The organism is Paenibacillus sp. sgz302164 (genome assembly GCF_056120505.1).
This window is the reverse complement of record NZ_JBVYOL010000044.1, coordinates 1-43,511: the sequence shown is the minus strand read 5'-3', so window position 1 is coordinate 43,511 and position 43,511 is coordinate 1. Positions and strand designations below refer to the sequence as shown.

Below are 43,511 nucleotides of genomic sequence, written 5' to 3'. Positions count from 1 at the left end.
ATCCTGAAACGTTCGCCGCCGCTTGGCGACATCCAGCCTATGCGAACCGGACAGCCCTTCCAGTTCGATGCCGTATATGCCGTTGGCATGCGTCATGTTCACTGCGCTCACAAAGCCCTTGAACAGCGTTGTTTCCCGCTGGCCGTCATATTCGTAGACATGGATCTCATCGCTTGCCGATGCTTGCTGCGCTGCGCTTACGTTGACAGCCTCATCTACGACTCCACGCACGGTCAGCCGTCCATGCTCCCCCGGCTTCCACTCGATTTGCACATCCTCCAGCCGAAGGATCGGATACGCGGTCTTGACCCGGATCTGTTCAAAGCCTGCCATGGCCCTCTCCTCCGTTCCCTTTACTCATCCTGTATTGGCTGTTGTTGATAAACGTAATATAGCCTTTGTGGCATCATTATTCATTACCCATATGCTATATTTTGTAATATTTTGTCCCTATCGTTCCATATATTACCTTAATATGCAAAGCAATTCTGTGAATAATCTAACATTTTTGTCGGACGCTTGTTGACAAAATGGCCCAACCCCTTTCGCGGAAAGGGGTTGGGCCATTTTGAATTTTTTCACAAAGAGGTGAACGAATGCTCGCTGGAAATAAATCGCCAAGGTATGCCGGAAGGCATGCTTCCTAAGAGTCTATCCGATGAACTGTGTAGAAGGTATATGCAAAATGATAGTGTTGATGCAGCATGAGCGGCAGTATATACTGTCATTATTCATTGGGTATGTACAAAAGCAACTTCCGCTCGCCAGACCCCCAGTTATCCCTGCCTAAGAAAGGACGAACTCTTCCAAATGACTATGACTATCAAGCACTGCTCTCTCACCATGAAAATAGGGCTGCTCGGCTGTCTGCTCCTGTCCGCAGCCTGCTATCCGGCAGGGGCCGCTTCCGCGGATGACTCCGTTCAATCCGGGAGCAAGACGCTCGCGTACAACGGCAAAACTTTTACAGCCAAGTGGGTTTCGATCGATCTTACGGACCCCACTCTGCGGGTCAAGCCCGTTACGGCCGCCGACGGTATCGGGCATGTCGAATCTTTCAGCTCCATGATGGAGCGCAATCATGCGGCGGCAGGCATCAATGGCACGTTTTTCGACGCTTATGAAGAGGACGACACGATTCGCTATCCGAACGGGCTGCTCATCGATTCAGGCGATGTCGTGCACTCCGGCACCACCCCGTCCTTGCTCGTCCTCGCCGACAAGACGGTAAGCGTGGGGTACTTCGGAACCGGACACCAAATAAGCGTTGCCCATGGCGGCAGCGCCTACAAGTTCACCGCCTGGGGAGTGAACAAATATTACGGAGATTCCGTAGACGATCAAATCATCTGGTACACGAGAGCTTTCGGGGAACGGATCGATTTTCCGAATTCGACCAAAATCGTCGTTCAAGCAGGTGTTATCACTGCGATCACCGAAGACGGGGCCGCCATCCCTGAAGACGGACAAGTGTGCCTTGTCGGCCGCAGCGCCAACAATCTGGCCCATGTCCTGCCGAACATCCATGTGGGAGACGCCATACGCCTAACGTCAACGCTGGACGGCGGCTCGGGAACCACTCCCGCGCTGCCCCGGGTGGACGCAGCCGTAGGCGCCGGTCCGCGCCTGCTCGCCGGCGGCGCCGTCGATATCGATTACGAGAGAGACGGCTTCACCGATCCGCGAATTACGACACAGTCGAATGTGCGCAGCTTTATCGGCGTTGACGAATCGCGCCGTCTGGTGATGGGCACGATGTCTTCGGCGACGATCGACGACATGGCGCATGTGCTTCAGGACATGGGCTTGACGGATGCCATGAACCTCGATGGAGGCGCGAGCTCCGCCCTGTATGCGGATGGCGTCATGCTCACCGCGCCCGGACGACTGCTCAGCAATGCGCTTGTGGTGGAACGGCTCCGGTATCCGCAAATTCAAGTTGAAGTGAACGGGCAATTCGTGAACGAGTTCAGGGGATATTTGCTCCAGGAGACGAGCATGGTGCCGTTTCGCGGCATTTTGGAGAGGATCGGGGCGAAGTTTGACTGGAACGGGAACACGCGCACGCTAACGGTTCAGTACGGAGCCAACCGCCTGCTCCTGCATCCGGACGATCCCGTCATGCTGTGGAACGACAAGCGGGTAGTTCTGCCCGCCGCTCCCGCCATCGTGGACGGCCACATCTATATGCCGCTTCGCACCGTCATGGAGTCGCTCGGCGGGCAGGTCGCCTGGGACGCTGCGCTGTACCGCGCTTCCCTTACTTTTCCGTAACAGCCGCTCTGATCAGTGAATCCTGTTCATGCGGACAATTCTGTAAAAAAACTGGCCGCCGACTTGCTGCTCGACCTCCAGATACCCTTCCACATGGACGTAATCGCCTGTCATGTAGCCGATTGCGTCGGAAGTGCCGTTGTGAGCCAGAAAAAGCATGGCGGTCTTTTCATTGCTAACGACGAAACCCGTCTGCTCCTTGACCTGGAACTTGTCGGTAATCGTGCCGTGATGAGATCTTGCAATATGATGAAAGCGCCAGGCGCCGTCTTCCTTATTCAAAAAATAGAGCACCCGGTTCCGGACGCTGCCGCTGAATTCCCGGGTAACGCCGACTAGGCAGACGCCGCTGTTCAACATGAGAAATTCATCGATCTCGTAGTGCTTCAAACGCAGGCGCTGCAAGTTTTTATAGTGCAGATAGACTTCCATTTCGTCCACCGTGCTTTGATCGGCCGGGTCCTGCTTCGTGGCATAATACACTTCTCTAATAAAAGTATCCGTTTGGAGGTTCCGCGCGCCTTGAAAATTGTCGTATGTCTGAAAAAAACGACGGATCACGTCCATAATTTCCGGAGGGATCGCAGCGCTTATTTCCGCAGCATGATTATTGTTCATGATAACCGCTGTATTTTTTCTTAAAAACCACCGCTTCAAGACTGCTGTCAGCATGGAGATCGCCGTTCACCCGCTTCCTCTTTCTCCGAACATTTCTTCATTATAGGCGAAAAACGATAAAAATTCGATATAAATCGCAATTTTTCAACACAAAAAAGAAACATCCGTTTTCCGTGGCTTGCACAAAACAGATGTTTCTTTCATTTTTCAGACAGGCTAGCTTCTATATGATTCTCTTGGCGCCAACGTATCTCGCGCCCCAATACTTGCTCGACAAACTCTCGACGGCTACTCCTCTTGAAGAGGTGGATGAAATAAATTGATCATTCCCTAAATAAATACCGACATGATCGACAACACCGCGGCCAAAAAAGACCAAATCTCCCACCTTCAGATCGGATACCGGCGTTCCGGCATCGCTGTACATTTCGGCGGAAGTTCTCGGAAGATCGATTCCTTCCGCTTCAAACACATAACCGACAAGACCCGAGCAGTCAAATCCGCGCGGCGTCGTTCCGCCCCATTTGTACGGGACTCCCATGTAATTGCTCGCCGTCTGCACGATCAGATCGGTCATGGACGGCTGAGGCGGCGCAGGCGCAGGTGCGGGTGCGGGCGGTTCCGGCGGCGCCGTCCAGGCCGGCTTGTGGGGCTTGCCGTCCGCATTCACGATCGCGATCTGATTCGCATCGCTCCACTCGATCTTGGAACCGAACGTTTCCGTAATAAAACGAAGCGGTACGTATGTACTTCCCTGGATAAAAGCCGGGCTGCTCTCCAGGCTGATTTTCTTGCTGCCCACAAGCGCTTGCTGTTCGTCCGTCCTCAGTGAAACGACCTGATCCTTGGTCAACACCGAGACGGCGACCTCGCCTCCTTGCTTCGCCCATTTCACTTCATAGCCCAGTTTGTCGGTTACGGCCCTTAACGGCACTTGCAAATTCCCATTTTTGTCGATAAAAGGCTGCGCGTCCGTAAACTGCACGATGTCGTCGTTGACCTGGACTTTGACTGAAAGCGCTTGAGAAGCTTCCGCTTGGGCAGGCAGCAAAGCAGCGCCGGATACTGCTGCGCCGATAAAAGCGCATGAATAAACAAGACGTTTCAAAAAGATTGCCTCCCTGAGCCTCCGAGGTTAGTTGACGGGTTCGGGAAGAGGAATTCCCTTGACCGGTTCGGACATCCGAACCGATCTTTCACCCCAAATGAAGAAGTCCCCCGTACCGGAGCTTGTGCTGCTCCAAGATTCGGCATTTTTTTTTACTTTGATAGACTAGCATAGAATTCGGACAAATTTCAAATTTTGCGTCGCGGTAAAAATTCCCAAGGCCAAATCAGGCGTTTTGCCTGCTCCCAGCCTTAAGCCGGATCGCGCTCGACGCGGAGCGCAAACCTCATATGAGCGCCGGAAACTTGCGGCCGGTAGCGGTATACCACTTCAACGCGATTGTCAAAAACGTTGATTTCGGGCGCGGGCGCATCGGCCTCTACGCGGCAAGTCAGCCCAGGCATTGTCCACACATCGGGAGCTATGTCGGCGTCGTGAATATGCTTGCCCGCAATTTCGAAAAACAGCTCGATCTCCGCATTCGTCTGAAAATGAACGTCAACCGCGAGCCGGTCCTGCTCCGCTTCGGCATCGAACGCAATGCCTCTCAGATGCGTGTTCCAATGCTTGCCCGCTTCCCGGCGAATCAGCCTCATATAATACTTGTCTCCAGCGCCGGTTCGCCAGTGCATCGTCGCAGGATGCATTTGCCCGTTCGTGTTGCGGCTCCCGGTCATCCCGCCGATCATCAGATTGTCTTCGATCCAGGCCGTCGCCGTGCACAGATTCGAGTTAGCGCCGGGGCGATCCCGTTCGCACAGCTCTCTGAACTGCTTCCGGGCCAGCCGCCGGCCCTGGAACGCAGCCAGCGCCGGTTTAACGGCCGGCGGCACGTCGACCCCGACCAGAGCGATCATCGGGTCATGCTCGGATTCGCAATTGATCCCGGCGAGATACTCGTAGCCTTGGCCCAAAGCCAGATAAAGAAAGACGCCGATCGAGCTGTGGTCTCTCATTTCCATCTCATAGGCGCGCGAGAACGGCCCCGACAAATTTTCCAGATTCGGATTGTAAAATAAAGCGATGTTCGCCCACAGTCCTTGCTCGATCTCGCGGCCGATCCGCCGGAACGCATCCGTCTTGCTGTAGTTCCGCCAAAGCCCCAGCACGGTCAGATCGACGCCGTAATACGTCGTTGTATTGAACTCTGCGAACGACCCGAACTCCGCGAAAGCTTCAATGAACTTGCCCGCCTCCCGGTCGGCATGCCCGATCCAGTCCGCGATGCCGTACCGGTGTCCGAAATAGTGGCAGATGAACATATGCATAAGCTCGATGTTGGTGTTCATCGGGATGGCATCCGACAAACGCCGGTCGATGGACGCTTCCACCGCTTTGCGCATGCAGGAATCCATCCGGGTGACAAGCTCGGCGGGCAGGCTGTCCGCCCAATTTTCCAGGATGACGGCGAACGCACAGGCAATGAATTCCCGCCAGTTCGGATCATAGGTCGTCCAAACCGTCGGCAGCACGTCGTCTACAGCGGTTTGAAACGATTCTCTCGCCGCCGGATCGCCGAGCCGGTCGGATATTTTCCCGAACGTATCGGCCAAAAAGAAGGCGAAGCCCGGCGCAAAAGATTTCCAGGGAAAGCTGCCGGCCGGAGGGTGCGGCACCTGAGGGGCCGTGCGAAACGTGCCGTGATAGATTTCATCCGGACAATCGTACTGCATGTCCATCACCGTAGCGAGAACTTCGCAAGCTCTTGCCAAATCTCCCGGCGCGTTCCGGAGCAGCAGTCCTATCGCATAGTGCGCGCTCCCCCGCGTATAATGAAGCTGCTCATTGTCTTTATCCCGCAGCAGTTTCATTTCCTCATCATAGTACAGATCCATATCCGCCATGGCGTGATCGACCAGATAACGCTGTTCGTCCGTCATGCTTTCCATCATGTTTAAGCTCATACCGTCACATCTTCCCTTCATTCAGTCAGTTCCGGGTTGCAAATAAGGATACGGCCCCCAGCATGCCGGCCTCATTGCCGCAAAGCGCTGGCACGATGCGCGTCAGCCCCTGAAAATCGGCCGTTAAATAAGAGTCTACCTTGGCTGCGATCCGGTCGGTCAAAAACGTTTTTTGCGCGGAGACGCCCCCGCCCACAATAATCAGCCCGGGGTCCAGCACGTAGATAAGATCGGCAATGCCTTTGGCTACCTCGTCCATCCACCTGTCGACAGGCTCGGCCCATGCGGAATCTCCGCTTTTGACCCGTTCGAATATGGACTGGCCATTGACGCCGGCCGCCGCCGTTTCCTCCAGCTGCCTGTCAAGCACGCTCCTGACTAAGGCCGAAGTGGAAGCCCGCGTCTCATAGCTGCCGGTCTGCATACGGCTCATATGCATATAGCCGATTTCCGCAGCGCGGAAGTGCGAGCCTTTGTACAGCCTGGAGTCCAAGACGATAGCTCCGCCGATGCCCGTTCCGAGCGCGATGCAGAAAAACGTCCGCTCGCCTTTGCCGGCGCCCATCCAGGCCTCGCCCAGCGCAGCCGCGTTGACATCGTTGATGACCTGCGTCTCCAGTCTCGTGCGCAACTCCAGCTCGCGCTTCAAGTTCACGCCCTTCAGGCACGGGATGTTCTCGATGCCCCCTACGATCGTGCCCGAGTCGTCGACAATGCCTGCCGTGCTAATGGCGATGCCGCTGATCGGGCCCTCTTTTTCGCGAAACCGGCGGACTTCGCTCGTCAGCTTTTCAATAAATGCCTCGCTGTCTTCCGACGCTTGTGTTGCCAAAGATCCGCCCGCCAGCACCTCGCCGGCTTCGTCGACGATCCCGTATTTCACGCTCGTTCCGCCGATATCGAAAGCGATGTAACGTTTCTTCCGCTTTTCCGCTGGCAGCGAACCGGTCTGCTGCCGTTTGAAGCCGTAGGCGACAAATACCAGCATAACAGCTCCGAGCAGCGAGCTCAACGCGCAGACCAGATTCATGGCGGAAGGGCCGCCCTTTTCCAGCAAAAAGCCGTTCAGCATATTGCCCGCGATGCCCGCAAGCCCTACGAACACCATATTGAATACGCTTTGTCCGGTGGCCTGCATCTCTTTATGCACAATCCGCGAGACGTACTCGACGGCGGCAACGTAAAAAAGGCCGAACGACAGCCCCTGCAGCACTTGCACGGCGACCATCACGCTTGGAATCGGGAACATATACTGGATGATCCAGCGCACCATATAGGCCAGCGTCGCCAGCAGCATCGTTTTTTCATTGCCCAGCCGCTTGATAACGAAAGAGGCGGCGAACATCGACGGCACATTGGAAAATGCGGCGATCATCAGCGCGACTCCCGAGAGAGCGTACGAACCGCCTACCATCTGGAACACGACGACAAAATACGTATTGAACGCCGTCAACGTCTGATTGACCAGAAAACAGGCGCCCAAAAACAAAACGAACCGCTTGTTGCCGAACAGCTCCCCGATCCCGTCGATGAAAGGCCGGCTTTTGACATGGTATTCCTTCTGGGCAGGCAGCGCAAGTACGATCATCACGCCCAGGCAGCTGAACAGCATAAACGGGATCCACAATTGATTAGGCATGTAATACGATAAAAAAAAGCCGGCTCCATAGCCGCCCAGCGCATTGCCGACGCTCTGGAAGCTGCGGATCGAGCCGTAGGAGGAGCCTGCGGATCGGGCGGCCGACACGGCGAAAGCGTCGCCGATCGGGGCCTGCGGGGCCGTGAAGACGGTAGCCGCCATATAAGCCGCTATCATCAGAAATACGGAAGGCGCCTGATACAGAATCGATAACAGGGCCGGCACGGCCAGGCTCAGGAGCAGGATCGATTTGGTCATCTGGTAGCGGTCCGCTAACCGGCCCCAGAGCAGCTGCGCGCCCAGAATGGCCAGCGAAGCTATCGACATCATGATGCCGATATGGCTTTTGGCCAAACCGCCTTGCACGAAGATGGTCGTCATATAAGGGTTGAGCAAACCGCCCGCAAGCCCTGTGCATAAGTAAAGCGCCCGAAGTTTGAACAAGGTGGACAACCGCGCTCCCGCTTTCATCGGTTCACCTCATCCTTTGGCGGCCGGCAGCTGCGCGATGCGGTTCACAATGAGATTGTGGCTATCTTCAATCGCTTCCGGCTCGCAAAGCGCCTTGAGCTCGTAAACCTTCACAGGCGCCGCCTGAATGACCGGCAGGAACCGGTCAAAAAAGCTCATGTCGCCGCTGTGCACATAGGGGCACCAATGATCGGACAAGCCGATCGTTTCGTGAATGTGAACGCCGACGACACGCTCTTTCATCGCGTTCGCTTCGGCCGCATTGTCGTAGAGGCCCATCCGGTCCATCATCATGCCGTGGCCGATGTCATACCATAAGCCGAGCGCGGCACCCTGCAGCCGGTCGATGATCGCCCCCGCCTCCTGCAGCGTCGGCATCTGGTAGCAGCGGGAACGGGTTTCGATCCCGATGGCGATTTTCCAGCCCTTCTGCGCAATCCGGTCGCAAGCGGTATAGAGGCTGTCGACGATCCTGTTCGTATAGTGGCCGCTCAGCGCTTCCCTGCGCTCCAGCATGTCCCGCCACAGCTTCCGGTACGCCTCCGACTCAGGGCCCTCGTCCTTGTAAATCGCCTTGAGCGCCTCATCGATATTGTAGTCGAACGGCACTTCGCCGGGATGGACGACGACCGCCTCCGCCCCGTAACGGTGCGCGTATTCCGCCGACTGCACGAGCAGTTCGACAGCCTTGCGGCGCTTTTCTTCATCGTCAAAACCGAGCAGCACCGAATCGGTGCCGTAATCCGGATCAGGCATGTGCGGGAACGTGTTGTGCACGCTGGATACGCCGATTTCCCCGTGTTCGATCATCGGCTCGATCGTCGCTAAAAACTCCCGGTTTACGTTATAGTTCAGTTCAACCCGGCTGAAGCCGAGCGAGCGGATTTCCTCGATCATGTCCCTTCCGTTCGTATGCTTCTTGATGTTCCAGCAGGTCGAAAACGAATATTCGCCTTTCGGTTGATGCATGTTGATTTCCTCCTCCTATGCAAGCATGGAGTCCGGCGGGCGGAGTTACTTTTGTATACCTTCTACGGAGTTCCCCCGCCAGACTGCCAGGTCAGCCTTTCACGGCTCCGACCATAATTCCCGAAACGAAATACTTTTGCAGCCAAGGATATATGATCAAAATCGGCACCGTTGCGAACATAATGCTGGCCGCCTTCAAGCTTTCCGGCAGCACCTGAACGATCTGCGCGCCTTCCATCTGCAATTGGTCGGATATTTGGCTGTTCATAATGAGCTGATACAGCTTGAGCTGCAGCGGGTACAGCTTCGGGTCCGTAATGTAAAACAACGTATCGATAAAACCGTTCCAGCGGTTAACCGCATAGAACAGGCCCAGCGTGGCGATAATCGGCATCGACAAAGGGAGCATGATGCGGACCAGCGTACCGAAATGGCTGCTTCCGTCCAGCTCGGCGGATTCTTCCAGACTCTTGGGGATCGAATTAAAAAACGTGATCAAAATAATCAAATAAAACGGATTGATCATCTGCGGAAGAATCAACGACCAGGTCGTATTGATCAAATGCAATTGCTTGACCAGAATGTATTCCGGAATAATACCGCCGCTGAAAAACATCGTGACCACGATCAAATACATGAAAAACTTTCTGCCTTTAAGCTCCGTTTTCGTAAGCGGGTAAGCTGCGGCAATCGTCATGACAATACATACAATTGTAAAAAGAACCGTCAAAAAAATCGAGTACCCCAAAGAATGGAGCATCATCGGATCCATCAACACATGGGAATAAGCTTCAAAATTGAGATCGACGGGAAAAATAGTGACCTTCCCGGTCAAAATCGGCGCATTGGAACTGAGCGAAACCGAAATAATGTGCAGCAGCGGCACCAGGCTCAAAAATAAAAACAGAATCAAAAATGTGATATTGACGATATCAAAAGTGCGGTCTGCCGCTTTGGCGTTCATGCGCTCGCTCCTCCTTTCGAGATTAAAACGTTTAAATAATGCCCTGATCGGTCGTTTTCTTGGAAATATAGTTGGACGCGAGAATAAAGACAAGTCCGACTACCGCCTGGAAAAAGCCCACCGCTGTCGCTACGGAGTACTGGCCGGACTGCAGCCCCATTTTATAAACAAACGTACTGAGCACTTCCGAAAATTCGCGGACCTGCACATTGCCGATCACGAAAGGACGGTCAAAGCCAATCTGCACCATCTCGCCCAATTTTAAAATCAAAAGAACGATAATCGTCGGTTTGATGCCCGGTATCGTAATATGCCAAATTCGGTTCAGGCGTCCCGCTCCATCGACTTCAGCCGCCTCATATAGCTCTTTGCTGATGCCGGTCAGCGCCGCCAAATAAATGATCGTGCCCCAGCCTGCGCTCTGCCATACGCCCGTACCCAAATAAGTAAGCAGCCAATAATATTTATCCGATAAAAACGGAATCGGTCCGATGCCCAAATAACCGAGCATGTGATTGAGAATTCCCGTATTCGTGCTGAAAACCTGGTAGACGATTCCGCCGATAATGATCCAAGATATGAAATGCGGCAAATACAGTATCGTTTGCGAAACTTTTTTAAACCAGACGATTCTAAGCTCATTGAGCATAATGGCAAGTAGGATAGGTGCCGGAAATGAAACGATCAAATCCAGAAAATTAAGCATGAACGTGTTTTTTAACGCTGTGTAAAAATCCTGCATTTTAAATACGGCTCGAAACGTATCCAGCCCTACCCAAGGGCTCCCCGATATGCCTTGAAAAAGGTTGTAGTCTTCGAAAGCGATCAAGACGCCGTACATGGGACCATATTTGAATATAATGAAAAACACGATCGGGAGCGCAAGCAAGGCATACAGCTGCCAATATCTGTTCAAATACACGGAGAAACCTTTCAACTGCTCCACCTTCCTCCACCGTTACTCTCGGATTATCAAGCGCCGCTTCATGCATGAAAGCTCGAACTTGCCCGGACTTCCATGCATGAAGCCAGCTGCCGGAGATTACTTCTTCATATTTTTGTAGGCTTCCGTCCGTTCCTTCAGGATGGCATCGCCGCCGTTCGTCATGTAGTCCTTCAACATGTCGTCATACGTTTTGTCGAAATCGGCGGGCTTGGCCAGCATCGACTTCACGATAAGCTGCTCGTATTTTTCTTGCAGCGCTTTGCCGTATTTTCCTTCGGCTTCGATCGGGCGTTGGAACCTTACAGGCGAGAGGCCGTCCGTCGAGCCGTTTTTGTAGGCCTGCGTCGCATCCTTGCGGTTGGCTTCAATGAAAGCCAGCGACAGTGCTTCCGTATTTTTATCCGCGCTGCCGAAATCCGTTCCGTTCGTAATGATCGTGTAGTCGCCCTTGTTGTAAAAACTTTGCTTCGTATCTTCGTTATCGAGCGGAACGGGCAAGCTGTTAGTCAACGTGTAGTTTTTGCCTTCCTCGCCGTACGTCATCGCGTACAGCACATCTTTTTGGGACATCCAATCCAAATATTGGATCGCTTCGGCGGCATTTTTGCTCGTTTTCGGAATGATAATGTTCAGTGCCGCAGGAATGTAAGCCGGCTTCGTATGCTTGCCTTCCTCGTTCGTATACGGGTCAAGCGGAGCAAGCTTGGCTCCCGGCACCGTTTTTTGCAGAACGGTATACGTATCGGGAGGGCTGGTCAAATAAGATTCGCCCGCATCCTCTGCGTACATGCCGACTTTTCCCGTCGCGATGTCCTGATACATTTTCTTCTTATCTTTATCGAGCGCAAAATCAGGACTGACCAATCCTTCGTTATAGAGCTTGTTCAGGAAACGGACCCCGTCCTTATGCCCGGGCAGCAGCAGCGTATATTCACTGGAACCGAGCTGCTGAGTCAGCGTATAGCGCTCTTCTTCGCTAGTTTTTTTGATGAAAGACCAGATGATCGGCTCATAAGAAGCGTTCGTCAAGGAGAAGCCGAGCGGAATCGTTTGGTCGCCTCCCGGTTTCTTTTCCTTAAAGGTTTTGAGCGTCTGGTACACCTCATCCGTCGTTTTCGGGGCCGGGAGACCGAGCTTATCGAGCCAATCCTGGCGAATTTCCGAGGAATATTTGCCCAAATAAACCCGTTTACCCGGAATCGCATATTGTTTGCCGTCATAAGTGCCGTAAGCAAGCGTATCTTTGCCCAGGTATGTCTTCAGGTTAGTACCGTACTGATCGAGCAGCGCTCCGATCTCTGCGACTCCTCCCTGCTGTACGTACCTGTAGATGACGTTGGAATCGTAAGTGAACACAATATCCGGCGCATCGCCGCTGGCCATCAGCACGTTCAGCTTCTCAACCTCCTGCGATCTGGGCACAGGCACGAACTCGACTTTGATGTTTGTCTTTTTAGTAAAGTTGTCTTCCACATACTTCGTTAAGTAGTTGTTTGTCACCGACTTGCCTGCCGGCGAGTTGCCCCGGTCGAATACCTCGACCTTGATCGTTACAGGCTTTTTCTCCGCTGTGCCCGCTTCCTTGCCGGTCTGAACCCCCGAATTGCCGTTTGAGCTTGAACAAGCAGACAACACGCTAACGAGCGTCAGCATCATCACTGCCTGTTTGCCGAACCTGCTGTGCACCAACCTCTTCTTCATTGCCCTCAACTCCCTGTCTCCCTGATTTATCGTCGTCCCGCTTCGTCCGGAAACACCTACAGTATGTCACCGCGTCAGCAAATCGAACAATAAACTTGTTTCCGTCATATAAACTGACACAAAACTCACTCAAAACCCTTCGCATGCATCGAAAATATGCAATAAACTTTTTTCTGCGATGATTAATGGCATATTACATAACATAATAAAACAAAATCGCCTCGCAGGCGGCAAACAAATATATCCAATCGGGCTGAAAAATCGTGACTAGAAAGAACATCAAAAAACCGGATAGCCAAGACATAACCAGCCACACGCCAAAAAACCTGTAAACGCGAGACTGTCTCAGAGAACTTACCCACAAGAGCCGGCGCATCCACTCGACTAATGAGCAGAAAACTTGCAAATGTGAGACTGTTGGAGAAACCCGTACGTTAGGAGGACAGCACATCTACCTAGCGACGCGGAGAATACCTGCGAAAGCCCAGACTGATGAAACCCGTGCGTTTGGGGATGGCACATCCGTTGGCGACACGGAGAAAACCTGCAATAGCCCAGACTGCTGCCCCCCCGTACGTTAGGGGTAGCACATCTGGCTGGCGTCACGGAGAATACCTGCGAAAGCCCAGACTGATGAAACCCGTACGTTAGGGGTAGCACATCTGGCTGGCGTCACGGAGAAAACCTGCAAATGTGCAGTTTTTTGCTCGTGCATACGCCGGCAACGAAAAATTCCTGCAAATGTGCAGGAATTTCATCAAACACACGGGCTTAGGCCCGTTTTAATAATAAATTCCTGCACTTTCGCAGGCTTTTCGCCAAAACGGGCCACTTTCACGGAAAAAGCCTGCACTTTTGCAGGTTTTCGGTACCCTGCCGTCCCAGGGCTGCAGCCCCAAGCCGACTTCGCAAACAGCGGGGTATTCCGCGCATCTAGCAACACCCCCGCGCACCGCGCGCAGCTCCCAACGCGCCGCGTTCCGCTGCATGACGGCGGTCGGTCGACCACATGCGGGGGAGCTTTTGCGCCTCTTTCATTGCGCCGTCTGGCCGCCGAATTTTTCGACATCTTCCGAAAATGCGAGGTCCGCATGCCACACTGCGCGTTTTAGCGCCGGCAAACAAAAACAGCCTGCTAAACTTCCATTTAGCAAACTGTTTCCCCGGTGAGCTATCGATACAGCGCGTGCTTTTTTCTATAATCTCCAGGCGTGACCCCCACCATGCGCTTAAACATCCGCCCAAACGTAATGGAGTTGGAATAGCCGAGCCGTTGAGCAATGTCCTGCTGCGCCAATTCGGTTTCAGTCAGCAAATGCTTGGCTTTCTCAATTCGCAAATCCATCAGAAAATCGACAAACTTCATCCCAAACGCTTCTTTAAACATGTGGCTTACATTCTTCCCGTTAACGCCGAACCTGTCGCTCAAATGTTTCAACGAGAGATCAGGGTCCTCGAAATGCTCCTCGATATAGCTTCTCATTTCGACAATAACGGCTTGATAGCTGTTTGCCTCACAGACGGATACATAAGTCCGGTACAATTCGCCCATAGAACTCGTCATATTTGCTTCAAGCTCCTGCAGTGTGGCACTCTTCCGAACCATCCCCTGCAAACTCGACCGTTCCCAAGCCAGCCGCATGCTTTCTGACGCACCAATTCCGTTTCCGATCTCCCTCTCCAGCAGCTTGATCATCGTTTCAAGCACCATCGCAATATCTTCGTCGCGCAGCTTATATTGCCTGAAGTCGGCAAACAGCTCGGCTAGCTGCGTTTTCCAGCCGTCATGGGTCAGCCGGAACGCTTTGGCAATATCGGCGGCCTTGGGCCAATAGCCGTAAGTTTCCCCCGCAGGACGGCCTGCCAGGTGATCGACCATAATCAACGCTTTGCGATCGCGCGTCAGCTTGTGGCCGAGCGCTTGCAACGCGGAACTATAGGAATGATGCAGCGCCTCCCAGCTCCTGACGGCAGAACCTCCGGCAAAAACAAAATCAATGCCCATACGCTCTTCAATCCATTGTTGGCTCGTTTCTATCATGTCGACCAGACGGTCCGGACTATGTTCGCAGTCATGCGGCACCGCGTAAATGATGCCCAACCGGCTGCCGCCGAGCCATTCGTTCCAGACAGATAGATGAGCGCCAAAAAATTCCTGCACGATATTTTGCAGCGCAAGCTTGAGCACCGTCTGATCCTCCGGCACATGCTCAGCCGTAAAGACGTCGTACCGCTCCATTTCGGCGACAATAACGCCCATTTCGCGAATCGGCGCCTGTTCTTGAAACGCCGGCACGCCGTCGTTCCATTCTTCTTCCGTAATTTTGCCCGTACCGTTCATGAGCTCGCTAAACAGTTGCCTGCGCCGAATGAGCAGATTGGCATGATGCCGTTGTTCGTAATGCTGCGCCTGCTCGATCAAGCCTTCCATAGCTTGCCCTATGAAGGATAAATCATCCACATCCCGGCCTGCGGGAAGGAAGCGGAGCTGAATGGAGTCGAGCTTGTTAATCATCAATTGAATCGGCCTGTAGTTGCGTTTGGATATATAAATCAAGTAGCCGAGAGAAGCAACGATCGTCGCAATGCCGGCGGCAAGCCAAAAGTAAGAAATCAGCGAAACCCAAGCAAACAGTTGGCCGGCTTTTATTCCGCTATGAATACTCCACCCCGTTCCCGGTATGGGAATATCCGAAATAACCTCCCCTCGGTTCGATTCGGCGTTTCCGACATTCATCGGCTCCGAAGACATAACGACAGTCCCTTGTTCGTTGACCGCTTGCATCAAAGTTACCTTGTGGTCGCTGAGACTGTTCAGGTTTTCCTGGAGCGCGCGAACATCGACGTTGATGACCGCAATGCCTTGGCTGCCAAAAGGGAGCGGAAGCTTTTTCACCAAAGAAATAACGGGAATTTCCCGTTCCGAATACGACTCGCGAATGCTCCGCACATCCGACCAACGGTCCGTTTGCGGGTGAGCCGACATCGTTGTAACGAAATCCTTATCAAAGAACGCATTCAGCGTATCTTTTCGATTTTGCATAATAATTAGCCCATCGTCCGCACGGTACAAATAAATTGAATGAATCAGGTGGTTGTTCAACACAAGAGCGTTCAAAGCAGAAGATATGTTAAAAAAAAGCAAACCCTCGTCATCGGCCTGCGGCTTGTCATGCTCGGCGAACAGTTTGATTTTATCGTTAGTGGCCAACTCCTCCAGCAGCGCATACTGAATTTCATTCAGCGACCGCGACATCGTGTCCGATACATACGCCGCAGACAGACCGTTCGCCTTTTTTGTCTCTTTTTGCGAAATGTCCGAAACGACAAAAAGGCCGAGCAGCACCATGATAGAAATGGTTAGCAAAAAAAGCGGAAAATACGAAAGCAGTTGTTTTTTATACCACTTTTTCAATGAAACCGACCCCTTCCCCCATCGACGTCTATGTCAGCTTACATACAATTACTACGATCATACTTGAAATTTGTCGAAATTTCAAAAATAATATAACTTAATATGTAATATTATATAACGCAAATGGGCTACCCCCAAAGAAAAACTATACACAGATTTGACGCCCCAAACCGGAAACTCTGCGGCTGCGTGCGGATCTCAGCGCGCGGTGCTGTGCTGCATGACGGAGGCATCGGTCGACCATAACAACGCGTTTAACAAAAAAAAGCGAGTCCCCCTCGCTTTCGGGAACCCGCTTTGTACTATCAACCTGCCATATCCAAAATCAATGCCGACACCAGCAGCAGCGCCATCACGCCTCCGGCAATTCCGGCGCGAAGCAGGCTGCTCTTTGCCGCTTGGCGCGCCCCTGCAAGCCTCGCCCTCCGCATCGCCGAGCGGCCGTACATGACCGCGCCCGCCACGATCAGCGCAGCTTCCATCACCGCGCTGACAGCCGGCCATTGCCACAGGCCGAACCCGAGCAGCGGAAACCCGCCCGCATTACCGGGCAGGAGCGGCAAATCAGCCCGATGGACGAGCAGATCCAGAATCCAGTGGCTGAACACCATCCCCGCAATCGTCCATCCGCCCTTCCGCCCCCAGCGGCTCCAGGCCAGCAAGCCAGCGATCAGCGCAATAAGCACCGCACCGGCGAGCGAATGCGTATAGTCCGCGTGAATCACGCCCTCGCCATACCCCGTACCGTGACTGCTATCGATTGTTTCGACACCCGTCACAAAAAGAGGAACAAAAATAACATCAAGAAGCTGCGTGCTCAGCATCAAAGCCCATAACGGCACCTCAGGGCGCTTCGCTTTCACCGCGGCGGCAAGACCAAAATGTCCGGCAAACATTTACATCCCCTCCCCTTTCGCTTTTCTTTCAATCGAAACATCCAACCAGCCGCACAACCCGCAAAACAAAATCATAAACACAATAAAACTCATTCATGATCCCCTGCCTTCGCCAAAAAAACTAATTATATTAGTATTATAACTAACAATATTAGTTTAAGCAAGCACAAAAAGAAAACCGCCCGCTTTCTTTCGAAAACGAGCGGAGGAGAAGAAGAAAAACGCAAACCAAGCCAGATCGCCTATCTGCCTGCCGGCGTGACTGCCTGCTGGCATGGCCGCTCTCGCATGGCTGCGTGAATGCAAGCGTGAATGCCCCCCCTCACGTTAGAGGGGATAGCCACAATTTGCCCGGCTGCACGAAGAAAACCTGCAAATGTACATGAATTTGCGCCCCTGATACGCCGGTCGCAAAGAATTCCTGCAATTGTGCAGGCTTTTTGCCGCACACAAGGCCTTAGGTTCATTTTCAGCGAAAATTCCTGCACAATCGCAGGCTTTTCGCCAAAATGAACCTTCTTCCAAGAAAATACCTGCACTTTCGCAGGTTTTGCGGAACTGTGCCCCCGGCTGCACAAAGAAAACCTGCAAATGTACATGAATTTGCACCCCTGATACGCCGGCCGCAAAGAATTCCTGCAATTGTGCAGGCTTTTTGCCGCACACAAGGCCTTAGGTTCATTTCCAGCAAAAATTCCTGCACTTTCGCAGGTTTTGCCAGACAGGAAGCATCGGCCGCACCACTCACCGCTCGCAGCACTCAGGCTCCCAGCGCGCGGTGCTGCGCTGCATGACGGCGGTCGGTCGCCCCCACAGAGCAGGCCGACCACCCACCATGCGGCGACGCCCCCGAGCGGCTGCGCCTCGAATTAGTAACGGTCCATGATCAGTTGGGTTTTCAGCGAGTCCTGAGGCAGGAACCAGCCTTTGCCCTGCAAGTACGCGATCAAGTCGTCATGCTTTTGCTGAGCGGTAGTGCGGCTCGTCGTTTTGAAGGATGCTTCCACGACATATTCCGTGCCGGTGCCGGACGCATTTTTAATCGGCCAAATTTCTATGTACGTTTTCAGACCGCTCCATGTGCCGATGTAACGCTTGGCGAGCACCGGACCGTAGATGCGGGAAGCGTTCAGCATGTCGGTTCCCCAACCGGTATATACCCATTTGTCCATTTTGCCGGGAACATTATTGACCAGCAGCTTGCGGGAATCGCTGGCGGAAGGCAGATCCATGCCGCTGTAGCCGGATTTGCTGTCGGTTTTCACTCTGGACAAGCTGAGCGTCTGATTTTGATAGCCCCATTCGATCTGAGCCTCGTAGTTCGTATCGCTGGAATCGAAGCCTTCCTGATTGGCTGTAGTTAATGCCGCATCGATGCTGCCGTTTGTAATCGGGTAACGCTTTTTGTAAGTCAGTTCAAAATCTTTCTCGCCCTCTGTTTTGCGGACACGGGCAACCCATCCGTTGTCGTAGATGTCTTTAGCGTTCGTGTCCATGAACTGCACGTTCATTTTGGTGACGGTTTCCGGCATGCCGAAGGCGGTGCGGACCGTGCTGTTCAGCTTGTGGTCGGAGTCAAGCACGACGCTTGGGTCGAGCAGCAGCTTAACCTCATAATCGGGCACCATGTTGCTTGCCGCCTTAGCCGGCACAGGCGCACCCAGGGATACTGCCAGCAGCGCCGTACATGCCGTAGCCGCCAGAACGCCGATCCATTTGCTTCTTTGTCTCATCATTGACATCTCCTTCAAAATTGGAATGTGCTTACAACGTAGACTATAGAGAGCAATTGTAATCTTAATGTTCGTGTGATGTGTTGTTTTTGTAAATAAATGGACACACTCAGCCCCTCCGTTTGTGTTAACCGGACAACGCACTGCGCAGATGACCGATAAACCCGTCCATCAGAGCCGACTGCCGGCGATCCAGATTGTATGCGCAGTACACGTAGCGATTATACACATTTTGCGGAATTTGCCGGGTCAGCAGTTCCCCTCGCTCCACTTCCTTGCGGACGGCCAAACTGGATACGAAAGAAACCCCTTCGCCTAACATGACCGTCTGCTTGATCGCCTCCAGCGAGTCCAGCTCCATATGCGCATTCAGCTCGATGCGGTTGCTCTGCGCCCATTTTGCCGTCATTTGGCGCGTGCTCGACTCCGGACTGTGCAGCAGGAACGGAACCTGCTCCAGTTGATCGGGATACAGTTGGGCATACCGGGCCAACCGGTGGCGCGGGGACAAAATGAGCACCAGCTCGTCCTCGCACAGCGTCTCAGCCATCAACGGCGGTATCTGGAACGGCTCGCTGGAAATGACCCCGAGATCGATCTCGTGATTGAGCAGCATGTCCTTGATGACAGGGGCGGTTTTGACCATCAGCGACAGGCTTATTCGCGGGTAAGCTTTGGCGAACTCGCTTAAAATACGCGGAAGAATGTAGGTGCCAGGCACATAGCTTGCCCCGATTTTCAAAGAGCCTCTGCCGAGCTGATCGAATTCTTTGACGACCCTGACGGCTTCCTGCGCCAAGGAGTTGATTTTGACCGAATAATGGTGCAGCGATTTGCCCGCCTCCGTCAAATGCACCTTGCCCGCGCGGGATTCGAACAATTGAACGCCCAGCTCCTGCTCCAGGCTTTTCATATGAAAAGTGACCGTCGGCTGCTTCAAACCGAGCACATCGGCCACCGCCGTAATTTTTTCATGCTTCTCCAACAGCTCGACAATTTGCAGCTTTAGTAAATTCATGTTCATGGCCCTCACCCTTGCCTCCAGAGATCGTTACGGAACCAGTATAGAAAAAATCTATGGAGTTGAATAGATAGCATTGATATTTTTAACAAATATTTTACTTGGCGATAATATTTCCCTGCATTTCCGCCTGTACACTGAGGCTAGATTGGCAGATGGGAAGGGAAGTTCATGGACGTCGTAATTCAAGGCTTGCAAAAATCGTTCGGACAGGTACAAGCTCTGCAGCCCACGGATCTGCGGATTCGCAAAGGCCGCTTCACCACACTTCTGGGGCCTTCGGGCTGCGGCAAAACAACGCTGCTGCGCATGATCGCCGGCCTGGAGACGCCGGATCGCGGCGAGCTGTTCGCGGGCGACGAGTGCATCTTTTCGAGCGAACGCCGCATCGACAAGCCGGCGAACCGCCGCAGCTTCGGGATGGTGTTCCAGGATTTCGCGCTGTGGCCGCATATGACGGTGTTCGAAAATGTAGCTTTCGGGCTGCGCGCAGCGCGGAAGACGAAAGATCTGAAGCGCCAGGTGCAGGAGGCGATCGACACGGTAAGGCTCGGCGGGATGGAGGACCGCTATCCGCACCAGCTTTCGGGCGGACAGCAGCAGCGGGTCGCCTTTGCCCGGGCGGTCGTGACGCGGCCGCAGCTCGTCCTGTTCGATGAGCCGCTTAGCGCTCTCGATGCTTTGCTTCGGGACGAGATGAGGCTGGAGCTCATCGCGCTGGTGCGGGACATCGGCTTGACCGCGCTGTACGTCACGCACGATCAGACCGAGGCGATGTCGATGTCCGACGAGATCGTCGTCATGAAGGAAGGGCGCATCCTCCAGATCGGACAGCCGGAGCAAATATACGGCGCGCCGGCGCACCCTTTCGTAGCGCAGTTTATCGGCAAGTCGAACTGGCTGGAGAAAGACCGTCGCATGTTTCGTCCGGAACATATCCGGTGGAAGCAAGGCAGCGACATCGGCAGCAGCAGCCCCACCGGGTCAGAGTCCGGGTACGAGACGTACACGGGCACAATCCGCAGCGTCAGCTATCTGGGCGACCGCTACGAAGTGCAGTTGGATATGGGAGCAAGGGGCATATGGACGGCGTACCACCATATCCGCATGCCGGTCGGACAGCAGACGGAGATTTACATATCGCTGCAGCATATTCATCAAATTTCACAACAAATTTAGGGAGGCTTTTTATCAATGAAAAAGGGAACAGGGTTAAAAAACGGAGCGTTACTGGTACTTACGGCCATGGTCGGTTTCGGAATCGCAGGCTGCGGAGCCTCGCAGCAGACAGCGGCACCGGCAAACAGCGCTGCTCCAAAGACGGAGCAAACCGCACAGCCCGCTAAAGAGACAAAAACAGAAGAAAAGAAACTTAGCGGCAAACTTGTCGTATACAGCGCAGGCCCCAAAGAGCTGGCCGAGAGCATCCAAAAAGGCTATGAAGCCAAAACCGGCGTAAAAATCGAGATGTTCCAGGGCACAACGGGAAAAATTTTGTCCCGGATGGAAGCCGAAAAAGCCAATCCGGTAGTCGACGTAGTGGTGCTGGCTTCGCTGCCTTCCGCACAGGGCCTGAAGAAAAGCGGGCTTACCCTGGAATACAAAGAAGCGAAAAATGCCGACAAATTAATTCCGGAATGGTCGGATAAAGACGGCAGCTTCTTCGGTTACAGCGCATCGGCGCTCGGTATCGGCTACAACACGAAACTGGTGAAAAACCCGCCGAAGGAATGGGCCGACCTGACGAAGGAAGAATGGAAAGGCAAAGTGAACATTCCTGACCCGGCATTGTCCGGCTCTGCGCTGGATTTTGTGACAGGCTATTTGAGCACCAAAGGCGACACCGGCTGGGATCTGATCGATCAATTCAAGAAAAACGGCGTTGCGATGGCCGGCGCCAACCAGGAAGCTCTCGATCCGGTCATTACAGGCTCCAAAAGCGTTGTGGCGGCAGGCGTCGACTACATGACTTACCAGGCCAAAGCCAAAGGCGAGCCGATCGATATGATTTATCCTGCAAGCGGCACCGTCATCAGCCCTCGTCCCGCAGCCATTATGAAATCGAGCAAAAACGTGGACAACGCCAAAGCGTTCATCGACTACCTGTTGTCTGACGAAGCGCAAAAAATGGTTGCCGAAACGTACCTGCTGCCAGGCCGCAAAGACGTAGCTCCTATCAACCGTCCGGGCATCGATCAAATTCCGCAAATGAAAGTGGACTGGAACTGGATGGATAGCAACGGCGATGCCGTCACGAAGAAATTTACGCAGTTGTTCAAATAGAGGCTTGCATGTACAATACACAGACAGTTTCTTATAAAAAATTAGGGATGACGCTTGCCTTGCTGATCTTGGCGATGCTGGTGGTCGTCCCGCTTTTTTTCATTTTTTTAACGAGCGTGCACTCCGGCGAGCAGTTGGATTTGCTGGCTCCGCTGCGTACGATTATGGAAAATGAGCTCGGAGAAGTGTTCTGGAACTCCATCCAGCTCGGTCTGTACGTCGTCGCAGGGACGACAGTGCTGGCGCTGCCGCTGGCCTGGATATTATCCAGAACGGAATTGAAAAAGCATACCTGGCTCGATATCGTTCTGTTGATTCCGTTCATGACTCCGCCTTACATCGGCTCTATGGGCTGGATTTTGTTCATGCAGAAGAGCGGCTTTATGGAGCAGCTGCTGCCTCCCGCGGCCGTACTGACGCCGGTCTTTTTCAGCGAATTCGGCATGATTGCCATTATGAGCCTTCATTTATTTCCGTTTTTGTACCTGATTCTCCGCAACGCACTCGTGCAGATCGGCGGCAGCAAGGAAGAGGCGGCAAGCGTTCACGGCGGCGGCTTCCTGTACAGCTTCAGGCGCGTCGTGATGCCGCTGCTGCTATCCAGCTACGCGATGGGAGCGCTGCTCATCTTCGTCAAAACGATTGCCGAATTCGGCACGCCGGCCACGTTCGGCCGCAAAATCGGTTTCTATGTGCTTACTTCGGAAATCCATAAGTACATTTCGAGCTGGCCGATCGACTTCGGCAAAGCGACGGCGCTCGCTTCGATTTTGCTGAGCACCTGCCTGCTCATCTGGTATATCCAGACGCTCGTCAGCCAGCGGTTTACGTACTCGCTCGTCGGAGGCAAAGGCTCCCGCGGCAAGGTGTACCGCCTGAACGGCTGGACGCGCACGCTTGTATGGCTGTACGTGCTCGGTTTGATCCTGCTGTCCATCGGCGTGCCGTACTTCTCGATCATTTCGGCGTCGATGATGAAGCTGCGCGGCGTCGGCCTCGCGTGGGGCAACCTGACGCTGCACAACTACGCAGAGCTGCTCACTTGGGGCTCGAAAAGCATGCTGGCCATCTTGAACAGCTTGGGCTTGTCGCTGGTGGCGGCGACTTTGTCCGTCATTCTCGGCACCTATTTCGCCTTAATGATCGGGCGTGCCAAATCGTGGCCGCAGCGCTTGACCGACTTGTTCAGCCTGCTGCCGAATACGGTGCCGGGCATCGTTATCGTCGTCGGCCTGATCCTGCTGTGGAATGCGCCCTGGAATCCGATTCCGCTGTACAATACGTACGGCATGGTCGTCCTGACGTATACCGTCTTTTTCCTGCCTTACACAGTACAGTACGTCAAAGCGAATTTCGCCCAACTGGATGAATCGCTGTTTCAAGCCGGCCGGGTGTTCGGAGGGAGCGCCGCGTACATTTTCCGGCGGATTTTGCTGCCGCTCATCATACCGGGAATGGTCGCCGGATGGATGATGACCTTCACCATCTCGGTGCGCGAACTGGTCGCATCTCTTATGATTCTTCCCCCATCGATGGAAACGTCGGCGACGTACATTTTCTCGCAATTCGAGCAGGGCAAAGTATCGCTGGGCATGGCGATGGCCGTAGTATCCGTCGGACTGACGACGCTCATGCTGCTCGGCATCAACATCTTGAGCGCAAACAAAAAGTGGAGTGTGAAATAATGCAAGCAACCGTATGGGGCGGAGCCGGAGAGCACGGCCGCTCCAGCTATCTGATCGAACATCTTCAAACCCGCGTGCTGCTCGATTGCGGGGTCAAAAAGGAAGGCACCGGGGAGTACCCCTCCTTATCCGAGCAGACCGTAGCCGCACTGGATGCGGTTTTTTTGTCCCACGCCCATGAGGATCATTCGATGGCCGTTCCTATGCTGTATAAGCTTGGCTACCGCGGCAAAGTCTGGACGACGCGGGCCACGGTCCGGCAGCTGCCTGCCTACTTCGGCGCATGGAAGCAGTACGTCGCTTCCCGCGGAGGCAGCCTGCCGTACGAGGAGCGGCATATCGAGGCGGTTCAATACGTTTATATCGAAGAAGCGGCCGCTCCGGGGGAATGGCTGGCGATCTCGCCGAAGCTGCGCGTCTGTTGGGGCCGCAGCGGCCATCTGCCGGGCTCGATCTGGCTGCTGCTGCAGCTGGAGGACCGCCTCGCCTTCTTCTCCGGGGACTATACGGCGGAGTCGGCGCTGCTCGCTGCGGATCGGCCCGCGCTGCCTCCGGCAGCGGAGCGGCGCAATATGCCGCATCTCCCCATCGATCTGGCGATCGTCGATGCGGCCTATGCAACGGACCCGGATACGCAAGCTCAAAAGCTTGAGCAGCTAAGGCATGCGACCAGCGAAGCGATCGCGCGGGGAGAAACGGTGCTGCTGCCGGTGCCGACCTACGGCAGAGGCCAGGAGCTGCTGCTGTGGGCGCAGGAGACGTTTGCGGACACTCGCATCGTCGTCGAAAAAGAGCTCGTCGACGCGCTCGGCCAAATGCTGCAGTGGACAGAGTGGCTGCAGGAAGGCGCTGCAGCGCGCATAGAGCGCGGACTGCGCCATGGGCGCATGGTCACGGTAGACCATGAGGCGCAGCGCGTACAGGCGCTGGGCGGCGCGGAGGGCGCCATCGTGTTTACGAACGACGGCATGATGCAATCGCCGCGCTGCCTCTGGTACCACGAAACGCTGCGGCAGCGCGGCGGTTACCGCGTCATTTTGACCGGCCACCTGGCCCAGGGCAGCTTGGGCCAGCGCTTGCTGGACAGCGGCGATCCTTGCGCGCGCTTCGTCCGGTACAAGGTGCACCAAGGCATGCCGGACGTAAAATCGATGCTGGCCGCGCTGCCAAGCAAACAGACGGCGCTTGTCCACGCGCGCAAAGCGTCCACAGACGCATTGTGCGGCATTTTAGCCGCGGAGGGGTATGCGGGGCTGCATTCCCTGGTTATCGGGGACACGTTGACCGTAACCTGAGATTTTCCAAAACAAAACGGCCAGTGCGCGATCGCTCTGGCCGTTTTTGTTTGCTATCCTAAAATTCAAAATGGTGCACGATATTTTGAACCCACAAAGGGAGCTGGGCAACCTGATATTTCAGGACATTATGCTCTGTTTCCAACACGATTGTTCCAGCCGAGTCGCTATTGTCAATAACAATTAAGTGATCAATGAGCTGCTGATGGGAAAGCAGGTTTTGAATTGATGTTGTATGCCTTCTTATGATATCCTCAGTCGGAATATGGTGACCGCCATTCTGAACTCGAGCAGCAACCCGTTCGATGTTAAGCCGATAGTCTCCAAGTCCAACATAAAACATGGTGATCTCAAAGCCATGCTCTCTAGCATCTCTCATGAGTCGAATCACGTTTCCGCCAGCTAAGGTGGTTTCTACAGAAAAGTCACGTTTGTTACGTATACAGTCCCTAGCAAGTTTGATCGCTTCTTTCCCCGCAGATACTTTACGGCTATCCGGATAGTCTGCATCGATCCCGCGAGCCAAGGCATCGGGATCAATGTTGACACTAATTCCAAGACGGTCTACAAGCAAATTTCGAATCGTGCTTTTGCCACTACCGTTATTTCCGGCAAATACATACATGACTGCTACGGGCTCATTCATGAGGTAATTCCTGATCGCTTATTGGTATGATATCGCCATTTGTGTACTCTTTTACAATCTGTCCTTTATCTGTTTTATATACAATGTAAGTTCCGTTTGCTTTTGCATCCAGCTTTGCCCGCTCGCCTGTAAGCTTGATTAATTTATGCAAGTCTTGGACACGGATCATCGTAATTTCACCTTCCATCCCGTATGAAATCTTACTAGTATTATACCATAACTGCCACTATGGATTCAGATAGAGTCTCTTGGGGACCGTTTTTTCAGGGGTAAATCTACGGCAATCGCGCTCGAGATTTCGATCTGAGAGCATTTTTCCCCGCCGCTGCTCGCCGAAAAAACAAAAAAACCTCGCTGCGCAATATGCAGACAAGGGTTTTAAGCTTTTCTTATGAAGCGGGTGATGGGAATCGAACCCACGCTACCAGCTTGGAAGGCTGGAGTTCTACCATTGAACTACACCCGCGCGTATCGGGACGACACGATTTGAACATGCGACCCCCTGCTCCCAAAGCAGGTGCTCTACCAAGCTGAGCTACGTCCCGATAGTATGAAGCTTAGTAAAGAAATGGCGTGCCCAGAGAGATTCGAACTCCCGACCTTTTGATTCGTAGTCAAACGCTCTATCCGGCTGAGCTATGGGCACTTAATGGAGCGGAAGACGGGATTCGAACCCGCGACCCTCGCCTTGGCAAGGCGATGCTCTACCCCTGAGCCACTTCCGCATGGGTCATTCTGCTTGCCGTTCTCGTAATGTTTCTCAGAAGCGACAAGAAATAATATATCAGTATTTGCGAGAAAAAGCAAATGTTTTTTTAAAAAAATTTTTTCCAATGTTTATTTTCATTTTAAATTGAATCGTCATTTGATAAAAACCCCGCCGAACGGGATGACTTCCCGCGCGATTCGCTTCAGCAGGCTGTCGCTCTGCATATGTCCGTCCAGCTTGCGGTCGGGCTTGCAGGGCTGCAGAAGAACGGTCCCCCTGCCTGTCATCTCCCAGTGGTAGTTCATGTGCTGGCTGGCAAGCGTGTTCCCGTACACGCACGGACGCAGGCTCGCCTGCTGCGGATAAGCGACAAGGCACGCGGTATCGACGTACAGCGGCCGTTCGGGGTGAAGCTCCATGGCATACAGCGGCCCTGTTGTCATCAGCCCCAGCATGCCCGGTCCCTTGAATTTCATTTTCACAAAATCCTGTGTCAGGAGCGAGTTTTTCACGCTTTGAATATGCGAAGAGAAGCTCACGCCGTCGGTGAAAAACAACACATGGCGGAATTCATACAGGAGGTCGTCTTCGGTGCCAAGCGTAATCACTTTCAAATAGTATCCCTCGGGAAGTCCCAGCATAAACCTCGCAGGCCCATGAATCCGCGATTGGATCAGGCGCTTTTTTCGGTACATGCCGGGAAGCTTCATCAAGGAATCCTCTCTTTGCCCTGACAGCCCCTGAAAGGCGGCAATTTGATTCGGGTGCAGGACGTGAACGGATTCGTTAGCTTCGACAGCCAAAGTGGCCATACGGGCATGTTGATCGGCTTGCTCGAATGTCAGCTCCATATGGGCCGGCCTCCTATCGTAATCTTACTCTCTTCTTCTGCCTGCGCCAGACGATAAGGCGAACGATCCGTCCCAGCGCAAAATATAACACCAGCAGCGCTATCGCCGCCGACACTATGTAGGCGATTTTCCGGTTTCGCGCTTCCTTGTCGAGGGCAAGCTGTTCCATGGCCTGCAGACGCTTTTGCAGTTGATCGTTTTCTTGCAGCAACGCTTGATTTTGCGCCAGCAGACGCTCCTCGGTTTCCTGGGAACGGCGCATCGCTTCCGACAGCTTGTCTTTTTGCTCTTCCAGCTGCTGTTTCGTAGCTTCATAGTCTTTTTGAATCTGCTCCACATTGTCAGGCAGCTGATAAATGTCCCTGATCCGGTCCAGCCAACCGGAAGCCGCAGCAGGAGCGGAATACGAGCAATTGACCGCTATGAACAGCACACATACAATAAGTCCAATTCGAAAGCTCCTACGATTTTGCACAGTATCCCCCGTCCCCCGGCATAATCCGACGTTTCATAACAATATCTTTATCTCTATCATACTGCAAAACTGCTTCTGAAACCAATGAAACAACGCCCCGCGCAAAACCAAAAAACTTGCCCTCTCTCACAAATGTGTTTGTGAAAAAGAGCAAGCTTTTTCTGAAATCGTATCTTATTCCGCGGCCGGAGGAGTGAAAGTGCGCTGTGCAAATTCGGCATCCATCATAAAGAATGCGTTGCTGTCCTGATCGATCCGCTTCAGTTTGTTGATGATGCTGTCGAACATGGCTTCCTCTTCCACCTGCTCGTCAATGAACCATTTTAGAAAATGAATCGTCGCATGCTCCCTGTCGTTCAGCGCCAAGTCGGAAAGATGGTAAATCCGCCGGGTTACCTCTTGCTCATGTTGGAAGGCATGCTCAAAAGCGTCCAAAATCGATCTATACTCGTTTTGCGGCGTCTCCATTCCGCTGAAGGAAACTTTTTTCCCGCGGTCATTAATAAATTTGAAAATTTTCATCGCATGGAACCGCTCTTCTTCGGCTTGTACGATAAAAAAGTTTGAAAAGCCGTCGAGGCTCTCCGCGGCGCAATAACCGGCAATGGCCATGTAGACGTGCGCAGAGTAAAATTCGTAATTCATTTGCTCGTTGAGAGCTTCAGTAAGCGTATCGTTCAACATCTTTGCACACCTCTCTTATGGTTATCTTTTACGTATTCCCCACACATACAAGATTACCAGAATTGCACCAAGAAATACAAACGGAAATAACAGCTTCAGCAAATCGGTATTCATGCCATCACGCTTTCCGCTCTGGATTCGGCAATGATTTGTTTGAGCTGCGCGTATAACAAGTCGGGAGAGGCCGCGCACAACAATTCCGATTTGCCGATCATGGCGATGCATTGTTTTTTGCAGTGCTTGCAGTTGCCCAGACAGTCTTTTTTCTTCTGTTTCAAGTCCGGATATTCGTTTTTCAACGATTTATATATTTGTTTGGAGCCGAGTTTTTCATTTCTGCAGCAGTATTTGATCGTTTTCATGTATCCCTCTCCCCGCGCCTGGCTTGATACCGTCACTACTCATAATATTGATAATAATTATCAATGTCAATCAAAAAAACGGACGGCCCGGCCAACTCGCCGGCGATGAGATAAACCGTCAGGGAAATTCACCGCTCGCGCACCCTGCGGGTGACAAACGATTACATCCAACCGGAAATGGATCATCGGCATCACCGGCATAGTATAAAAACTGTGAATGACCAATATCACCAGCCACCCGCAGATACCTGTAAAAAAGAGGCTTTCCAAAAACTTGCCCACTGTCAGTTGAGCACGCAAAATCTGCGAAAGTCAGGCAGTGGAGCTCGCGCGCTGAGCCGGATGGACTAGCCACCTTGCTGTCTGGCTGCGCGGAGAAAGTCCGCAAAGTGCAGGTTTTCGTTCGTTCATACGCTGGAGACGAAACATTCCTGCAATTGTGCAGGCTTTTTGCCATTATCGAAAATCCCTGCTGCACCCTGCCTACCTGCACGAAGAAAACCTGCAAAAATACATGAATTTGCGGCCCTGATCATTGTCCACGAACAATTCCTGCAAAAGTGCAGGCTTTTCACCGAACAAATGGACACAGACTCACTTTCAGCAAAAATTCCTGCGCTTTTGCAGGTTTTTCGCCAAAATAAGCCAATTTCGCATGAAATACCTGCACTTTCGCAGGTTTTCTCCCTACCAAGCCGCTTCCTGCCCAGTTATGCAGTTCCACGGCCTACACCGGGAGAGGCGCGCGTTGGAACCCCACTGGTTCCCCTAACCCTACAAAGTGTCTCGGCTTTCTTAGGTTTTCACCCCAGACCAGCCTGCCAAGCCGCCGCATGACCACCCGCTGTGCAGCACTGCAGCCCACGCCGGGAGAGGCGCTCATTAGGAAAGAGCCAATGCACAACGCTAGCACCACCGTCTTTGGATGGCAAATGACTTGCAAAAACGTCCTGATGGCGGTAGAAAATTGCGCGATACCTCTTTCATGACGCCGGGCTGCAGTATTCATCGAATCTATGCTTGCCAAAACCCGAGAATATATAAATTCTGGCGTGTGAGATAACCCCCTATCGAAGTCTTTCGAAGATGAGCGAACGCGTTCAGAGGTAGGTTTATTCGCCAATAAGAATGCTGTTCTACGCGCACTGTAAAGAACTTTAAACATTCTTTTGTGGTCAAAAAAACCGCACCCGGAGCACACTGCGCCCCGATGCGGTTTTTTACAAGTGTTTCAAGAGAATTCCACAATAACGGCTGTTTTATCGTCCGATTTTTTGTGGCGGGGATACTGCTCGCATAAGGAGTCGAGCTCTTCCATGCAAACAAGCTCATCCATAAAGCGTTCGATTCCTTGTTCGTCCAGCCGGGAAAGGAACCGCTCCCATTTATGCGGATCGTCGGAGTTTTCGATAAAATGGAACAATCCGTCCGTTACGGCATACAGCTTAACGATGCCCGCTCTGGAAATGCAGCCGTATTCCATCGCATATTCAAGGGCGGGATCGCCGTTCATGACGGAGTAACCGTCAAGCGTGTTCGCTTTGCTGCGGTTGCTCTCGGACAAAGGCAGCAGCAGAGCATGAATCTCTTCCTGCGTCATCGCCCCGTCTTGCTGCAGCTCCCGCTTCTTGTTCAGCGTCAGCAGGTCGAGTGCGGCGACGTGATTTCTCGTCAGCACGCGGACGCTTCCGTCCTTATACCGCGCGAAAAGCATGCAATCGCCGCTTTGGATAAATTCAACCCGTTTGCCGTCCACTTGCATCACGGCAAATACAGCCCCCCAGCACGCCGGCTTGCAGTCCGGATCGATGCCGGCCGCCTGCATCCGCTGCCGCAGCTCGGCATTCGCCCGGAGCACGGCATCCTTCAGGCTGCCGCTCCGCTCCTCCGCGTGCAGCTCGGCAGCGAGCAGCTGCGCGGCTATATAGCCGCCGCTGTGGCCCAAGCCCGGGCCGGCGGAGCCGGAGACGCCGGAGCCAGAGCCAGAGCCAGAGCCGCTTGCCAGGGCGGAGACGCCGTCAATGACGCCATAAATATGGCGGCGATCATTGATCACCAAGGCGTCTTCATTCGGCATCGCACTCCCCGGCCGGGTGCCCGCTTGCACGCGCAGCCCCAAATCCGGCGCATTGTCGTCATTCATGTGGTTCGCTCCTTTGCTCCAGTTCAATATTCAACTGCCGGGATACATCCCTCCACCTGTCCGGATGATTGTCATGCCGGTAAACGGGATGGAACTGCAGTTTTACGTACGTTTTTATGGCCGGTAGGCGAAAATCGTCGGTTTCCAGGACGGCTTTTTGCCTGCCGTCCTCTTTCATTTGCCACAGCGCCGCAAGGCTCACGGCATACCCGAGCCCCTTGCCGGCGTAGTCCGGATGCACGCCCACCATATGCAAATATCCGCAATCGTCGCCCCATTCCGGTTCAAACCAGGCGGTCGCCGTCGCTACCGGGGTATCCCCGCAAAAAAGGAACAGCACGCGTTCCTCCCGAAAGTAAGGGCGATTCCCGATTTCGTCCCGAAAATCCCTGTCCCATCCAAAAGAAAGGCGGACGACGCTTTCCCAGCTTCCCTCGTCGCCCGGCACAAAGTGACGCAGGCTGAAGCCTGGCGGCAGCTCCGGGTGCGGCAGCCCGGTTAAGCTTTCTCTGCGCATGACCAACTGGGGGAGCTGTCTTTCAGCCGTCATTGCCCATCCCCCCGATGCGCTTTCCGATTTTTCCTGAAATCCGGAAACGTTACAGGCTGTCCGCCCTTCGCGGCGGATTCCATCGAAAGCGGAAAAATGCTGCTCCATAGGGCCGCGTCGTATACGTCAATCGCCGGCGGGCGTTTGCCGCGAACCGCCGAAGCGAACTCCTCTAGCACGAAAAAATCGCCTCCTTCGTGACCGGACGCAAGCGCATGTTCCTCCCACCGCCTCCAGAGCGGATGGTCGTACTGCGGCTGGTAGCGCCGGAGCGGCTCCCACATTTCCTCCCGCTCGTCATCGTGCCGCTGCCAATCTTTTAGTTCCATCCGCGGGGACCGCCCCTTGAACCAGATCAGATCGTCCTCCTGCTCATGGCGGGCCGACAGGTAAGCGCCCTCCGTCCCCTGCAGCACGTAATGCTTCTTGTTGTGCGGACGCGCGGACGTCCAATCGACGCGCAGCGTGATGAGCACGCCGCCGCGGGTTCGTATCGTCGTTACCGCCGAGTCTCCCTGCTTCCAGTAGTCTTCTTGCGCGGCGGGATGGCCGGCGCCCAACTGCTCGTGAAAGTGATGGCGCAAAGCCCGTGAATTGGATACGAAAGTTGACATGTACGCCAATTCATCGCTGTCTTGTTTGTTCAAGGCGATCCATTGCGCTAGCGGTCCGATCGAATGCGTCGGGTAATTCATCCCGTTATAGGAGTGATGAAGCTGGCCGCGCCACGTCAGCGAACCGTCCGGACTTAAACAGATCGGCCGCAAATCGTGTATGTATCCGCCCTCCATATAGGTGATTTCCCCGAACATCCCTTGCTCCGCCATATAATGAACGGCCAAATTCGAGCGCGTATAGCAATAGTTTTCGGCCATCATGTACACAAGCCCTGTCCGCTCCACGGTTTCGACAAGCTCCCAAGCCTCTTCCAGCGTGAGGGCGGCGATGACTTCGCTGAGCACATGCTTTCCCGCTTGCAGCGCCTCGATGGATTGGCGGGCGTGCAAGGGCATCGGGCTTGCCAAAAATACGGCGTCGATGCCCGGATTTTGCAGCAGCTGCCCGTAGTCCCGGCACAATTCAATCCACGGGTAATCCTGTTTCCATTGCTGTAAAACACCCTCATTGATATCGCAAATGGCGGCGAGTTGGATGTGTCCGGCCAGCGCTGCAAGCGTTTGCCGGAAACGGCCTCCCCGATTTCCGCCGACAATAGCCAAGCGCAGCGGTTGATGCGTCATGAATCGTTACCTCCAGTTGCTTATGCATATTATATTACTTGACGGAGCCGACGACGAGACCTTTTCGAATATACCCCTGCAGCGCAACGTAAATGATAAGTGGCGGCAGCGAGGTCATGAACAAGCCTGCCAAAAGCAGCGGGTAATCGGTGTCGAACCGCTTCAAAATCGTCGCCACCGCAACCGTCATCGTCTTCAGTTTATCGGATTGCAAAAAGATTAACGGCGTGAACAAATCGTTCCACCAGCCGGTCGCATTAAAGATCGCCAGCGTAATAATGCCGGAGCCCGACAACGGCACGATCATGCGCAGAAGCGTTTGAAAATAGCCGGTTCCGTCTATTTGGGCCGCCTCCAAAATTTCGTTCGGGATGCCGCGCATCAGCGAAGTCAGCAAAAAAATGTTGGACGGTACGCTCGTGATCGACCACATGAGAATGACCGACCACAGATTGTCCACGAGCCCCAGGCGCGACATCAGCAAAAAATTCGGAACGATAAACGTGATGCTCGGGATCGTCATCGTGGCGATGATGAGCATGTACAGCGCGGACCGGTGCCTGAACCGTATTTTGGCGAACGCGTAGGATGCGGGAATCGCAATAAGCATCGATAGCACGAAAGCCGCGGCGACGCAGAACAGCGTATTGCCGAACAGGCGTACCACATCGAAGCGCAAATACAAGGCGGCGTAGTTCAGCATATGCCATTGATCGGGAATGCCGCCGGGATTTTTGAAAAAATCGACGGCGGTCCGCACGCTGCTCATTCCCATAAACAAAATCGGATACAAATCGACGATGGCGATCGCGGCCAGGATGAAATAAATGACCATATTTGCAAGTAGCGATCTTTTTCTGGACATGCCGCAAGCTCCTTTATTCCTGAAAGCGGTCGGACAATTTGATTTGTCCCCACGAGACGATCAATACGATGACGAACAAGACGATGGACAATGCGCTCGCATAACCGAGCTGGTCCGGCGACTGAAACGCTTTGATATAGATCATGTAGTCGATTGGCGTCGTTTCCAGCCCCGGCCCTCCCCGGGTAACGGAAAATACGAGCGAGAACAAGCCGATAAAACAATAAATGACGTTGGTTACCGTGAAATAAACGATCGTCGGCACGAGGGACGGAATGATGATATGGAACAGCCGCTGAAACCAGTTCGCGCCGTCCATGCTGGCCGATTCGAATATTTCGTGCGAAACGGACGATAGACCGGATAAAAAAATGAGCGTTCCTTGCCCAAGCGTTTGCCAGTAAAAGCAGAAGATAAGCACCATGAATGCCGTAGGCACGTACGAGAGCCAGTCCATATCTCCACCGGGAAGCCCGAGGGCGCGGATGAATTGATTGACAACGCCGGACTGGGCAAACATCGTCCGCATCAGCAAGCCGACTACAACCGCCGACAGAATGGTCGGGATGTAAAAGACCGATCTGAAAAAACGCCACCCCGGCACTTCCTCGAACAAAAGCACGGATACGATCAGCGAAAGCAGCAGTATTCCCGGAACCGACAGCAGGAAAATAACATTGTTGCGCAGAAGCGTCCATAATTGGCCGTTCGTAAAAATAAACTTGTAATTGTTGAGTCCGATCAAGTAGGACGTGTTTCCATCCCACTTGGTAAAGCTGTGAAACCATGTATTGACCATTGGATAAAAAACAATAACGGCCAGCCCGACAAATGCGGGCAGAAGCGATAAGTAGCCGGATAACGTTTCTTTGGTACGATAATGCATCGCAGGAAGCCTCTCTTTATAAATGAAGCCTGTTTATTTTTGGGCCAATAGCTCGTCCCGCTTCTGATCCAGTTTGGTCAGGAAATCTTGGGGAGCAAGCTGCTGCTTAATGACCAGTGTGTTCAAAGAGCTGATGTATGACGACAATTCGGATGGATAAATGTTGTCCGGCCAAAAAATCGTGCTCGTCTCGTTCGCCCATTTTTGCTGCTGAATAACCAGCGGATCGTCGGTAATTTTGCTGACATCGCTCTTCTTCACGTTGAGCAGCTTGCCGTACCCGTCCTTGAAGCGGGCAGCTTGTTCTTCCTCGCTCAGCAGGAACAAAATAAATTTCATCGCTTCTTCCGGGTGCTCGGACGATTTGGATACGACGAAGTCGGCTCCGCTGCCCCCTACCCCGCCGTTATGCACAAGCGCGGTTTCGCTGTAATCGGGAATTTTGATCATGCCCAGGTTGTCGCCGAGCGCCTCGCGCGCTTCCTTGATGTAGCTGAATCCGCCGAAGATGAGCGCCACCTTGTTGTTATAAAACTGGGTTTTCGCCTGATCGGTCGTGACATAACCGCTTTTGTAAAGCTGAACGTATTGATCGACTACACTAAGCAGCGTAGGGTTGTTGAATTTCATTTTCCCGTTCACGATGTCGTTGATGCCGGACGTTCCGACCATTTGCGCGAACCAGTAGTCGAGGAAGTATACGAAATCGCCGTCGTCGCCCATACCGATCGGGGTAACGCCCTTGTCTTTCATTTTTTGCAGCATGGCCGTAAACTCTTTGGCGTTTTTGGGGTTCGCTTTTTCCGGATCGACGCCGGCGTCCGCGAACAGCTTTTTGTTGTACAAGATGCCGATTGTGCCGTCGCTGCCGTCAGGAACGCCGTAGATCGTGCCTTGGTCGGCGAAATTTTCGGTAACCGAGTTCCATCCGGTCAAGGCGTCGATGTCCTCTTTTTTCAGGAACGAATTGAGCGGCTGCAAATATTGCTTCAAATCAAGCGTATAATTGCCCGACCACAGGTTCGTAATATCGGGGCCGTTTTTGGCGATGCCCGCCGTTTGGAACTTGGTCATCGCGTTCGTGCCGTCCGGAATATCCTGAATATCGATCGTAATGCCCGGATGCGCCGCTTCATACCGTTTGATCGCTTTGTAAATATAGAAATCTTCTTTTTTCTTCGTTTTGTCGTTCTCGTCAATTGTCGGGTAGGATGTGTTCCAAAATACCAGCTTCACATTTTTCTGTGTGCCGCTGCCCGCAGCGTCGGCGTTTTGCGTTGAAGCGGGACCGGTCGTCTCGCCGGCTCCCTTGTTGCTGCTGCAAGCCGCAGTCAGACCGATGCATGCGACGAGCAGCAGTGCCATCCATTTTTTCCGTGTTACCATGCGATTTCTCTCCTCCTGTTTATCCGCTGTTCTTTGTAGGCTTGCTAGGACTATTATAGAAAAAGCGATGCCGACCGGACATTACAGGATCTGACCGATTATTTATCTTTTTATCCCCAAATCGCGGGAATGTAAATATTCCATAAAATGTTTGTAAATAACGGGTTATGCCATTTATCATGTTTAGTTATCAAGGTTCGCGGTCATGGCTGCAAATAACGGGACGGGGAAGCTCCGCGTACCTTTTTGAACATGCGGGTAAAAGAGCTCAAGTTCAAATAACCGAGTTTCTCGGAAATTTCGGTCAAGCTTTTGCCGTTTTTCATCATCATGATGGCCAGCTCTGTTTTTTCGTACAGCACGAATTCGGTAAAGCTCATACCGTTCACTTCCCGGAACAGCCTGCTCAAATAAGAACTGTTCAAGTGAAAGGTGTCGGCAATTTCCTGCTGGGATATTTCTTGATGCAAATGATTTTTAATATATTGTTTGATCAGAACGATGATTTTGGTTTTGTCGTAAATGGAATTGGTCAGCGAAAGCAGGCGTTCGGCCCGCTCCATGTCTTCGATAAAAATCGCGGCCGTTTGCTCCAGCTTTTGCGTAGCGTACAGTTGATCGACCAACTGATGGTTGGGGATCGGTTGTTCCTGAACAAGCTCTTCGCAGGCGGACCAAATTCGGAACAAAAACTCCGTAAACGTATTTTTGACAATGTTGGGGTTCAGGCGGGGGGAACGGATCAGTTCGGCTTTCAAATCGGCAATTTTTTGCTTGGCTGCGGCAAATTGCAGCGTGCCGATGCACTCGTAGATCTCTTTTTTTATTTCCTGCACTTGCTCGGACATCATTTCGCTCCAAACGATCGCTTCGTCGTAAATACGCTCGTCCGTGTCATAGTACTGCAGCTGCAGCAGCTCGCCGGCTTTGCGGTCATGCGCTTGCCATTCGTGGGGATGGAGGAATACTGCGCTCAAACCGATTGAAAAATGGATGTCCTCCTGTTCGCTGACGTTCCGCATCCAGTGCGCAATGTCCGATGCGGCGGGAAAGCCGGAGCCGATGAAATGCCATCTCTGCCTTTGCCCCTCTTTCACGCCGCCGATAATCGACTCCCCGAACTGCCGCAAGACAAGCTGCTCCAGCTTCATAAGTTTGGCGTCGGTTTGCGATTTGGCGTTCAATTGGATGACGCAGGCCTGAAATTGCCCCGCCTTCAGCGCTGGAGCCGATTCCGGCAGTTGATGGCGGATTTGATCCGCGCTCGTCACGGCCCCGTTCAGCCAGCTTTGCAAAAAAGCTTTGACCGGCAAGGCCGCTGTTTGAATCGCATCCGCCCGCAGCTCCTCGTTCCGTTTTGTCCGTTCAACGGAAAGATTTTGCAAAATGTCGCACAGCTCTTTCATATCCAGCGTCGATTTCAATAAAAAGTCGGTCACCTGCAGTTGAATGGCTTCCCGCGTATATTTCATATTGTGATGGCATGTCAGCACGATGAATTGAGTTCCCGCTCCATGCGTTTTGGCAAAGCGGATAAACTTCAGCCCGTCCATCTTCGGCATCTCGATGTCGACAAGCACGATGTCGGGAAGGTGCTGCTTGAACATTTCGTACGCTTCGATGCCGTCCTTGGCTTCGCAGACGAGGTCCATGCCGAGCGTAGACCAGGGAATCGCCTTTCTTAAGCCAAGCCTGACCAAAATTTCGTCTTCAACTATCATCACTTTCATCAAGATTCCCCCGCTTTCTCATGATCCGCCGTTCTATAGGGAAGGGTGATCGTTACTTGCGTATATTCGCCGATCCGCGAATCGATTGCGATGCCGGAAGCTTCTCCGTATTCCAGGCGGAACCGCTGCTGCAAATTAATGAGGCTAATCCCGGAAGATTGCCGGCTCGGGCGTTGTTTCCAATCGGACTGAAATAGCCGGTTGACAGTCGCCTGCTCCATTCCGATGCCGTTGTCCCGTATGACAATAGCCAGCGTCCCATCCCGAACGCGGGCCTGCACCAGCACGTGCGGTTCTTTGTCGAAAGGATCGGCAAACCCGTGAGTAATCGCATTCTCCAGTATGAGCTGCAGTGAAAATTTCGGGATCGTCGCTTGCCGCGAAGGCTCGTCCAATTCAAGCTCGACATGGATTTGCCGCATCAGCCGGATTTCCTGAAAACGAACGTAGCTCATCGTATAATCTTTTTCCTCTTCCAGCGTGCTGTAGAGCACATCCGTATTTTTCAACGTATAGTCCAGCATCCGGGTCAACGACAAAATCGCTTCCGCCATCGTATGGCTGCCGTCCAAAACAGCCAAAAACCGCAAAGCGTTCAAAGAATTATGCCAAAAATGAGGACGCATTTGCTCCTGCAGCGAATGCAGTTCCAGTCTTCTTTTCTCGCTTTCTCCGCGCTTAATCGTTTGAAATTGTTCATGGATTTGCTCGAAAAAAAGAAAAATTCCGCGGTTTAACGTCTCGATCTCTTTAAATCCTTTGTACGCATAAGGGGCGGGAGTCAAGCCGTTCCCCGCATTTCCCGCGTTTCTCACGATTTTCGATAATTGCCCGATGGGCAGCGTCACTTTCGTGTACAGAATGCAAAAGAAGGTGACGATCAACAAAATCGACAGCGCCGTCATGAACGCGGTTGTCCGCCAAATGTTGATGCTGTCCGCTTGCAGCAAATGCGGCGGGATTAGCGAAACCATCGTCCACGGCGTGGAGGAAATTTGTTTGAAAATCAAATAATACTCGGTTCCGTTCAGCCGGATTTTTTGCGTGCCCGTATCCGTGTTGCGGGTTTTTACCGTCTGGTAAATGCTCTTCAACGAGTTGGTGTCCTGAGACAGCGCCGGAGCCAAATTTTCATTTTGAAAAATTTTTTGCCCGTCCCCGGAAAGAATGAAAACCGGGTTCTGCTCGTTGATCTGAGCTCTGTTCAACATGCGTTCGATCAAGGCTCCGTTCATCTCAATAACGAGAATGCCCAGGGAGCGGTTGTTCTGGATGATATTTTTACTGACGTACATGGCGTTCGCAAAAGCATCGCGATGAAAATCCGCAGTCACGTTCCAGTGAAGATAATTGTTATCGAGCGATATGCGCTGGTAATACCAAGGGAAAGTGGACACCGTTTCTTTGAGCCGCTTCTCCTCCCAGACGTTCAAAGCCGGATAAGCGTACAGCCCTTTCTGATCGGTAAGGATTTGAATATTGATAGGAAGCCTGACATGATAATATTCCGAAAACAGGCGAATTTGCTCTTCCGTCTTTATTTTGATTTGAGTGCCGTCCGACTGCAGAGCGCCGATTAAATCCGGATTATTGGATAATGCGCGCGCAAAATCGTCCATATAATTTAAATTACTGGATATGTTGACCGACAAGGAATCCATATTTTCAACGATCATTTGGTGGTACTGCTCTTCGATCGTCCGCGTCGATTGCTTGCTGATGACATAACCCTGAAAAGCTATGAGAAACAAGATCAAGAGAGAAATCAAAATAAACAGCAGCAGCCTCCAACCGGAAAAAAACGTACGAATATTATGTCCCCAGCTCAAGTGTACTTATCTCCCCGCCTTTAGTCTTAATAGTCAATTATAGCAGGCTTCAACAAAAACAATTTTTAAGATTGCATTAACGAAACGTTACTCCAAGCGCAATGGGAACACGGAGTGACGGCAGGGGTATCGTAAAAACAAAAAATCACCCTGAGGGGTGACTTATAAATGTATCGATTTTGCGGCCCGCGACACCACCGGCCATTTTGCAGGCTTTGTGAACGGTCAAGCCAATCCACCGTCTTGGGACGTTACAAGTACAAGCTGTGATATGGTTCGGCTATAGCGTCCATGAATTGGATGCCGGACCATACAAGTCAAGCATAGATACCGGAAGTCCCAACTGCTTCATGTAGGTGAACATTTGACCCCGGTGATGATAAATATGCGTCGTGATCTCCATCAACCATTTTATTTGAACAGCCGGTTGATGTTTGGCAAAGAATGGGGCGGTTGATTTATAAAGCAGCTCCTTTTCATCCAAGGAATTCATGTAGCTTTTTAACTCATGGAATCCGCGGTGCATGACATCCGACAAAGAGGCAGCGTCTCTTAGATGCATGACCGATATGGCCAGATTCCTCACTTCCTCCTTGGATTGCTCCTGCAGGATGGCTAGTTCCAGCGCAGGGACGTGGACAAGATGACGGGCAAGCTCGAGCAAACTCCGCATATTCTCGCCGGGGCGATACTCCCATTGATCCTCTTTGATTATGGAGAGCAATGCATTGGTTGTGGTAAGAGCTAGCTCCATTTCTTGAAAAAGAAGTTCTTTGATGTGGGAAATATTTTGATTCATCCTCTCTCATCCTTTCTAATCTACAAAAGTAGTGTCGTCAATGACTATAGCACGCAAATAAGTCAGTTCTTGGCTTATTTGCATGGTAAAATAGATGAAAATACGCGGCGAGGAATGATCTCGATTTGATAAAATCACAGCGCCTAATTCGATTAATGATGGTGATCAACGCTAAAAAATCGTTTACCGTTAGAGAACTCGCCGACGAGTTTGGTCTGTCTCCGCGCACGATCACCCGAGATTTACAGGAATTGAGCGAAGTCGGCTTTCCCATTTATACGGTACAGGGACGCGGCGGCGGTTATCGTCTGCTTCAGGAGAGGATGCTACCGCCGATTGCCTTTTCGGAGAACGAGGCAGTCGCCGTTTTTTTCGCTTGCCAATCTTTACAGTATTTCGGTTCGGTTCCTTTTGATGAGAGTGCGGCTTCGGCGATTCATAAGTTTTATCATTATTTGCCTGCCAGCGCGAAGGAACAAATCGATCGGCTCAGGAATCGAGTGGTAATCTGGAACCCTCATCGAACCATGTCCGCGGATTGCCTCCAAATCTTGATGCAAGCGATCATGATCAACAGCGTTGTGACGATCGCCTATAAATCCAACGATGGAGAGACGCAAAGAGAAATTCAACCAATCGGCCTCTATGCGAGCGAAGGATACTGGTACTGTCCGGCTTACTGTTTCCTGCGGCAAACGTACCGACTTTTCCGCGCGGATCGCATCGTCTTCGCTAGCTTGAACGATTCGTTTCCTTATAGGGAAGATTTGAGCGATAGATCGGTCTTTGATTGGATTACCCCAAATTTGGCACGTTTTAAAGATCAATGCGATTTGATTGTCGAGCTTACGGAGGAAGGCGTACGTTTGCTTGAAACCAGCGTTTGGTTTGGACCCTATATTGAGGTTCGCGAAGACGGAGGCAGAGGCGGAAAAATCAAAATTCGAATTCCTGTACAAAAAATATCTTTTTTTGCGGATTTGATCTGGCAACTGGGAGGGGAAGCGAGGATTTTGGAACCTGCAGCAGCTGTAGATTACATCAAACAAAAAATAGAAACGACCAGACAACTTTACCTTTGAACCGGCTGACGTCTGACAAAATGACCAAGGGGCACGAAACCAAAATTTGGCTCTCGGAGCTTCGTGGAACATATTTGAAAACAAGATTGTATTGTCCCATGAAAAATAATACATGCTATAATTGGAGGAGCCGACTGCTCGTGGTCTTAATAACGCCTTTTCAGGAGGAATGGATAATGGATGATACAGATGAAATTCAAGCACTCTACGAACAACTATTAGCTGCGTGGAATAATCGAAGTGCTCGTGGGATGGCTGAATTATTCTCTGAAAATGGTGAGCTTATCGGCTTTGACGGGAGTCAGGCGATTGGATCGGATGAGATATACTCACACCTGAATCCAATTTTCCAGGATCACCCCACTGCTCGATTTATAAGCAAAGTCAAAGAGGTGCGATTTCTAACTTCAAATGCAGCTATACTACGAGCCATTGCAGGTATGGTGCCTCCTGCACAAACAGACATTAACCCAAAAGTTAACACACATCACACTTTAGTTGTCGGTAAAACTGGAGGAAGTTGGCGTATAGAGCTCTTTCAAAATACACCGGCTCAATTTCATGGAAGACCTGAGTTAGTGGAGCAAATGACAGAAGAATTAAGACAACTTCTCAAATGATCCAAAATTCCTTTTACGCTCATTCTTCGCGAAAGCCTGAGCATCAGGCAAAATAAAAAGGTTCCTAATCCGCATCAAAAAGCAGATCAGAAACCAAACGACCATTGATTGCTTCATTGAAACTCTCTGTTAGTTCCGAGTCGACATGGCACATCCACGGCGTTAATGGTAATATTAGTTTACTAGCTCTTAACTGGAGGTGTCCTTGATGAACTGGAATGAAGTCAGAAAACTGTACCCCGACCGTTTTGTAAAACTCCAAATCTTAAAGTCCCACATTGAAAATCAAGTGCGATATGTTGACGATATGGCCGTTATCCAAGCTTTTGATGACGAGAAAGAAGCAACTAGGGAATTGGTTCGCTCAAAGGATGACGTTCTCGTATATCATACCGGAAAAGAAAAAATTGAAATTCAAATCAAGCAATTGTTCGGGTTCAGGGGTCAATATGACAAACATCGAGTATAGAGATGGGCTCTTGTTCACTTCAATGGAGATTTTCTTTCGAGGGAAATCAATTGTAGTTGAAAATATTGTTGTTGATACCGGAGCCGCAGAAACAATCATTTCCCCCGACATTGTAGAGGAGATTGGTATTTTTGCTGAGCTAGACGATTATGTACATTCTTTTTATGGCATAGGCGGGAGTTTGCACAATTTTTTCTCCAAACAAGTTGAAGAAGTAAATCTTGGGTCAGTGAGTCTCAGCAAGGTGAAGTTGGATTTTGGAGTTATCGATCCCGAAGGAAACATTAATGGACTTCTCGGGCTTGACATTCTTATGAAGTTAAATGCTGTGATTGATTTGAAGAAGTTAGCCATAACTTTTGAGAATTAAACAGTGCGTAACAAGCCAGCGACTATAAATAAAAATAAACCCCTCAAACAATCGAAGGGTTCCGTTTTAGGTGTGATGCGGTCGAGAGGACTCGAACCTCCACGGGGGGTTAGCCCACACGGACCTGAACCGTGCGCGTCTGCCAATTCCGCCACGACCGCAAGTAAAACATGGTGAGCCATGTAGGACTCGAACCTACGACACCCTGATTAAAAGTCAGGTGCTCTACCAACTGAGCTAATGGCTCTAATTCAATTGTAAAAATGGCGGAGCCGACGGGATTCGAACCCGCGGTCTCCTGCGTGACAGGCAGGCATGTTAGGCCTCTACACCACGGCTCCACACTGGATAAAACAACTTAACCTTTAGGAGGTTGGTTGCGGGGGCAGGATTTGAACCTGCGGCCTTCGGGTTATGAGCCCGACGAGCTACCGGGCTGCTCCACCCCGCGTCATTAGGACCTTGTTAGAGTCTCCATTTAATAACGAAATATGTACCAACTACGATATTTCATTAATGGTGGAGGCTGACGGGATCGAACCGCCGACCCTCTGCTTGTAAGGCAGATGCTCTCCCAGCTGAGCTAAGCCTCCATGGGATATCGGAATCACCTTTGTATGGTGAAACCTTATGACCCGTAGGGGATTCGAACCCCTGTTACCTCCGTGAAAGGGAGGTGTCTTAACCCCTTGACCAACGGGCCTTGAAAATGGCTCCCCGAACAGGACTCGAACCTGTGACAACTCGATTAACAGTCGAGTGCTCTACCAACTGAGCTATCAGGGAACAGTGCTTGGCAACGTTCTACTCTCCCAGAACCCTTCGGTTCAAGTACCATCGACGCTGGAGGGCTTAACGGTCGTGTTCGAGATGGGAACGCGTGGATCCCCTC

At 52.3% G+C, this 43,511-nt stretch carries 36 protein-coding genes, 11 tRNA genes, 1 rRNA gene, 1 pseudogene and 1 riboswitch; of the genes and pseudogenes, 9 read left to right on the top strand and 40 right to left on the bottom strand.

The annotated features are described in order from the left end of the window. Positions 1-333, bottom strand: a pseudogene (locus AC0LWT_RS36995) (hypothetical protein); the annotation flags it as partial. Positions 334-810: 477 nt separating this feature from the next. On the opposite strand from AC0LWT_RS36995, the gene AC0LWT_RS36990 reads away from it, so the two are divergent. Then, the gene (locus tag AC0LWT_RS36990) at positions 811-2,274 is read left to right on the top strand and encodes a phosphodiester glycosidase family protein (RefSeq protein WP_474686809.1); all 1,464 of its coding nucleotides are present in this window, start codon (positions 811-813) and stop codon (positions 2,272-2,274) included. A 12-nt stretch (positions 2,275-2,286) separates the two neighbouring features. Here the strand turns inward: AC0LWT_RS36990 and AC0LWT_RS36985 are convergent, their stop codons facing one another. From AC0LWT_RS36985 to AC0LWT_RS36930, 12 genes are all read right to left on the bottom strand, one after another. Continuing rightward, positions 2,287-2,946 (bottom strand): hypothetical protein, encoded by a 660-nt coding sequence (locus AC0LWT_RS36985; protein WP_474686808.1) that lies wholly within the window; start codon positions 2,944-2,946, stop codon positions 2,287-2,289. Between the two features lie 169 nt (positions 2,947-3,115). Next, on the bottom strand, positions 3,116-4,000 hold the full coding sequence (locus AC0LWT_RS36980; protein WP_474686807.1) for a C40 family peptidase: 885 nt from the start codon (positions 3,998-4,000) through the stop codon (positions 3,116-3,118). Positions 4,001-4,004: 4 nt separating this feature from the next. Beyond that, positions 4,005-4,155: riboswitch (cyclic di-AMP (ydaO/yuaA leader) on the bottom strand. Between the two features lie 96 nt (positions 4,156-4,251). Next, positions 4,252-5,904: a hypothetical protein gene (locus AC0LWT_RS36975; RefSeq protein ID WP_474686806.1), complete on the bottom strand. Its 1,653-nt coding sequence runs from the start codon at positions 5,902-5,904 to the stop codon at positions 4,252-4,254. 25 nt (positions 5,905-5,929) lie between these two features. Then, a complete protein-coding gene (locus AC0LWT_RS36970; RefSeq protein WP_474686805.1) occupies positions 5,930-8,014 on the bottom strand; it encodes an ROK family protein in 2,085 nt (694 codons plus the stop codon). Between the two features lie 9 nt (positions 8,015-8,023). Further along, positions 8,024-8,983, bottom strand: coding sequence for a sugar phosphate isomerase/epimerase family protein (locus AC0LWT_RS36965; protein WP_474686804.1), 960 nt, complete (start codon positions 8,981-8,983; stop codon positions 8,024-8,026). Between the two features lie 91 nt (positions 8,984-9,074). Beyond that, complete coding sequence (locus AC0LWT_RS36960) at positions 9,075-9,947, bottom strand: carbohydrate ABC transporter permease (RefSeq protein ID WP_474686803.1); 873 nt, start codon at positions 9,945-9,947, stop codon at positions 9,075-9,077. Between the two features lie 31 nt (positions 9,948-9,978). Beyond that, entirely contained in the window at positions 9,979-10,884 is a 906-nt protein-coding gene (locus tag AC0LWT_RS36955) for an ABC transporter permease (protein ID WP_474686810.1), read from the bottom strand. 105 nt (positions 10,885-10,989) lie between these two features. Next, a complete protein-coding gene (locus tag AC0LWT_RS36950; protein WP_474686802.1) occupies positions 10,990-12,594 on the bottom strand; it encodes an extracellular solute-binding protein in 1,605 nt (534 codons plus the stop codon). A 1,171-nt stretch (positions 12,595-13,765) separates the two neighbouring features. Beyond that, positions 13,766-16,009, bottom strand: a complete 2,244-nt coding sequence (locus tag AC0LWT_RS36945; protein ID WP_474686801.1) for an AraC family transcriptional regulator — start codon at positions 16,007-16,009, stop codon at positions 13,766-13,768. A 305-nt stretch (positions 16,010-16,314) separates the two neighbouring features. Continuing rightward, complete coding sequence (locus tag AC0LWT_RS36940) at positions 16,315-16,905, bottom strand: permease (protein ID WP_474686800.1); 591 nt, start codon at positions 16,903-16,905, stop codon at positions 16,315-16,317. Positions 16,906-17,774: 869 nt separating this feature from the next. Further along, a complete protein-coding gene (locus AC0LWT_RS36935) occupies positions 17,775-18,641 on the bottom strand; it encodes a hypothetical protein (protein WP_474686799.1) in 867 nt (288 codons plus the stop codon). 124 nt (positions 18,642-18,765) lie between these two features. Then, positions 18,766-19,662, bottom strand: coding sequence for a LysR substrate-binding domain-containing protein (locus AC0LWT_RS36930; RefSeq protein WP_474686798.1), 897 nt, complete (start codon positions 19,660-19,662; stop codon positions 18,766-18,768). Positions 19,663-19,830: 168 nt separating this feature from the next. Here AC0LWT_RS36930 and AC0LWT_RS36925 point away from each other — a divergent pair, with 168 nt between their 5' ends. From AC0LWT_RS36925 to AC0LWT_RS36910, 4 genes are read left to right on the top strand one after another with little or no spacing between them, the layout of a single operon-like run. Continuing rightward, on the top strand, positions 19,831-20,838 hold the full coding sequence (locus AC0LWT_RS36925) for an ABC transporter ATP-binding protein (RefSeq protein WP_474686797.1): 1,008 nt from the start codon (positions 19,831-19,833) through the stop codon (positions 20,836-20,838). A 15-nt stretch (positions 20,839-20,853) separates the two neighbouring features. After that, on the top strand, positions 20,854-21,942 hold the full coding sequence (locus tag AC0LWT_RS36920; protein ID WP_474686796.1) for an ABC transporter substrate-binding protein: 1,089 nt from the start codon (positions 20,854-20,856) through the stop codon (positions 21,940-21,942). 8 nt (positions 21,943-21,950) lie between these two features. Continuing rightward, the gene (locus tag AC0LWT_RS36915) at positions 21,951-23,627 is read left to right on the top strand and encodes an ABC transporter permease (protein WP_474686795.1); all 1,677 of its coding nucleotides are present in this window, start codon (positions 21,951-21,953) and stop codon (positions 23,625-23,627) included. Then, positions 23,627-24,922: an MBL fold metallo-hydrolase gene (locus tag AC0LWT_RS36910; RefSeq protein ID WP_474686794.1), complete on the top strand. Its 1,296-nt coding sequence runs from the start codon at positions 23,627-23,629 to the stop codon at positions 24,920-24,922. Before AC0LWT_RS36915 ends, AC0LWT_RS36910 begins: the two co-directional genes overlap by 1 nt. Before the next feature lie 58 nt (positions 24,923-24,980). Here the strand turns inward: AC0LWT_RS36910 and AC0LWT_RS36905 are convergent, their stop codons facing one another. From AC0LWT_RS36905 to AC0LWT_RS36815, 19 genes are all read right to left on the bottom strand, one after another. Beyond that, on the bottom strand, positions 24,981-25,568 hold the full coding sequence (locus AC0LWT_RS36905) for an ATPase (RefSeq protein WP_474686793.1): 588 nt from the start codon (positions 25,566-25,568) through the stop codon (positions 24,981-24,983). After that, complete coding sequence (locus AC0LWT_RS36900; protein ID WP_474686792.1) at positions 25,561-25,737, bottom strand: hypothetical protein; 177 nt, start codon at positions 25,735-25,737, stop codon at positions 25,561-25,563. The genes AC0LWT_RS36905 and AC0LWT_RS36900 overlap by 8 nt, the downstream gene beginning before the upstream one ends. A 226-nt stretch (positions 25,738-25,963) precedes the next feature. Continuing rightward, positions 25,964-26,034 (bottom strand) — tRNA-Gly (locus tag AC0LWT_RS36895). A gap of 5 nt (positions 26,035-26,039) precedes the next feature. Further along, a tRNA-Pro gene (locus AC0LWT_RS36890) sits at positions 26,040-26,113 on the bottom strand. 24 nt (positions 26,114-26,137) lie between these two features. Continuing rightward, positions 26,138-26,214 (bottom strand) — tRNA-Arg (locus AC0LWT_RS36885). Positions 26,215-26,218: 4 nt separating this feature from the next. Next, positions 26,219-26,293, bottom strand: a tRNA-Gly gene (locus AC0LWT_RS36880). A 136-nt stretch (positions 26,294-26,429) separates the two neighbouring features. Continuing rightward, a complete protein-coding gene (locus AC0LWT_RS36875; RefSeq protein WP_474686791.1) occupies positions 26,430-27,128 on the bottom strand; it encodes an AIM24 family protein in 699 nt (232 codons plus the stop codon). 13 nt (positions 27,129-27,141) lie between these two features. Beyond that, positions 27,142-27,603 carry a hypothetical protein gene (locus AC0LWT_RS36870; protein WP_474686790.1) on the bottom strand — a complete coding sequence of 154 codons (462 nt, stop codon included), beginning with the start codon at positions 27,601-27,603 and terminating at the stop codon, positions 27,142-27,144. Positions 27,604-27,777: 174 nt separating this feature from the next. Then, on the bottom strand, positions 27,778-28,287 hold the full coding sequence (locus tag AC0LWT_RS36865; protein ID WP_474686789.1) for a ferritin: 510 nt from the start codon (positions 28,285-28,287) through the stop codon (positions 27,778-27,780). A 110-nt stretch (positions 28,288-28,397) separates the two neighbouring features. Beyond that, positions 28,398-28,649 carry a DUF1450 domain-containing protein gene (locus AC0LWT_RS36860; RefSeq protein ID WP_474686788.1) on the bottom strand — a complete coding sequence of 84 codons (252 nt, stop codon included), beginning with the start codon at positions 28,647-28,649 and terminating at the stop codon, positions 28,398-28,400. A 1,231-nt stretch (positions 28,650-29,880) separates the two neighbouring features. After that, a complete protein-coding gene (locus AC0LWT_RS36855; protein WP_474686787.1) occupies positions 29,881-30,792 on the bottom strand; it encodes a protein phosphatase 2C domain-containing protein in 912 nt (303 codons plus the stop codon). Further along, positions 30,785-31,342, bottom strand: coding sequence for a GNAT family N-acetyltransferase (locus tag AC0LWT_RS36850; RefSeq protein WP_474686786.1), 558 nt, complete (start codon positions 31,340-31,342; stop codon positions 30,785-30,787). The genes AC0LWT_RS36855 and AC0LWT_RS36850 overlap by 8 nt, the downstream gene beginning before the upstream one ends. Further along, entirely contained in the window at positions 31,339-32,583 is a 1,245-nt protein-coding gene (locus AC0LWT_RS36845; protein WP_474686785.1) for a Gfo/Idh/MocA family protein, read from the bottom strand. Before AC0LWT_RS36845 ends, AC0LWT_RS36850 begins: the two co-directional genes overlap by 4 nt. A gap of 34 nt (positions 32,584-32,617) precedes the next feature. Next, positions 32,618-33,448 (bottom strand): carbohydrate ABC transporter permease, encoded by an 831-nt coding sequence (locus AC0LWT_RS36840; RefSeq protein ID WP_474686784.1) that lies wholly within the window; start codon positions 33,446-33,448, stop codon positions 32,618-32,620. Between the two features lie 13 nt (positions 33,449-33,461). Next, positions 33,462-34,334 (bottom strand): carbohydrate ABC transporter permease, encoded by an 873-nt coding sequence (locus AC0LWT_RS36835; RefSeq protein ID WP_474686783.1) that lies wholly within the window; start codon positions 34,332-34,334, stop codon positions 33,462-33,464. A gap of 33 nt (positions 34,335-34,367) precedes the next feature. After that, positions 34,368-35,720, bottom strand: coding sequence for an ABC transporter substrate-binding protein (locus AC0LWT_RS36830; RefSeq protein ID WP_474686782.1), 1,353 nt, complete (start codon positions 35,718-35,720; stop codon positions 34,368-34,370). 203 nt (positions 35,721-35,923) lie between these two features. Further along, entirely contained in the window at positions 35,924-37,450 is a 1,527-nt protein-coding gene (locus tag AC0LWT_RS36825) for a response regulator transcription factor (protein ID WP_474686781.1), read from the bottom strand. Then, on the bottom strand, positions 37,450-39,279 hold the full coding sequence (locus AC0LWT_RS36820) for a sensor histidine kinase (protein ID WP_474686780.1): 1,830 nt from the start codon (positions 39,277-39,279) through the stop codon (positions 37,450-37,452). The genes AC0LWT_RS36825 and AC0LWT_RS36820 overlap by 1 nt, the downstream gene beginning before the upstream one ends. A 280-nt stretch (positions 39,280-39,559) precedes the next feature. Next, entirely contained in the window at positions 39,560-40,078 is a 519-nt protein-coding gene (locus tag AC0LWT_RS36815; RefSeq protein WP_474686779.1) for a DinB family protein, read from the bottom strand. Between the two features lie 125 nt (positions 40,079-40,203). Here AC0LWT_RS36815 and AC0LWT_RS36810 point away from each other — a divergent pair, with 125 nt between their 5' ends. The 4 genes from AC0LWT_RS36810 (at position 40,204) to AC0LWT_RS36795 (ending at position 42,619) form a co-directional block, all read left to right on the top strand. Then, positions 40,204-41,160 (top strand): helix-turn-helix transcriptional regulator, encoded by a 957-nt coding sequence (locus AC0LWT_RS36810; protein WP_474686778.1) that lies wholly within the window; start codon positions 40,204-40,206, stop codon positions 41,158-41,160. 176 nt (positions 41,161-41,336) lie between these two features. Beyond that, positions 41,337-41,780, top strand: a complete 444-nt coding sequence (locus tag AC0LWT_RS36805) for an SgcJ/EcaC family oxidoreductase (RefSeq protein WP_474686777.1) — start codon at positions 41,337-41,339, stop codon at positions 41,778-41,780. 208 nt (positions 41,781-41,988) lie between these two features. Beyond that, positions 41,989-42,249: a hypothetical protein gene (locus AC0LWT_RS36800; protein ID WP_474686776.1), complete on the top strand. Its 261-nt coding sequence runs from the start codon at positions 41,989-41,991 to the stop codon at positions 42,247-42,249. Beyond that, entirely contained in the window at positions 42,230-42,619 is a 390-nt protein-coding gene (locus tag AC0LWT_RS36795) for a retroviral-like aspartic protease family protein (RefSeq protein WP_474686775.1), read from the top strand. Before AC0LWT_RS36800 ends, AC0LWT_RS36795 begins: the two co-directional genes overlap by 20 nt. A gap of 76 nt (positions 42,620-42,695) precedes the next feature. Here AC0LWT_RS36795 and AC0LWT_RS36790 read toward each other — a convergent pair. The 8 genes from AC0LWT_RS36790 to rrf all read right to left on the bottom strand — a co-directional run. Continuing rightward, positions 42,696-42,780 (bottom strand) — tRNA-Leu (locus AC0LWT_RS36790). A 10-nt stretch (positions 42,781-42,790) separates the two neighbouring features. After that, positions 42,791-42,866, bottom strand: a tRNA-Lys gene (locus AC0LWT_RS36785). A 17-nt stretch (positions 42,867-42,883) separates the two neighbouring features. Further along, positions 42,884-42,960: transfer RNA gene (locus AC0LWT_RS36780), tRNA-Asp, on the bottom strand. Between the two features lie 33 nt (positions 42,961-42,993). Continuing rightward, positions 42,994-43,070: transfer RNA gene (locus tag AC0LWT_RS36775), tRNA-Met, on the bottom strand. A gap of 66 nt (positions 43,071-43,136) precedes the next feature. Continuing rightward, positions 43,137-43,212, bottom strand: a tRNA-Val gene (locus AC0LWT_RS36770). 38 nt (positions 43,213-43,250) lie between these two features. After that, a tRNA-Glu gene (locus AC0LWT_RS36765) sits at positions 43,251-43,322 on the bottom strand. Between the two features lie 7 nt (positions 43,323-43,329). Further along, positions 43,330-43,405: transfer RNA gene (locus AC0LWT_RS36760), tRNA-Asn, on the bottom strand. A 5-nt stretch (positions 43,406-43,410) separates the two neighbouring features. Further along, positions 43,411-43,511, bottom strand: a 5S ribosomal RNA gene (gene rrf, locus AC0LWT_RS36755); the annotation flags it as partial.

What these genes read in the sequence shown, in the direction of transcription:
- AC0LWT_RS36925 (WP_474686797.1), top strand. Translation starts at nt 19,831, where the DNA reads ATGGACGTCGTAATTCAAGGCTTGCAAAAATCGTTCGGACAGGTACAA.
- AC0LWT_RS36920 (WP_474686796.1), top strand. Translation starts at nt 20,854, where the DNA reads ATGAAAAAGGGAACAGGGTTAAAAAACGGAGCGTTACTGGTACTTACG.
- AC0LWT_RS36830 (WP_474686782.1), bottom strand. Translation starts at nt 35,720, where the DNA reads ATGGTAACACGGAAAAAATGGATGGCACTGCTGCTCGTCGCATGCATC.
- AC0LWT_RS36910 (WP_474686794.1), top strand. Translation starts at nt 23,627, where the DNA reads ATGCAAGCAACCGTATGGGGCGGAGCCGGAGAGCACGGCCGCTCCAGC.
- AC0LWT_RS36860 (WP_474686788.1), bottom strand. Translation starts at nt 28,649, where the DNA reads ATGAAAACGATCAAATACTGCTGCAGAAATGAAAAACTCGGCTCCAAA.
- AC0LWT_RS36905 (WP_474686793.1), bottom strand. Translation starts at nt 25,568, where the DNA reads ATGAATGAGCCCGTAGCAGTCATGTATGTATTTGCCGGAAATAACGGT.
- AC0LWT_RS36975 (WP_474686806.1), bottom strand. Translation starts at nt 5,904, where the DNA reads ATGAGCTTAAACATGATGGAAAGCATGACGGACGAACAGCGTTATCTG.
- AC0LWT_RS36970 (WP_474686805.1), bottom strand. Translation starts at nt 8,014, where the DNA reads ATGAAAGCGGGAGCGCGGTTGTCCACCTTGTTCAAACTTCGGGCGCTT.
- AC0LWT_RS36900 (WP_474686792.1), bottom strand. Translation starts at nt 25,737, where the DNA reads ATGATCCGTGTCCAAGACTTGCATAAATTAATCAAGCTTACAGGCGAG.
- AC0LWT_RS36965 (WP_474686804.1), bottom strand. Translation starts at nt 8,983, where the DNA reads ATGCATCAACCGAAAGGCGAATATTCGTTTTCGACCTGCTGGAACATC.
- AC0LWT_RS36805 (WP_474686777.1), top strand. Translation starts at nt 41,337, where the DNA reads ATGGATGATACAGATGAAATTCAAGCACTCTACGAACAACTATTAGCT.
- AC0LWT_RS36940 (WP_474686800.1), bottom strand. Translation starts at nt 16,905, where the DNA reads ATGTTTGCCGGACATTTTGGTCTTGCCGCCGCGGTGAAAGCGAAGCGC.
- AC0LWT_RS36825 (WP_474686781.1), bottom strand. Translation starts at nt 37,450, where the DNA reads ATGAAAGTGATGATAGTTGAAGACGAAATTTTGGTCAGGCTTGGCTTA.
- AC0LWT_RS36855 (WP_474686787.1), bottom strand. Translation starts at nt 30,792, where the DNA reads ATGAATGACGACAATGCGCCGGATTTGGGGCTGCGCGTGCAAGCGGGC.
- AC0LWT_RS36930 (WP_474686798.1), bottom strand. Translation starts at nt 19,662, where the DNA reads ATGAACATGAATTTACTAAAGCTGCAAATTGTCGAGCTGTTGGAGAAG.
- AC0LWT_RS36815 (WP_474686779.1), bottom strand. Translation starts at nt 40,078, where the DNA reads ATGAATCAAAATATTTCCCACATCAAAGAACTTCTTTTTCAAGAAATG.
- AC0LWT_RS36795 (WP_474686775.1), top strand. Translation starts at nt 42,230, where the DNA reads ATGACAAACATCGAGTATAGAGATGGGCTCTTGTTCACTTCAATGGAG.
- AC0LWT_RS36915 (WP_474686795.1), top strand. Translation starts at nt 21,951, where the DNA reads ATGTACAATACACAGACAGTTTCTTATAAAAAATTAGGGATGACGCTT.
- AC0LWT_RS36990 (WP_474686809.1), top strand. Translation starts at nt 811, where the DNA reads ATGACTATGACTATCAAGCACTGCTCTCTCACCATGAAAATAGGGCTG.
- AC0LWT_RS36800 (WP_474686776.1), top strand. Translation starts at nt 41,989, where the DNA reads ATGAACTGGAATGAAGTCAGAAAACTGTACCCCGACCGTTTTGTAAAA.
- AC0LWT_RS36985 (WP_474686808.1), bottom strand. Translation starts at nt 2,946, where the DNA reads ATGCTGACAGCAGTCTTGAAGCGGTGGTTTTTAAGAAAAAATACAGCG.
- AC0LWT_RS36960 (WP_474686803.1), bottom strand. Translation starts at nt 9,947, where the DNA reads ATGAACGCCAAAGCGGCAGACCGCACTTTTGATATCGTCAATATCACA.
- AC0LWT_RS36840 (WP_474686784.1), bottom strand. Translation starts at nt 33,448, where the DNA reads ATGTCCAGAAAAAGATCGCTACTTGCAAATATGGTCATTTATTTCATC.
- AC0LWT_RS36935 (WP_474686799.1), bottom strand. Translation starts at nt 18,641, where the DNA reads ATGATGAGACAAAGAAGCAAATGGATCGGCGTTCTGGCGGCTACGGCA.
- AC0LWT_RS36835 (WP_474686783.1), bottom strand. Translation starts at nt 34,334, where the DNA reads ATGCATTATCGTACCAAAGAAACGTTATCCGGCTACTTATCGCTTCTG.
- AC0LWT_RS36845 (WP_474686785.1), bottom strand. Translation starts at nt 32,583, where the DNA reads ATGACGCATCAACCGCTGCGCTTGGCTATTGTCGGCGGAAATCGGGGA.
- AC0LWT_RS36850 (WP_474686786.1), bottom strand. Translation starts at nt 31,342, where the DNA reads ATGACGGCTGAAAGACAGCTCCCCCAGTTGGTCATGCGCAGAGAAAGC.
- AC0LWT_RS36950 (WP_474686802.1), bottom strand. Translation starts at nt 12,594, where the DNA reads ATGAAGAAGAGGTTGGTGCACAGCAGGTTCGGCAAACAGGCAGTGATG.
- AC0LWT_RS36865 (WP_474686789.1), bottom strand. Translation starts at nt 28,287, where the DNA reads ATGTTGAACGATACGCTTACTGAAGCTCTCAACGAGCAAATGAATTAC.
- AC0LWT_RS36875 (WP_474686791.1), bottom strand. Translation starts at nt 27,128, where the DNA reads ATGGAGCTGACATTCGAGCAAGCCGATCAACATGCCCGTATGGCCACT.